Origin of the sequence: Planomonospora sp. ID82291, assembly GCF_015711645.1 — a bacterium.
Classification (GTDB): domain Bacteria; phylum Actinomycetota; class Actinomycetes; order Streptosporangiales; family Streptosporangiaceae; genus Planomonospora.
Genome location: NZ_JABTEX010000001.1, coordinates 1,379,704 through 1,433,973 on the forward strand (window position 1 = coordinate 1,379,704; position 54,270 = coordinate 1,433,973).

63 protein-coding genes and 1 tRNA gene (2 of these 64 cut by a window edge) are annotated in these 54,270 nt (G+C 70.7%); 20 read left to right on the plus strand and 44 right to left on the minus strand.

The genetic code is table 11. From position 1 onward, the window contains the following. Positions 1-102, minus strand: the start of a protein-coding gene (locus HS045_RS05935) for an FABP family protein (RefSeq protein ID WP_196450123.1). It extends 408 nt beyond the left edge of the window; only the first 102 of its 510 coding nucleotides appear in the window; the start codon lies at positions 100-102; its stop codon lies beyond the left edge, outside the window. Positions 103-170: 68 nt separating this feature from the next. On the opposite strand from HS045_RS05935, the gene HS045_RS05940 reads away from it, so the two are divergent. Then, a complete protein-coding gene (locus tag HS045_RS05940) occupies positions 171-533 on the plus strand; it encodes a DsrE family protein (protein WP_189236952.1) in 363 nt (120 codons plus the stop codon). 129 nt (positions 534-662) lie between these two features. Here HS045_RS05940 and HS045_RS05945 read toward each other — a convergent pair whose 3' ends face one another. The 4 genes from HS045_RS05945 to HS045_RS05960 form a co-directional block, all read right to left on the minus strand. After that, positions 663-1,379, minus strand: coding sequence for a type 1 glutamine amidotransferase (locus HS045_RS05945; RefSeq protein ID WP_196450124.1), 717 nt, complete (start codon positions 1,377-1,379; stop codon positions 663-665). Next, positions 1,369-2,721, minus strand: coding sequence for a MurT ligase domain-containing protein (locus HS045_RS05950; RefSeq protein WP_196450125.1), 1,353 nt, complete (start codon positions 2,719-2,721; stop codon positions 1,369-1,371). The genes HS045_RS05945 and HS045_RS05950 overlap by 11 nt, the downstream gene beginning before the upstream one ends. Positions 2,722-2,914: 193 nt before the next feature. Continuing rightward, positions 2,915-5,890, minus strand: a complete 2,976-nt coding sequence (locus HS045_RS05955; protein ID WP_196450126.1) for an ATP-binding protein — start codon at positions 5,888-5,890, stop codon at positions 2,915-2,917. A 397-nt stretch (positions 5,891-6,287) separates the two neighbouring features. Continuing rightward, positions 6,288-8,240: a hypothetical protein gene (locus tag HS045_RS05960; RefSeq protein ID WP_307827394.1), complete on the minus strand. Its 1,953-nt coding sequence runs from the start codon at positions 8,238-8,240 to the stop codon at positions 6,288-6,290. Positions 8,241-8,415: 175 nt separating this feature from the next. Between HS045_RS05960 and HS045_RS05965 the strand changes: the two genes are divergently transcribed. From HS045_RS05965 to HS045_RS05975, 3 genes are read left to right on the plus strand one after another with little or no spacing between them, the layout of a single operon-like run. Next, the gene (locus tag HS045_RS05965) at positions 8,416-9,081 is read left to right on the plus strand and encodes a hypothetical protein (protein WP_196450128.1); all 666 of its coding nucleotides are present in this window, start codon (positions 8,416-8,418) and stop codon (positions 9,079-9,081) included. After that, complete coding sequence (locus tag HS045_RS05970; protein WP_196450129.1) at positions 9,081-9,761, plus strand: hypothetical protein; 681 nt, start codon at positions 9,081-9,083, stop codon at positions 9,759-9,761. Before HS045_RS05965 ends, HS045_RS05970 begins: the two co-directional genes overlap by 1 nt. Then, the gene (locus HS045_RS05975) at positions 9,758-10,993 is read left to right on the plus strand and encodes a hypothetical protein (RefSeq protein WP_196450130.1); all 1,236 of its coding nucleotides are present in this window, start codon (positions 9,758-9,760) and stop codon (positions 10,991-10,993) included. The genes HS045_RS05970 and HS045_RS05975 overlap by 4 nt, the downstream gene beginning before the upstream one ends. Here HS045_RS05975 and HS045_RS05980 read toward each other — a convergent pair. The 10 genes from HS045_RS05980 to HS045_RS06020 all read right to left on the minus strand — a co-directional run bounded on the left by HS045_RS05980 (position 10,983) and on the right by HS045_RS06020 (position 17,688). Next, a complete protein-coding gene (locus HS045_RS05980) occupies positions 10,983-12,308 on the minus strand; it encodes a hypothetical protein (RefSeq protein ID WP_196450131.1) in 1,326 nt (441 codons plus the stop codon). The genes HS045_RS05975 and HS045_RS05980 overlap by 11 nt on opposite strands. A 341-nt stretch (positions 12,309-12,649) precedes the next feature. Continuing rightward, a complete protein-coding gene (locus HS045_RS05985) occupies positions 12,650-12,949 on the minus strand; it encodes a DUF1416 domain-containing protein (RefSeq protein WP_196450132.1) in 300 nt (99 codons plus the stop codon). Then, entirely contained in the window at positions 12,946-13,785 is an 840-nt protein-coding gene (locus tag HS045_RS05990) for a sulfurtransferase (protein WP_196450133.1), read from the minus strand. The genes HS045_RS05985 and HS045_RS05990 overlap by 4 nt, the downstream gene beginning before the upstream one ends. A gap of 16 nt (positions 13,786-13,801) precedes the next feature. Further along, positions 13,802-14,200, minus strand: a complete 399-nt coding sequence (locus HS045_RS05995; RefSeq protein WP_196450134.1) for a DUF4395 domain-containing protein — start codon at positions 14,198-14,200, stop codon at positions 13,802-13,804. Between the two features lie 61 nt (positions 14,201-14,261). Further along, a complete protein-coding gene (locus tag HS045_RS36385) occupies positions 14,262-14,345 on the minus strand; it encodes an Ms5788A family Cys-rich leader peptide (RefSeq protein WP_373293851.1) in 84 nt (27 codons plus the stop codon). Positions 14,346-14,436: 91 nt separating this feature from the next. Beyond that, the gene (locus HS045_RS06000) at positions 14,437-14,853 is read right to left on the minus strand and encodes a thioredoxin family protein (RefSeq protein WP_196450135.1); all 417 of its coding nucleotides are present in this window, start codon (positions 14,851-14,853) and stop codon (positions 14,437-14,439) included. 141 nt (positions 14,854-14,994) lie between these two features. Then, the gene (locus tag HS045_RS06005) at positions 14,995-15,876 is read right to left on the minus strand and encodes a zf-HC2 domain-containing protein (RefSeq protein ID WP_230883449.1); all 882 of its coding nucleotides are present in this window, start codon (positions 15,874-15,876) and stop codon (positions 14,995-14,997) included. Next, a complete protein-coding gene (locus HS045_RS06010) occupies positions 15,873-16,385 on the minus strand; it encodes a sigma-70 family RNA polymerase sigma factor (RefSeq protein WP_196450136.1) in 513 nt (170 codons plus the stop codon). The genes HS045_RS06005 and HS045_RS06010 overlap by 4 nt, the downstream gene beginning before the upstream one ends. Before the next feature lie 251 nt (positions 16,386-16,636). Next, a complete protein-coding gene (locus HS045_RS06015; RefSeq protein ID WP_196450137.1) occupies positions 16,637-17,332 on the minus strand; it encodes a DUF2993 domain-containing protein in 696 nt (231 codons plus the stop codon). 104 nt (positions 17,333-17,436) lie between these two features. Next, positions 17,437-17,688, minus strand: a complete 252-nt coding sequence (locus HS045_RS06020) for a MoaD/ThiS family protein (RefSeq protein ID WP_196450138.1) — start codon at positions 17,686-17,688, stop codon at positions 17,437-17,439. A 274-nt stretch (positions 17,689-17,962) separates the two neighbouring features. On the opposite strand from HS045_RS06020, the gene HS045_RS06025 reads away from it, so the two are divergent. After that, positions 17,963-18,676 (plus strand): response regulator transcription factor, encoded by a 714-nt coding sequence (locus tag HS045_RS06025; RefSeq protein WP_196450139.1) that lies wholly within the window; start codon positions 17,963-17,965, stop codon positions 18,674-18,676. 154 nt (positions 18,677-18,830) lie between these two features. On the opposite strand, the gene HS045_RS06030 is transcribed toward HS045_RS06025, so the two are convergent. After that, positions 18,831-20,630: a bifunctional UDP-sugar hydrolase/5'-nucleotidase gene (locus HS045_RS06030; RefSeq protein WP_196450140.1), complete on the minus strand. Its 1,800-nt coding sequence runs from the start codon at positions 20,628-20,630 to the stop codon at positions 18,831-18,833. 131 nt (positions 20,631-20,761) lie between these two features. Between HS045_RS06030 and mshD the strand changes: the two genes are divergently transcribed. After that, positions 20,762-21,685: a mycothiol synthase gene (gene mshD, locus HS045_RS06035; protein WP_196450141.1), complete on the plus strand. Its 924-nt coding sequence runs from the start codon at positions 20,762-20,764 to the stop codon at positions 21,683-21,685. Between the two features lie 120 nt (positions 21,686-21,805). On the opposite strand, the gene HS045_RS06040 is transcribed toward mshD, so the two are convergent. Next, complete coding sequence (locus tag HS045_RS06040; protein ID WP_196450142.1) at positions 21,806-22,810, minus strand: inorganic phosphate transporter; 1,005 nt, start codon at positions 22,808-22,810, stop codon at positions 21,806-21,808. Continuing rightward, the gene (locus HS045_RS06045) at positions 22,811-23,428 is read right to left on the minus strand and encodes a DUF47 domain-containing protein (protein ID WP_196450143.1); all 618 of its coding nucleotides are present in this window, start codon (positions 23,426-23,428) and stop codon (positions 22,811-22,813) included. A 273-nt stretch (positions 23,429-23,701) separates the two neighbouring features. Here HS045_RS06045 and HS045_RS06050 point away from each other — a divergent pair, with 273 nt between their 5' ends. Continuing rightward, positions 23,702-25,018, plus strand: coding sequence for an MFS transporter (locus HS045_RS06050; RefSeq protein ID WP_196450144.1), 1,317 nt, complete (start codon positions 23,702-23,704; stop codon positions 25,016-25,018). Here HS045_RS06050 and dcd read toward each other — a convergent pair. Further along, a complete protein-coding gene (gene dcd / locus HS045_RS06055; protein ID WP_196450145.1) occupies positions 24,903-25,478 on the minus strand; it encodes a dCTP deaminase in 576 nt (191 codons plus the stop codon). The two genes, HS045_RS06050 and dcd, sit on opposite strands and share 116 nt — an antisense overlap. A gap of 112 nt (positions 25,479-25,590) precedes the next feature. On the opposite strand from dcd, the gene HS045_RS06060 reads away from it, so the two are divergent. After that, a tRNA-Gly gene (locus tag HS045_RS06060) sits at positions 25,591-25,664 on the plus strand. 80 nt (positions 25,665-25,744) lie between these two features. Here HS045_RS06060 and HS045_RS06065 read toward each other — a convergent pair. From HS045_RS06065 to HS045_RS06110, 10 genes are all read right to left on the minus strand, one after another. Further along, positions 25,745-26,794, minus strand: a complete 1,050-nt coding sequence (locus HS045_RS06065) for a site-specific integrase (protein ID WP_307827395.1) — start codon at positions 26,792-26,794, stop codon at positions 25,745-25,747. Positions 26,795-26,931: 137 nt separating this feature from the next. Next, positions 26,932-27,186, minus strand: coding sequence for an excisionase family DNA-binding protein (locus HS045_RS06070; protein WP_230883453.1), 255 nt, complete (start codon positions 27,184-27,186; stop codon positions 26,932-26,934). Further along, positions 27,183-28,850: a replication initiator gene (locus HS045_RS06075; RefSeq protein WP_196450147.1), complete on the minus strand. Its 1,668-nt coding sequence runs from the start codon at positions 28,848-28,850 to the stop codon at positions 27,183-27,185. The genes HS045_RS06070 and HS045_RS06075 overlap by 4 nt, the downstream gene beginning before the upstream one ends. Further along, positions 28,847-29,050 carry a hypothetical protein gene (locus HS045_RS06080; protein ID WP_196439708.1) on the minus strand — a complete coding sequence of 68 codons (204 nt, stop codon included), beginning with the start codon at positions 29,048-29,050 and terminating at the stop codon, positions 28,847-28,849. Before HS045_RS06080 ends, HS045_RS06075 begins: the two co-directional genes overlap by 4 nt. Continuing rightward, a complete protein-coding gene (locus HS045_RS06085; RefSeq protein ID WP_196450148.1) occupies positions 29,047-30,459 on the minus strand; it encodes an FtsK/SpoIIIE domain-containing protein in 1,413 nt (470 codons plus the stop codon). Before HS045_RS06085 ends, HS045_RS06080 begins: the two co-directional genes overlap by 4 nt. Before the next feature lie 85 nt (positions 30,460-30,544). Next, positions 30,545-30,850, minus strand: a complete 306-nt coding sequence (locus HS045_RS06090) for a hypothetical protein (protein WP_196450149.1) — start codon at positions 30,848-30,850, stop codon at positions 30,545-30,547. Then, entirely contained in the window at positions 30,847-31,272 is a 426-nt protein-coding gene (locus HS045_RS06095; protein WP_196450150.1) for a plasmid replication, integration and excision activator, read from the minus strand. The genes HS045_RS06090 and HS045_RS06095 overlap by 4 nt, the downstream gene beginning before the upstream one ends. A gap of 117 nt (positions 31,273-31,389) precedes the next feature. After that, positions 31,390-32,106 carry a GntR family transcriptional regulator gene (locus HS045_RS06100; protein WP_196450151.1) on the minus strand — a complete coding sequence of 239 codons (717 nt, stop codon included), beginning with the start codon at positions 32,104-32,106 and terminating at the stop codon, positions 31,390-31,392. A gap of 96 nt (positions 32,107-32,202) precedes the next feature. Then, positions 32,203-32,505: a hypothetical protein gene (locus HS045_RS06105; RefSeq protein WP_196450152.1), complete on the minus strand. Its 303-nt coding sequence runs from the start codon at positions 32,503-32,505 to the stop codon at positions 32,203-32,205. Then, positions 32,502-32,936 (minus strand): hypothetical protein, encoded by a 435-nt coding sequence (locus HS045_RS06110; protein ID WP_230883454.1) that lies wholly within the window; start codon positions 32,934-32,936, stop codon positions 32,502-32,504. Before HS045_RS06110 ends, HS045_RS06105 begins: the two co-directional genes overlap by 4 nt. A gap of 216 nt (positions 32,937-33,152) precedes the next feature. Here HS045_RS06110 and HS045_RS06115 point away from each other — a divergent pair, with 216 nt between their 5' ends. Then, positions 33,153-34,274, plus strand: a complete 1,122-nt coding sequence (locus tag HS045_RS06115) for an XRE family transcriptional regulator (protein ID WP_230883455.1) — start codon at positions 33,153-33,155, stop codon at positions 34,272-34,274. Here HS045_RS06115 and HS045_RS06120 read toward each other — a convergent pair. The 3 genes from HS045_RS06120 to HS045_RS06130 form a co-directional block, all read right to left on the minus strand. Further along, the gene (locus HS045_RS06120; protein WP_196450154.1) at positions 34,255-34,818 is read right to left on the minus strand and encodes an NUDIX hydrolase; all 564 of its coding nucleotides are present in this window, start codon (positions 34,816-34,818) and stop codon (positions 34,255-34,257) included. The two genes, HS045_RS06115 and HS045_RS06120, sit on opposite strands and share 20 nt — an antisense overlap. Before the next feature lie 107 nt (positions 34,819-34,925). Further along, a complete protein-coding gene (locus HS045_RS06125) occupies positions 34,926-36,116 on the minus strand; it encodes a helix-turn-helix domain-containing protein (RefSeq protein ID WP_196450155.1) in 1,191 nt (396 codons plus the stop codon). 286 nt (positions 36,117-36,402) lie between these two features. Continuing rightward, complete coding sequence (locus HS045_RS06130) at positions 36,403-36,732, minus strand: hypothetical protein (protein WP_196450156.1); 330 nt, start codon at positions 36,730-36,732, stop codon at positions 36,403-36,405. 314 nt (positions 36,733-37,046) lie between these two features. On the opposite strand from HS045_RS06130, the gene HS045_RS06135 reads away from it, so the two are divergent. Beyond that, positions 37,047-37,310 carry a hypothetical protein gene (locus HS045_RS06135; RefSeq protein ID WP_196450157.1) on the plus strand — a complete coding sequence of 88 codons (264 nt, stop codon included), beginning with the start codon at positions 37,047-37,049 and terminating at the stop codon, positions 37,308-37,310. A gap of 232 nt (positions 37,311-37,542) precedes the next feature. On the opposite strand, the gene HS045_RS06140 is transcribed toward HS045_RS06135, so the two are convergent. Next, complete coding sequence (locus tag HS045_RS06140) at positions 37,543-38,676, minus strand: IS630 family transposase (protein ID WP_196450158.1); 1,134 nt, start codon at positions 38,674-38,676, stop codon at positions 37,543-37,545. Positions 38,677-38,867: 191 nt separating this feature from the next. Here HS045_RS06140 and HS045_RS06145 point away from each other — a divergent pair, with 191 nt between their 5' ends. After that, the gene (locus tag HS045_RS06145; protein WP_196450159.1) at positions 38,868-39,200 is read left to right on the plus strand and encodes a DUF6247 family protein; all 333 of its coding nucleotides are present in this window, start codon (positions 38,868-38,870) and stop codon (positions 39,198-39,200) included. Then, positions 39,201-39,446 carry a hypothetical protein gene (locus tag HS045_RS06150; protein WP_196450160.1) on the plus strand — a complete coding sequence of 82 codons (246 nt, stop codon included), beginning with the start codon at positions 39,201-39,203 and terminating at the stop codon, positions 39,444-39,446. It begins immediately after the preceding gene. 31 nt (positions 39,447-39,477) lie between these two features. Here HS045_RS06150 and HS045_RS06155 read toward each other — a convergent pair whose 3' ends face one another. From HS045_RS06155 to HS045_RS06185, 7 genes are all read right to left on the minus strand, one after another. After that, the gene (locus HS045_RS06155) at positions 39,478-39,756 is read right to left on the minus strand and encodes a hypothetical protein (protein ID WP_196450161.1); all 279 of its coding nucleotides are present in this window, start codon (positions 39,754-39,756) and stop codon (positions 39,478-39,480) included. Between the two features lie 174 nt (positions 39,757-39,930). Beyond that, positions 39,931-40,356: a type II toxin-antitoxin system VapC family toxin gene (locus HS045_RS06160; protein WP_196450162.1), complete on the minus strand. Its 426-nt coding sequence runs from the start codon at positions 40,354-40,356 to the stop codon at positions 39,931-39,933. Next, a complete protein-coding gene (locus HS045_RS06165; protein WP_196450163.1) occupies positions 40,353-40,598 on the minus strand; it encodes a hypothetical protein in 246 nt (81 codons plus the stop codon). Before HS045_RS06165 ends, HS045_RS06160 begins: the two co-directional genes overlap by 4 nt. A gap of 396 nt (positions 40,599-40,994) precedes the next feature. Further along, positions 40,995-41,351, minus strand: a complete 357-nt coding sequence (locus HS045_RS06170) for a helix-turn-helix domain-containing protein (protein ID WP_230883456.1) — start codon at positions 41,349-41,351, stop codon at positions 40,995-40,997. Further along, positions 41,348-41,719, minus strand: coding sequence for a type II toxin-antitoxin system RelE/ParE family toxin (locus HS045_RS06175; RefSeq protein WP_196450164.1), 372 nt, complete (start codon positions 41,717-41,719; stop codon positions 41,348-41,350). The genes HS045_RS06170 and HS045_RS06175 overlap by 4 nt, the downstream gene beginning before the upstream one ends. Positions 41,720-42,105: 386 nt before the next feature. Next, complete coding sequence (locus tag HS045_RS06180; RefSeq protein ID WP_196450165.1) at positions 42,106-42,405, minus strand: helix-turn-helix domain-containing protein; 300 nt, start codon at positions 42,403-42,405, stop codon at positions 42,106-42,108. A 5-nt stretch (positions 42,406-42,410) separates the two neighbouring features. Then, the gene (locus tag HS045_RS06185; protein WP_307827460.1) at positions 42,411-42,659 is read right to left on the minus strand and encodes a type II toxin-antitoxin system RelE/ParE family toxin; all 249 of its coding nucleotides are present in this window, start codon (positions 42,657-42,659) and stop codon (positions 42,411-42,413) included. Here HS045_RS06185 and HS045_RS34195 point away from each other — a divergent pair. Then, positions 42,573-42,755, plus strand: a complete 183-nt coding sequence (locus HS045_RS34195; RefSeq protein ID WP_230883457.1) for a hypothetical protein — start codon at positions 42,573-42,575, stop codon at positions 42,753-42,755. The genes HS045_RS06185 and HS045_RS34195 overlap by 87 nt on opposite strands. A 448-nt stretch (positions 42,756-43,203) precedes the next feature. Here the strand turns inward: HS045_RS34195 and HS045_RS06190 are convergent, their stop codons facing one another. After that, positions 43,204-43,536: a hypothetical protein gene (locus HS045_RS06190; RefSeq protein WP_196450166.1), complete on the minus strand. Its 333-nt coding sequence runs from the start codon at positions 43,534-43,536 to the stop codon at positions 43,204-43,206. 669 nt (positions 43,537-44,205) lie between these two features. On the opposite strand from HS045_RS06190, the gene HS045_RS06195 reads away from it, so the two are divergent. After that, complete coding sequence (locus HS045_RS06195; RefSeq protein ID WP_196450167.1) at positions 44,206-47,313, plus strand: BTAD domain-containing putative transcriptional regulator; 3,108 nt, start codon at positions 44,206-44,208, stop codon at positions 47,311-47,313. 156 nt (positions 47,314-47,469) lie between these two features. Here the strand turns inward: HS045_RS06195 and HS045_RS06200 are convergent, their stop codons facing one another. After that, the gene (locus tag HS045_RS06200; protein ID WP_196450168.1) at positions 47,470-48,339 is read right to left on the minus strand and encodes an ABC transporter permease; all 870 of its coding nucleotides are present in this window, start codon (positions 48,337-48,339) and stop codon (positions 47,470-47,472) included. Further along, entirely contained in the window at positions 48,336-49,328 is a 993-nt protein-coding gene (locus tag HS045_RS06205) for an ATP-binding cassette domain-containing protein (protein WP_196450169.1), read from the minus strand. The genes HS045_RS06200 and HS045_RS06205 overlap by 4 nt, the downstream gene beginning before the upstream one ends. A gap of 353 nt (positions 49,329-49,681) precedes the next feature. On the opposite strand from HS045_RS06205, the gene HS045_RS06210 reads away from it, so the two are divergent. Then, positions 49,682-50,053, plus strand: coding sequence for a helix-turn-helix transcriptional regulator (locus HS045_RS06210; RefSeq protein ID WP_196451080.1), 372 nt, complete (start codon positions 49,682-49,684; stop codon positions 50,051-50,053). A gap of 14 nt (positions 50,054-50,067) precedes the next feature. Next, positions 50,068-50,478 carry a VOC family protein gene (locus tag HS045_RS06215; protein ID WP_196450170.1) on the plus strand — a complete coding sequence of 137 codons (411 nt, stop codon included), beginning with the start codon at positions 50,068-50,070 and terminating at the stop codon, positions 50,476-50,478. Between the two features lie 105 nt (positions 50,479-50,583). Here HS045_RS06215 and HS045_RS06220 read toward each other — a convergent pair whose 3' ends face one another. After that, positions 50,584-51,675, minus strand: coding sequence for a calcium:proton antiporter (locus HS045_RS06220; protein WP_196450171.1), 1,092 nt, complete (start codon positions 51,673-51,675; stop codon positions 50,584-50,586). Positions 51,676-51,906: 231 nt separating this feature from the next. Between HS045_RS06220 and HS045_RS06225 the strand changes: the two genes are divergently transcribed. From HS045_RS06225 to HS045_RS06240, 4 genes are all read left to right on the plus strand, one after another. Continuing rightward, a complete protein-coding gene (locus HS045_RS06225; protein WP_196450172.1) occupies positions 51,907-52,590 on the plus strand; it encodes a hypothetical protein in 684 nt (227 codons plus the stop codon). Then, positions 52,591-53,310, plus strand: a complete 720-nt coding sequence (locus tag HS045_RS06230) for a hypothetical protein (protein ID WP_196450173.1) — start codon at positions 52,591-52,593, stop codon at positions 53,308-53,310. It abuts the gene before it with no gap. Beyond that, complete coding sequence (locus HS045_RS06235) at positions 53,213-53,929, plus strand: HAD-IA family hydrolase (RefSeq protein ID WP_196450174.1); 717 nt, start codon at positions 53,213-53,215, stop codon at positions 53,927-53,929. The genes HS045_RS06230 and HS045_RS06235 overlap by 98 nt, the downstream gene beginning before the upstream one ends. Positions 53,930-53,999: 70 nt before the next feature. After that, positions 54,000-54,270, plus strand: partial view of a Pr6Pr family membrane protein gene (locus HS045_RS06240; RefSeq protein WP_196450175.1) — the beginning only. 386 nt of this gene lie beyond the right edge of the window; the window shows 271 of its 657 coding nt (coding positions 1-271); it begins with the start codon at positions 54,000-54,002; its stop codon lies off the right edge, out of view.

A 54,270-nucleotide genomic window follows, 5' to 3' on the forward strand; every position in this document is an offset into this window, starting at 1 on the left:
GAAGCTCTCGATCGTCGGGTATCCCCCCACCCCGGCGCCCTCCCACCGGCCCACGAGGAAGGCGATCGGCGCAAGGTCGGGATGCAGCTCAGGAACGTCCATAGCCCTCAAGGGTAGGCCCGGCCGGACCTGGCTCGCGCCGGTGGACCGGGCCCGAATAGTCTTCGAACATGGCACGATCATTGGTGATCAAAGTGACCGCGGGCGCGGACGCCCCGGAGCGCTGCAACCAGGCGTTCACGGTGGCCGCGGCGGCCCTGGCGAGCGGGGTCCCCGTCTCCCTCTGGCTGACGGGCGAGGCGTCGTGGTTCGCCCTGCCCGGCCGGGCCGAGGAGTTCACCCTGCCCCACGCGGCCCGGCTCGGCGACCTGCTCGACGCGGTGCTCGCCGGGGGCCGGGTGACGTTGTGCACGCAGTGCGCGGCCCGGCGGGACATCACGGTGGACGACGTGATCGAGGGGGTCCGCATCGCGGGCGCCCCCACCTTCGTCGAGGAGGCCCTCGGCGACGGCGTCCAGGCGCTCGTCTACTGACGCCTACCGGCGGGCCGGCGACCACCGCTCCGGGCCGCCGACAAGCCCCGCCTGCCCGGCCGATCGACCGAGCGGGCGGGCAGGTGAGCGGGCGGCCCTGATCACGCCTGACCGCCCGTGACCGGAAGCTCAGGCGGGCCGGACCGCGGTGAGCCGCTCCTGGCGGAGCCGCTCGAACCAGGTGTCGTCGATCGGCGGGAGCTGCGCGCCGACCGCCCAGGTCAGCAGCAGGTCCGCCAGGCCCGGGTTGCGCGCCAGCGCCGGACCGTGCAGGTAGGTGCCGACGATCTTCCCGGCGTAGCAGCCCTCGGTCCCGTCGCCGTTCCCGGTGCCGACCACCGTACGGGAGAGCGGGCGCACGCCCGGGCCGAGCCGGGTGACGCCCATGTGGTTCTCGAACCCGGTCAGGACCGGGATCCCGAGCGCCGGGTCGGCCTCCGCGACGAGCTCGCCGACCGCGCGGGCGGCGCCCCGGCCGCTGGCGATGTCGAGCAGCCCGATGCCGTCCACCGGCTGCCCCTCCTCACCGCCGAACGTGCTGCCCATGATCTGGTAGCCCGCGCAGACCGCCAGCAGGGCGGCGCCCCGGGCGACGGCCCGGTGCAGCCCGCCGTCGCGGCGCAGCCGCTCGGCCGCCAGGATCTGCGGCCGGTCCTCGCCGCCGCCGATCAGGTAGACGTCGCCCTGCTCGGGCACCGGATCGGCCGAGCGCACGTGGACGGTCTCGACCGCGATCCCGCGGCGCCGGGCTCGCTGCTCCAGGACCAGGACGTTGCCCTGGTCCCCGTAGGTGCTGAGCAGGTCCGGATAGATCCAGACAAGACGCAGGACGCTGTCAGACGGCACGACCGAACTCCGATCGGATCTGCTGGAAGGCGGTGTAGTTGGCGATCACGTCGACCTTGCCCGGCGGCTGGACCGCGAGCGCGTGCCCGAAGGACTCCGTCAGCTGGAACGGCACCTCGGCCACGTCGAGCCGGAGGGCGAGGTCGAGCCGGCGCTCCCCGGTCACGTAGACCGGCCTGCCGCGCAGCACCCGGTAGTCGACGTCCCACAGCCAGGAGGTGTCGCGGCCGTCGGGGCCCTGGGCGTTCACCGAGAGGATCACCGGCAGCGCCGGGTCGAGCACGTCGAACGCCTCCAGCCAGCCCGCCGGGTTCTTCGCCAGCAGCAGCCGGGCCTGGCGGCCCTCGCGCTCCACCGTGGTGTAGCGGCCGGCCACCGAGGTGACCTCGGCCAGCCGGGGCAGCGCCCGCTGGACGGGGAGGCCGAACGCCTCCGCGGTGGCCAGCGCGACCACCGCGTTGGCCCGGTTGGCCCGGCCGGGCAGCCGGATGTCCAGCGGCCAGCGCTGCCCGCGAGGGTCGACCACCGTCTCGCCGTCGAGGAACCAGGTCGGGGCGGGCCGCCGGAAGGAGCACTCGCGGCACGCCCAGTCGTTCTCCGCCAGCCCGCCGCCCGGAGCAGCGGGGCTCGCCGGGGAGCCCGGGGCCGCGGGAACGCTCCCGTCCGCCTGCCGTACGGCGACGCCGGGCGCGTGGCCGCCGGGCGGGACGTAGTCCATCCCGCCGCGGTCGAGCGGACCGCCGCACTCGGGGCAGCACCAGGAGTCCTCCTTCCACGGCTGCCCGACCGAGACCCAGGTCACCCGGGCGGCGGTGGACGCGCCCCAGGCCACCAGCGGGTCGTCCGCGTTGGCGATCACGTGGGTGTTCCTGGCCACCAGCGCGCGGCGCCACTTCTGGGCCAGCAGCCAGATCTCGGCCGCCCGGTCCATCTGGTCGCGGCTGAGGTTCATCAGGACCACCACGCCCGCGCCGGTGGTCTCGATCACCTCGGGGAGGTACTTCTCGTCGACCTCCAGCACGCCGTACGGCGCGTCCTTCGCCGACGAGAGCGCGGACACGTGGCCGGCGGGCATGTTGGCGCCGAAGGCGTTGGTGGCGACGCCGCCGAGCTCCTGCAGAGCGGAGGTGATCAGCCGCGTCGTGGTGGTCTTGCCGTTGGTCGCGCTCACCAGGGCGAGCCTGCGGTCCTGGGCGAGCTTGCGCAGCAGGTCCGGCTCCAGGGCCAGGCCGACCCGGCCGCCGATCACCGATCCGTCGCCGCGTCCGGTCGCCCGGGACAGCGTCGCGGCCGTCCGGCCGAGAGCACTCGCGAGCTGCGCCCGCAGCGGAAGCTGAGTCATGCCGCCGATCCTAGCCGGGGATGGGCGGGGCGACCGCCCGCGCGGCCGCCTGCACGAACACCGCAGAACGCCCGCGCACCCCCGCGGATCTCCATCGGATCTCCGCGGGAACCGCCCGACGCCCGACCCGTGGCGCCCGCCGTACGATCCCACCGCACGGCCCCGTCACGCGGCGCCCGTCACGCGGCGCCCGTCACTCGGTGAAGGCGAGCTCCACCGCGTCGGACGACTCGGCGTCGAACGGGAGCACGAACCGGTTCGGCCAGGACAGCACGGTCTCCAGCCAGCCCGCTCCCATCGTCTGCGCGACGTGGCGCAGCCGCTCGGCCGGGTCGATCCCGATCGTGACGGTCAGCACGTCGCGCTCCACGCCCTCGTGCTCGTCGTCGCCCAGCAGGACCCGCCAGGCGAGCGTCCGGTTCCGATCGGCCTCCATGGAGAGCGGGTGGTGCCGGAGCGCCCGGGCGCGGTGGCCGAGCAGTTCCTCGCCGCCGGCGGGACGGTCGAACAGGGGGTACTCCATGGCCGGCGCGGGACCGCGCGGGTTCGGGGCCGCCTGCCCGTAGGGGAAGAGCCGCTCCACCTCGTGCAACCACCGGACCTGCGGGATCACCCAGGCGGGTCCGGGCCGCTCGCCGGGCTTGCGGTCGGGCCCCAGCAGCCGGGCGGCGGCCTCGGCGGCCTGCTCGGTGAGCAGGGCCGGGTCGGCGACCGTGCGCAGCGCCCACGCCCGGCGGGCGACGGCCCGCTCCACCGCCGTGGCCAGCAGGCACTCGCGCCGCCGCGCGGGCAGCTCCGCCCAGAGCCCCGCCAGCGCCCGCGGCACGCCCGGCACGGGCCGGTTCACGCAGAACGCCAGCACCAGCGTGTCGGCCCAGATCCGCAGCCAGGCCCACTCGGGGGCGTCGGCCAGCAGGTCGGCCTCGCGGATCTCGACCAGCGTGCACGCCCGGCCGCTCCGGCACTCCTGGCCGCAGGCCACCGAACGGCGGCCGCAGATCGGCGGGGTCTGCCCGGGGGCCGGGTGCTCGCGGTCCTCGCCCAGCGGCACCCGGATCCGCAGCGGCCGGTCCATCCCGTCGGCGAAGACCGCCGCCGTGCCGGGCTGGAGCGAGACGACCTGCCGGGACTGCTCCTCGCTCAGGTTCATCGCGGCGCCGACCAGGCGGCGGTCGTCCTCGGCGGGGAGCCGGTGGACGACCTTCAGCGCGGTGTTCTTCACCACGTCGGCGACCAGCTTGGTGGGGATCTGCTCGGCGACCACGATGCCCTCGCCGTACGCGCGGATCTCGGCGAGCATGCCGGCCAGCAGCTCGACCGCGTGCGTGCTGGCCCGGCCCGCGCCCCGGTCGCGCAGCAGCCGGTGCGCCTCCTCGATCACGATCACGTGCTGCAGCCCGGAGGTCTTCGACGACCGGGCCCGCATCCGCAGGTGCTCCACGATCCGGATGATCAGCGTGCCCATCAGGAACGCCTTGTCCTCGTCGTTGGCCACGTCCTCGATGGCCAGCACGACGTTGCGCCGGAGCAGGTCGCCGATGTCGGCGGGGTGGCCGCCCTCGAAGAAGCGCCCGGCCGAGCCGACCCGCAACGAGCGCAGCCGCAGCGCGATGAAGCCCTCGACGTCGGCCTGGACCTCCCGGCCGTAGCCGATCTCCTTGATCACGTCCATCGCGTGCCGCTGCAGCTGCTCCAGGGTCGGCACGGCGGGCTGCACCGCCGCCCCCGGGGCCGCCGCACCGGTGACCACGTCCCAGCCGTTGGCCTCGTAGACCCGCTGCAGGGCGAGCGACATGATCTGCGGGAACGGCTCCTCGGCGTCGAAGGCCGCCATGAACAGCGCCCGGACCATGTCGATGTGGGCCTGGACCGGGTAACCGGGCTCCGGCGCGAGCGGGTTCACGCTGAACGGCACGGTGTCGGGGTCCGACGGGTTGATCACGGTCACCGGGGCGAGGTGCTCGATCCGGCCGCCCATCGCGGCGTACTCGGACTTGGCCGGCTCGATCGCCAGCCAGGGGATGCCCGCGCCGGTGAGCTCCTCCAGCAGGTGGCGGACCGTCTGGGACTTGCCGGAGCCGGTGGCACCGGTGACGAACGCGTGCCGGTTCAGGGTGGCGAGCGGGACCCGGAACGTGCCCACCGCGCGGTCCTGGCCGTCCACGATCGTCCCGAGGTCGACCGAGGGCTCCCCGGCGGACGCGTCGGCCTCGCTGGTCACGTCGAAGAAGCCCGCCTCGACCACCCGGACGCCGGGCACCTCCCGGCGGGGCAGCCCGGCCAGCGCGGCGAGCGTCCCGGCGGTGGCCGCGAAGGGCGCGGCGGCGCCGTCGGCGGGGTCCTGCAGGGTCGTGGTGAGCGCGTCCGTGAAGCCGCAGGGCGGGGCCGACAGCGCGCTGCGCAGGCGGTAGGGGTGGTGGCCCAGTTCGGCGGAGCCGACCAGCACCGGAGCGATCTGCCGCAGCTCCTCGGGGCCGGCCGCCCCGGCCAGCACCCGGACGTTCCAGAGCCCGGCCTCGCGGAAGGTGTCGAGCTCCTGCATGCGCCGCTCGGCCCGCTCGGCGTCGTAGCGCGAGCGCTCGGAGGCGTCGCCGTACTGGCGCAGCACGTTGAGCTGGGTGCGCAGGTGGGCCACCTCGGCGTCCAGCAGGTCGGTGGGCTCGGCCACCACCAGCCAGGCGAACGGCCGGGACATGAGCGTGACCAGCGTGGACTCGAACAGGGTGGGCCGGGTGACCTCGTCGGCGTCGGCCTCGCGGCGACCGCCCAGCGGCGGCGCCTGCCGTCCCGGGCAGGTCGTCCAGACGAGGTCGGTCAGGTCGCGCAGCCACTCGTCGCCGATCCGCACGCCGCGGGCGCCGCCGGGGAACAGCAGCGGCTCGGCCTCGGCCGTCCGCCGCCCGTGCTCGGCGGTGACGGCCCGGCGGGGCGCGCGCGGCGGGGTCAGCGGTCCGGCGTTGGTGAGCAGCTCCAGCGGGGCGCCCGCGCCCCGGGAGAGCCAGCCGATCACGAAGGGCCGTCCGCGCTGGGCCGCGGAGAGCACGGCGGGCAGGACGGTGACGAAGTCCCACTCGGCCGACGAACTGCGCGAGGGCGCCGCGATCGCCTGGATCCGGTACCACGGACCGGCCAGGGTGTGCGGAAGACGGGATACGCTCTGCTGCTGCATGTGGTCTCCACCCGGGGCCCCCGGCTCCGAGCCGGGGGGTCGACGCTTCACCGATCGCTCCGCCGTGCTGGGCGAGGCCTCGCGACAGCACTACGGTCGAACCTCACTCTGACCGGCACCCCGGCATTGACCACTCCATTACCCTGTCCGCACCCTTCGTTGACGCGCCCGCGCGTTTCACCGGAGCCCGGCCCACCGCGCCACCGTCACCGCGCCGCCGCACCACCGTCACCGTCACCGCGCCGCCGCACCACCGTCACCGTCACCGCGCCGCCGCACCACCGTCACCGTCACCGCGCCGCCGCACCACCGTCACCGTCACCGCGCCGCCGCACCACCCCGGCCCGCCGCGCCGCCGTCACCGCCCTCGGTCCGCCGCCGCGCCGCCGCCGCGGGCTCACTGCCGTCTGCGCCAGTCGAGCCGGGGCGGCGGCGGGCCGAGGTTGGGCGGGGCGTCCTCGAAGGGGTTCGGCTCGCGGTCCGGATCGCGCGGCCGGTCCTCCCGCGCCGCGAAGGGCTCCAGCAGCCGCTCGCGGATCTCCTCGAACTCCCCCAGCGTCGTCTTGGGGAAGGTGAGGATCGCCGGGTTGGCGTCGGCCAGCCGTACCCGGCGGCCCTGCGCGGTGGCGTCGGTGACGATCACCGACGTGGTGGGGAGCTGCTGGAGCTGGTGCGGCTCGACGAGGAACTCCCGGGAGCGGTGCAGCACCCGCTCGGTGTCGCCCAGCGCCTTGGTCGCCCGCCGCCCCCACTCGGTGGACTCGGTGATGTCCTCCTTCAGGTCCGCGTGGCCGGTGGCGTGCACGTCCCCGTCCTCGTCGGTCTGGCCGACCGTGGAGGTGTAGCCCCCGTCGAGCCCCGCGCCCGCGGCGCTGATGGTCTCGGTGAGCTGGGCGAGCTCCAGCCGATGCTCGGTGCCGACGTGCTCGCTGGCCACCCGGGCGTCCTCGGCGTTGCCCAGCCGCATGAACGCCACCGCCGCGTGCCCCCGGCCCAGCCGCTCCCGCACGGTCGGCGTCAGCGACCGGTAGGTCAGCACCAGCCCCGTTCGGGAGGTCTCGCAGGCGTCCATCAGCCGGTCGAGCACGTCGCCGCGGAGCTTGTCCGCCCCGGCGACGATGATCGTGTGGTACCAGGGCCGCTCCGAGCCGGGCGACTGGCGCAGGATGTGGGTGAGCGCGGTGGCCACGTAGGTGCCCAGCACCCGGTTGCCGAACACCCCGGCCTGCCGGTCCATGGAGACCACCCGCAGCCGCGCGGGCGGGAGCCGTACGGCCTCCGAGCCGAGCGTCTCCAGCTTGCGCAGCTGCGACTCCAGCGCCCAGGCCCGCTCGATCACCACCCGGTCGCTGACCCCGCGGCCGAACAGCGTGCCGATCCGCTCCAGCTGGGTGGCGGTGATCAGGCCCAGGCGCAGGTCCTCGCGGGGGTCGCCCACCTGGGCCAGCGCCCGCAGCGCGGCGGTCACCTGGTTGATCGTGGCGTTCGTGCCGAGGACCTCCAGGACCCGCTCCAGGATCGCGTTGTCGAAGGACAGGTCCCGGGTGGTGCGGTGCTCCTCGCTGACGCTCACCACGTGGGCCAGGACGTCGGCGAAGGCCTCGGGCGCGAGCGTCGCCCCCAGGTCCAGCCGGGGCAGGTCCACCGGGAGCACCCAGACCAGCGGGTCGTCGCCGCCCCGGCGGGCCAGCTCGATCAGGTCCTTGGCGATCGCGCCCTCGGACAGGTCGAGCACGGTCAGATGGCCGCCGCTGTAGAGGCGGGTCGCGCCGAGCAGGGTGATCAGGGCCGACCAGCCGGGCAGCGTGCCGCCGGCCACGTCGAGGCGGTCGATCTCGTCGGGGACGGTCACCGCGTACCAGGTGAGCTGGCGGTCGTAGCGCTCCTTCTGCTCCGCCCACTCGCGGTAGCGGGCGGCGTGCTCCTCCTGGGCGAGGAAGAGCTCCCGGTCGCGCTCCTGCCGCCGCCGGTCCACGGCGCTCCTGCGCTCCTCGATCCGGTGGCGGACCGCCCGGTCGCCCTGGTGGACCGCGTAGGTGCAGAACCCGGCGACGCCGAGGGATGCCGCCAGCCCGACCGCGGCGAACGACCAGTCCAGCAGCCCGGTGGCGGAGACCCCGGCGACGAGGAGGGCCAGGGCGATCATGAACCCGCGGACGATCTTCACCGGCCGGTTGAGCAGGTCCTCGTTGAGCCGCTCGCGGCGCACCCATTCGGGGTCGATCTCGAAGGCGGGGTCCTCGACGGGGGACGGCCGCCGGGGCGCCGGACCGGGGTCCGGATGCAGCAGGGCATACTGCCAGCCCAGGTAGATCCGGTCCGCCTGGAGCTGCGCATGCTCAGGATGCACGTCCGCCACGGAACCTCCGCCGTCGGGCTCTCGTCCGCCTCCGTGACAGCGTATGAGCTGGACCTGCCGTAGGGGCGGCGTTCCGACCAATCCGCTGCATTTTCCGCTCGTTCATCGTGACATGTGGGATGAATGAGTCGGACGGTACTGAGATCAGCGATTACCATCCATTGTCATGACGTCTCCCCCCGGCGGCGGTACCTCACGGCGACGCCCCATCGCGGTGCCCGTCACCGCCCTGGTCCTCTCCGCCGCCCTGGGGGTCACCGCCGCCCTGGGCGGCTTCTCCGATGCCTCCAACGAACCTCCCAAGCAGCTCGGCCCGGGGGCCGTCGTCGATCAGAAACAGTTTCTCACCAAGTTCGTGACGACGCGGACCGTTTTCCAGCCGGACGAGTACGGTCCCGGGGGCAAGCGGTTCCTGGAGGTCGAGCTGGAGGTCACGAACAAGGGCGACGAGACCACCGGCACGGGGTCGCCCGGTCCGAAGGGCTTCTTCTTCGCCAAGGGCCTGCTCGCGATGAACCCGGCGATCGCCTCCGACGGCGGTCCCATCGTGAACATCGCCGACGAGGGGGTGCCGAGCAGGCAGCTGCATCCGGGCATGGCCTCCACCGTCGTGCTCCGCTACGAGCTGCCCGAGGGGCAGGAGCCTCCGGAGAAGGTGCGCTTCGACGTCGGGACGTTCGAGTTCCAGGAGCAGTTCACGGTCTCCCCGGGCAGCTGGACGCTGGAGCGGGACGGGGAGGCGGACGACTCCCCGCCGAAGGTCGTGGCGCAGGTCACCCTGCCCGTCGAGGCGCCCGTCGAGGCGCCCGCCGAGCGGGGGGAGGAGGGCTGATGAGCGCCGCGCCTCCCATGGACCAGGCGAGCCCGGCCGCCGCGTCCGAGTCGCGGACGGGCCGTCGCCGTCCGCCCCGGCGGCCGGGCCGGATGCGCCGGGCGGGCGCCCTGCTCGCCGGGCTCTCCCTGGCCGCCGCCGCGGTGGCCCTGCAGTCCACCGCCCTGAGCGCCGAGGAGCGGAGCGCCGCGCTGACCTGGACCGGCGGCCTCGGCGAGGAGGTCGTCGCCTCGCGCTTCTCCGCCCGGGTGAAGGGGGTGTACGGCGCGCGGTCCGTGCAGACCACGGACGCGTCCGACAAGGTGGAGAAGGCCACCACCTCGGGGATCTTCGTCGTCGTCACGCTGGAGGCGACCGCCCACCGGGAGCCGCAGCAGTTCGCGGCCCCGGTGCTGCTCACCGACGACGACAAGCGCTACCAGGCCACCGACAAGGTCGACTCCTCGCTGACCATCGTCAACCCCTACATCCAGCCGGGCTGGTGGACCGAGGGCGTGGCGGTCTTCGAGGTCCCGGTCAGCGCGCTGACCGGCTCCCGGATCGTGCTCCCGCTGAAGAACGGGTTCATCGGGGAGACCTACCAGCCGGAGGTGGAGGTCGACCTGGGCCTGGACGAGGCGGGCACGCAACGCCTGATCGCCGATGCGAAGGACGTCTACCCCTTGACGAGTACGCAGTGACCGGCACCCCGGCCCCGGAGAACGCGGGCCTTCCGGACCGGTCCGCTCCCGGGCGGGAGGAGCCGTCCGCCGACGCCCCCCGGCGCTCCCACGGCCGGCCCTACGGCGAGTCCCCCGAGGGCGAGCCCTACCGCGGCGCCCCCTGGCCCGCTCCCGGCGCCTGGCCCGCCCCGCCGGAGACCCACCCCGGGCACCCGTCCGGAACCCCGGCCCCGCCGGACCCCGCCTTCGGGCACCCGGTCGCGGCCCCGCCTCCGCCCGCGCCTCCGGTCGCGGCCCCGGCAGCGCAGCCGGTCGCGGCCCCGGCAGCGCAGCCGGCCGCCGCGGAACCGCAGCCCGCCGGTCTGCCCTGGATGCCCGCCCCCCGGCAGGTCTTCCCCGACGAGCAGGTCTGGCCTCCCGTGCCCCGGCCCGCGCGCGAGTCGCCGGGGTCGTCCACCCAGCCCTTCCCCGCGGTCCCCACGCCTCCGCTCCCGCGGCGCGCCGCCCCGACGGCGGGTGGTCCCGCTCCGACGCCGGGTGGTCCCGCTCCGGTGACCGCCGCGGCACCGGCGGCGGCCTCCGCCGCGGGCCTCGCGGCCCCTCCGCCCGTCTCCCGGCCGGACGCCTCGGAGACGTGCGAGGAGACCCCTCCGGCGGCCGGGACCGCCGTCCCCGCGCCGCGACGCCGTACGGCGCTGCGGTTCGGCGGGCTGCTCGTCGCGGTCGCCCTGGCCGTCGGGATCCCCACCTGGGAGGGCTACGGCTTCTACCGGTCCGGCATTCCCGCGCTGCGCTTCCACATCGTGGAGCCCGGTGACAGCGGCACGCTCATGCACGTGGCCTGGCGGGCGGAGGTCGAGCCGGCGGACAGCCTGCCGGGACTGGGGAAGGCCAAGCCCGGCCGGAAATGGCTCAAGATCACGGTGAGTCGGACGTCCCTGAACACCGAGGGGGTGATCCGGCGCGGCGAGCCCACGATCAAGGCCGTTCACCCCGACGGCCGCAGTTGGCAGGTCCTGATCGCCGACAACGACCTCCCCCTGGAGGTCAAGGAGCACAAGGTCGGCACCGCCTACCGCTACAACGCCGTCAGCGTGGTGCCGCAGGAGGTCGCCGACGAGGTCGAGGTCCACGTCGTCCCCAGCACGATCCGCGTCCCGCTGGAGGAGGAGAGCGTGGAGCAGCTGTTCAAGCGCGCCGGCACGGAGAAGACCGAGCCCCGGGACCGGGTGCTGCTGTTCAGGCGGTGAGCGCCTGCCCGGCCTCACGGCTGCGGGTGGCCGCGATGTCGAACGTGGCCGCCAGCAGGCAGACCGTCAGCACGCCGACGACCAGGTCCACGGTGAAGGCCACGGGGGTGTCGAACAGCGTCCAGAAGAAGGGGAAGTCGCTGCCGACCAGCGCCCGGATGCTCCGGTCCGCGTAGTCGGCGCCCACCTGGAGGGCGACGTAGCACAGGCAGAACACGCCGAACAGCGCCGCGCCGCCGCGGGAGGCGAGCCGGAAGGCGTTGACCGGCGGGATCCAGCGGTCCCGGAACCCGACGGTGGCCCCGATCATGGTCGTGCGGGTCAGGACGTGCGTCCGCTCCACCCGGTCGGCGACCCTCTCCAGACGGGTCCCCCGGACGACCGCGCGCGTGTCCTCGGCGAAGGCGCCGTAGACGAGCGCGGCCACGGCCAGCCAGGCGAGCGGCTCGATCAGCGCGTCCACGAGGAGCGGCCAGAGGTCGCCGACGCCCTCCCAGAACCCCTTCCACCACGGGAGGGTCTTCTCCAGGTCCTCGAACCGGTCCTTGACCGCGGTCACGACGGCCCGATCGTCCAGCCAGTCCGACCGCGACGCGGCGAAGGCGAACAGCGCGGTGAGGCCGTAGTAGGCGAAGCCCAGCTCGAAGAAGGCGGTCAGCACGCCGCCGCCCCGCACCTTGCCGTTCATGTACAGCCAGGCGGACAGCGTCTTGAGGATGTAGGCCGCCACCGCGATCCCGGCGGAGATCCGGACGTCCAGCCCGATGAGGATGGTGCCCGCCTCACCCTCGATCCCGGCCAGCGACCCCTGGAGGTCCTGGTCGATCCGCTTCATGATGTCCAGGGAGGTGAACTCCTGGGCGTCCTCCCGGTGGAAGCTCCACGCCAGGTAGATCGTGGCGAAGAGCAGCGTGGTCCGGTTGAGCGCGCCGAACAGGCTCTCGTCCGCCCCCTCGTCCTCGGACCTGCGTACCCGGATCTCCCGGAGCGCGCCGCGCACCGCGTGCAGCATGCCGACCATGACGACGAGTTCGTTCAGCACGATCAACGTGAAGATCAGCGTCGTGATGACGAGCCGTACCTGCCGGTGGTCGCCGTGCGCCAGTTCGGTGCCCGCCCACATCAGCGCCGCGCGGACCGCCCGTCCGGCGGAGAACCAGAGCACCAGCGAGAGCGCGCAGGCACCGAAGATCCTGAAGGTGTGCAGAGGCAGCGAGTACGCCGTGAGCCGGGTGGGTGCCCGCCTGGCGGCCGGCGGCGGTGCGGCCTGCGGGGCGGACGGGGACGATGAGGGCGCAGCAGACGTTCCGGACACCTCACGAATCGTAGCGACCCCTCGCCCCGCACCACAGCCGAACACCGCCCCGCACCACAGCCGAACACCGCCTCGCACCACAGCCGAACACCGCCTCGCACCGCACCGCGGAACACCGGGGACGGCCCTTCGGAAGGGCCGGAGTCCTTCCGGAGCGCCGGAGGACGGTCCTCCGGAAAGCAGAGGACCGTTCCCGCGGACCCGGAGGACGGTCCTCCGGAAAGCAGAGGACCGGCGTCCCTCACCGAGGAGGGACGCCGGTCCTTTTCCCGCCGAGCGGTCCGGACACCGCGCGGTTCAGACGACCGCGCGGCCCCGTCCGCGGCTCGTCCGCGGCTCGGTCAGACGGCCACGGCCAGCTGGGTGACCTCGCCGAGGCGGGCCTGGGCGGGGACGTCCTTGGTGACGCCGCCGCCCGCGATGATGCGGACGGTCCAGTCACCGGGAGCGGCGAAGAAGCGGAAGACGCCCTCCTCGGAGACGACGACCTCGCCGGTGAACTCACCGGAGTGGTCCAGCAGGCGGGCGTAGGCGGTGCCCGCGCCCGTCACGACGCCCTGGATGACGGCCTGGGTCGACAGGTCGATCCCGGCGGGAACGGCGGCGGTCTGCTCCGGTGCTGCGCAACCCTGGGTGCTCATCGGGCCTCTCCCAACTCGACCGGCACGCCCACGAGCGAGCCGTACTCGGTCCATGATCCGTCGTAGTTCTTGACGTTGGCCTGCTCCAGCAGCTCGTGCAGCACGAACCAGGTGTGCGCGGAGCGCTCACCGATGCGGCAGTAGGCGATGGTGTCCTTGCCGAAGTCGACGCCGGCGCCCTCGTAGAGGGACTTCAGCTCCTCGTCGGACTTGAAGGTGCCGTCGTCGTTCGCGGCCTTGGACCACGGGATGCTGCGGGCGGTCGGCACGTGGCCGGCGCGCTGCGCCTGCTCCTGCGGGAGGTGGGCCGGGGCGAGCAGCTTGCCGGTGAACTCGTCGGGCGAGCGCACGTCGACCAGGTTGAGCTTGCCGATCGCGGCGAGCACGTCGTCGCGGAAGGCGCGCAGGCTCGTGTCCTGCTCCTTGGCCGTGTACCGGGTGGCCTGGCGCTGCGGCACCTCGGTGACCAGCTCGCGGGAGTCGAGCTCCCACTTCTTGCGGCCGCCGTCGAGGAGCCTGACGTTCTCGTGGCCGTAGAGCTTGAAGTACCAGTAGGCGTAGGCGGCGAACCAGTTGTTGTTGCCGCCGTAGAGCACCACGGTGTCGTCGTTGGCGATGCCGCGGGCCGACAGCAGGGCCTCGAAGCCCTCGCGGTCCACGAAGTCGCGGCGGACCGGGTCCTGGAGGTCGTCCCTCCAGTCGATCTTCACGGCGCCACGGATGTGGCCCTTGTCGTATGCGCTGGTGTCCTCGTCGACCTCGACGAGAACGACACCAGGGGTGTCGAGGTTGGCCTCGACCCAGTCGGCGTCCACCAGTGCGGCGGAACGGCTCATTGGGATTCCTCCGGGATCATCTTGCGGCGGGCAGTAGGCGGCGAATGATCAAATACGTCTCGCAGCCGAGGCAGAAGCCGAATGCGGCGTTGAGAAAGGCGGCGAACAGGGCCGCGGCGGTGGCGCCGAGGGCCAGCGGCGCGATCTGTGTTGCGTGTCCGACCAGGGCCGCCAGGGCGAAGGCGAGTCCGACCAGTTGCGCGAAGCGCGGCGGCCGGGCGTCCTCCAACTCCCTGGGAGGGCTCTTCACAATCCCCTTGAAAACCATTCCGTACGGCGAGGCGCCGACGGCGCCCAGCGCGAACACCGCGGTCTGGGCCGCCAGCAGCCACACGCTGTCCGTGATGAGGACGAGCGCGAGGACGACGGCGGTCACGGTCGCGGCGAAGCGAAGGGCTCTGGGATCAGCCTGCATCGTGCGATGCTCCTGAAGGGTCGTGCAGATCGGGTGCGGCCGGAGCCGCTTGGGATCGCCCTCAGGAAACGCGACAGAGCGCGGTGGCGACGCGGCAGAAGTCGACCGCGCGCCGCTTCGTCAGCAGCTCTGTCATGGGGTGCATGGCGATGACATTACCCCGGCGTCCCGCTATCTGTCACATCCCTGTCCAATTCCTGAGACAAGGTGATCCGGAAGGCGATAGGGTGCCCCGCTCACTCACCGATGGCGAGACCCAGTGCCCCGATGACGTCGGCCTTCCGTGGCTGGCCCGAGGCACGTTTCACCACATACCCCGACCGGTCGAGGATAAGCACGGTGGGGGTGCGCAGGATGTTCAGGGAGCGGACCAGCTCCAGCCGGGACTCGGCGTCGATCTCCACGTGCGCCGTTCCGGGGACCATGTCCGCCACCTCGGCGAGGATCCGGCGGGTGGCCCGGCACGGCAGGCAGAACGCGCTGGAGAACTGCACCAGCGTGGCGCGCTCGCCCAGCTCCGCACCGAGGTCGTCCGGAGTCATCCGCTGCACGTCGCCCCTCACCTCGCGCGGCACGCCGCCGCGCCGCCGCAGCACCGCGCCCGCGAGCGCGGCCGCGGCGAGCGTCACCAGCACCACCGTCAGACCGGTCATCGGGCAGGACAACACCTGCCCGCGGCGGGCCATTCCCGGCGCGGAGCACGTCCCGGTCCGGCCCGGGGCGTGGCCCGGCCCGGGGCGGGATCACCGCCCGGCGGACGGGAGCCGTACCCGGGGCGGGCGCGGGGACGCGGGTCAGCGGGCCCGGACGACGAGCAGCACCCGGCCGCCGACGGTGGCCAGCTCGAACCTGTCGACGCCGCCCGGCGGGATGGTGACCGAGCCCCGGAAGGGGCCCGACTCCTCGTAGGCGGCCCGGTCGACGGTCCAGCTCCCGGCCGTCTCCCGGTTCCCGGCGGCGTCGACCGCGTCCAGCCGGAGCCGGGTGCCCTCGGCGACCCCGGAGACCACCACCTCGACGGCGGTCGCCCCCCTCCCGGGCACGGCGGTCACCCGGGCCCGGACGGCTCCGCTCCTCCCCGTGCTGACCAGCGGTTCCTCCGGGGCGTCCAGCATGATCCGCGGACCGGGCGACTCACCGGGCGAGGCCTGCACGGCCGCGTCCGGGGAGACTTCGCGCGCCTTGCGGGAGGCGTCGTCGTCGCGCAGCGTGCCCGCCGCGTCCTCCTCCGAGGCTCCGTCCCGCGAAGCCTCGAAGGCTCCGTCCCGCGAAGCGCCGGGAGCGGTGGACGGAGCGGAGGCCCCGGAGTCGGGGGCGGAGGCCGCCGACATCTCCGGCGCGCCCCGCTCCACCGCCGTCCAGACGGTCCCGCCGACCCCGGCCAGCACGACCGAGGCCGCCACCGCGAGCAGCGCCCGCGTCGTCCGGCGGCGCCGCCTGGTCCGGGCGTCGAGCAGCCGGTCGAGCACCGCGCGCGGCGGGCTGGCCACCTGGACCACGTCCTCCTGGGACACCCGGCCGAGGAACCCGGCGACCCCGGCCAGCTCCTCCGCCTCCGCGCGGCACTCCCCGCACCCGGCGAGATGCGCCCGCACCGCGGCGTGCTCCTCCGGCTCCAGCGCTCCCAGGGCGTACACCCCGAGCGACATCCGCGCCTCGTCACAGTTCATCGTCATGGCGCGAGCCCCCGCTCCTCCAGCGCCAGTTTGAGCGCGCGCAGCGCGTAGTACGTGCGCGACTTCACCGTCCCGGCGGGGATGCCGAGCGCCTCGGCCGCCTCCTTGACCGACTTCCCCTGGTAGTAGACCTCGGTGAGCACCTCACGGTGCTCGAGCCGGAGCGCGGCCAGCGCCTCGGCGACCGCCCAGGACTCCACGGCCCGCTCCAGCTCGTCCTCGGCGGGCACCACGGCGAGCGCCTCGTCGCCCGTCTCCGGCGGGCGGGCCCGGCGTGCCCGGTGCTGGTCGAAGACGAGGTTGCGGGCCACCGTGAACAGCCACGCGCGGATCGAGCGCCCGCCGAGCACGTCGGGATGGCGCCAGGCCCGCAGCAGGGTCTCCTGCACGACGTCCTCCGCCCTCCCCGGGTCGCCCGTCAGTCTCAGCACGTAGCCGTACAGCGGCCCGCCGTGCTCGTCGAAGAGCGCCCTGACGAGCTGCTCGTCGGCGGTTCCGGCGTGGCTCACCCCCTCACGACGTACGGCGGGCCGGATCGGTTCAGGCACCTGTCCGGGCAGCGGTTCAGGCATCGGTTCAGGCACCTGTCCGGGCAGCGCCGCACGTCCCGTCCGGTGGCCGGGCCGCCGCCGGACACCGGCGGCCGTCACGGCCCTCACGACCGCCACGACCGTCGCGGTCGGGGCGGTCGGGGCGGTCGGGGCGGTCGGGGCGGTCGGGGCGACCGTCGCGGCGGAGACTCCGGCCCGGCACGGACGGCTCAGTTCTGCAGCGGGACGTCCGCCGCCTCCGCCGTGATCCGCAAGCCCCCGGCCACGGGCGTCACCTCGGTGACCTTCAGGCCGAAGGGGAGGTTCCCGATCGGGACCTCGTAGCGGATGAACCGCTCCGGGTCGGGCACCGTGATGCCGCCGCCCAGGGTGACCTTCTCCGGGGTGAGCCGCAGGCCCTCGTCGGTCAGCTCGATCTTCATCCCGGCCTTCACCGGCACCTTCTGCCCGAGGAAGGTGATCTGTCCCCTGACGTCGAGGCCGGAGGCGGAGACGTCGACCTGCATCCCCTTGGGCGCCCGCTGGTTCAGCGTCGCCTCCGGGACCACGATCGTGCCCACCACCCGCTCGGCGCGCACGTCCACCTGGTCGGCGCGGAGCACCAGGTCGGACAGGGGGGCGGTCACGCCGTACAGGACGGCGTCCACGCCGGACAGCCGGACGCCGGCCACGTTCAGCGCGCCGACCTTCACCTCGACCTCGTCGTAGCGCCCGGCGACGGCCTGGGTCAGGAACGGGATGCCGTGGACGGTCACCTCCGGCGGGGCCGCCAGGTCGTAGCGCGCGGTGGCGCGCGTGGCGATCTCCTTCTCCACCCCGGCGACCGCGACCCTGTCCAGGATCGCGAGGAGAACGAGCAGCAGGATCAGAAAAGCGAGCAGCTTGCGCATCCGACGTCCCGTCATTCGTTTCCGTGTCCGTTCCCGGATCCGGCCAGAGTGCCATCGCGGCGCGTTCCCCGGCAATGCCGCACGAAACGTGAGCCCTGCTCTGTCGACCGGAGCGCCGGTCAGCCGCCGGCGAAGGGCGGCAGCACCTCGACCGTCGCGCCGTCCGGGAGCGCGATCGTCCCGTGCGCCCGGGTGCCCACCGGGTTCCCGTCCACCAGGAAGGACGACCGGCGCGCCACGACGGCCAGCGCCTCCCTGCCCGCTGTGACCTTCGCCACCAGCTCCGCCAGGTCCGCGGCCTCGAAAGGCTCCTCCGCGACGCCCGCCGCCTCCTTCGCCGCCGCCCAGTAGCGGATCCTGCCCCTGGCCATCTGACGACCAACTCCTCCGACGTGCACTCGGTCACCACCCGGTTACGGCGAATCCAACGGGGAAACCCGTGTTCACCAGGTGGACGTCCGCTGGACGCTCGACCCTTCTCGGATATCCTCGCCTACTACGGGACCTGGGCGACGTAGCCCCCGGGTCCTTACGTGTTTTCGTACGGCTACCGCCGGCGCGACGCGGGAAGGAGGCGATCGTGGGAGAGCGGGCCGAGCGCGCCCCGCACGAGAGCCTGCCAATGAGCCCGGCGAAGGAGTGCACGTGAGCAACCTCCTGCTTCTTACCAATGCCCTGCAACCGTCCGCCGAGGTGCTGCCGGCCCTGGGCCTGCTGCTGCACTCGGTCCGGGTCGCGCCCGCCGAGGCGTCCGCGCTGATCGACGCGCCGCCCGCCGACGCCGTCCTGGTGGACGCGCGCCGCGAGCTGGTCCAGGCCAAGAGCCTGTGCCGGCTGCTGCGGACCACCGGTCTCGACTGCCCCCTCATGGTGATCGTCACCGAGGGCGGCCTGGCCGCGATGACCGCCGAATGGGGCGCCGACGACGTCATCCTCGACAGTGCCGGGCCCGCCGAGGTCGAGGCCCGCCTCCGGATGGCCGTGGGCCGGATGAACCTGTCCGCCGCCGAGGAGGTCCCGGACGAGATCCGCAGCGGCGACCTCTCGATCGACGAGGCCACCTACACCGCCCGGCTCCGCGGCCGGGCGCTGGACCTGACCTTCAAGGAGTTCGAGCTCCTGAAGTACCTCGCCCAGCACCCCGGCCGGGTCTTCACCCGGGCCCAGCTGCTCCAGGAGGTCTGGGGCTACGACTACTTCGGCGGCACCCGGACCGTGGACGTCCACGTCCGGCGGCTGCGCGCCAAGCTCGGCGCCGAGTACGAATCACTGATCGGAACGGTCCGCAACGTCGGCTACCGGTTCGTCCCCGAGCGCGGCAACGAGGCCTCCGAGGAGCGCGAGCCGGCCCGCCGCTGAGCCCGCCGCGTCACCGACCCCCGCCGCATCGCTGAGCCCGCCGCGTCACCGCTGAGCCGGCCCGCCTGCGGGCAAGGGGCCCGCCGGATGATCCGGCGGGCCCCTCCGCGCGTTCGCGCCGTCCCGCTCCCCTGCGGCAGGACCGCGGTCCTCCCTACGGCAGGACCGTGATGTGGTTCGCGGCCGGCGGAGCGATCACCGGGTTCGCCGCGAAGTAGGCGGCGAACGCGTCGATGTCGAGCGGGCCGCTCCACACGTCGGTGCCCTCCGTGAAGGCGGCGAAGGCGTCGCCGCCGCCGACGAGGAAGTTGTTGGCGGCGACCCGGATCGTCTGGGCGTCCGTCACGGGGACACCGTCGATCTTGATGTCGGAGACCTTCGAGCCCCACGCCGCGCTCGCGCTGTAGGAGTAGGTCAGGTTCGACGACGGCTGCAGGATCTTGGTGAAGGCCTGGTTGTTGGGGCCGCCGGGGAACTGCTGCTCCAGGAGCGTCTTGAGCTGGGCGCCGGTGAGCGTGACCACCTGCACGAGGTTGTTGAACGGCTGGACCGTGAAGGCCTCGCCGTAGGTCACCACGCCGTCGCCCTCGCCCGCGGGGGAGCTCGGGTAGGTGAGGCTCGCCCGGACGCCGCCCGGGTTCATCAGCGCGATCTGGGCGTTGCCGCCGGTCTTCGCGGCGGCCAGCTGGCCGTCGGCGATGAGGTTGCCCAGCGGGGACTCACCGGAGGGGGCGGCCGTGTTCACGATGTCCGCGGTGATCTTCCCGATCGGCTTGTTCGCGACCGTGGCGACGCGGTCCTTCCAGGTCTGGACGAACGCGGAGATCTCCGGGTCGGGGGCGACGGTCCGGGTCACGACCTGGTTGTCGGCGACCACGGAGGAGCGGACCACGTCACGGGTGCGGACGTCCACCCGGAAGTCGACCTTGGTGATCACCCGGCCGAACGAGCCGCCCTGGCTGTAGAGGCGCTGGTTGCCCTTGGGGTCGGCGACCGTGCACAGGTACGCCTGGTGGGAGTGCCCGCTGAGGATCATGTCGATCTCGGCGTCCACCTGGGTGGCGATGCGGTTGCCCGCGCCGGGCTGGGCGCTGCACGCGTCGGGCGACTGGCCCGCGGTGACCTGGTCGCCCTCGTGCACCAGCACGACCTGCGCCTTGACGCCGACCAGCTTGAGCAGCCGGGAGGCGACGTTGGCCGCCTTGACCTCGTCGACGAACTCCAGGTCCTTGATGCCCTCGGCGGTGACGATGTTCGGGGTGGTCTTGGTGACCAGGCCGATGAAGCCGATCGGCACGCCGTTCATCCAGCGGATGGAGACGGGCGGCAGCGCCGGGACGCCGTACTGCCGCAGCAGGCTGCGGAGCGAGGAGCCGTTCCCGCCGAGCGCGGCGAGCGCGTCCTTCTCGGCGCCGGCGCCGGAGCCGCCCCGCTTGAGGATCACGTTGGCGCCGATGTAGTCGTACTCGGCGCCCTTCCAGGTGCCGGCGGGCGAGCAGCCGTCCACCGGGTGGCAGCCGCCCTTCATGATGCGCCGGAGCTCGGCGTAGCCCTCGTCGAACTCGTGGTTGCCCACGGCCGAGGTGGTGACGCCGACCTTGCCGAGGAACTCGACCGACGGCTCGTCGTGGAAGGCCGCGGAGATCAGCGGGGTGGCGCCGATCAGGTCGCCCTGGGCGACCTTGAGGGTGTTCCTGTCGGTGAGCTGCTTGAGGTGGGTGGCCGCGTAGGCCGCGCCGCCGGCCTCGACCGTGGCGCCGGTCTCGTCGACCATCCGGCCCGAGGACCCGGTCGGGGGCTCCAGGTGGCCGTGGAAGTCGTTGAGGGAGAGCAGGCGGACCGGCACCGTCTTGGCGGGCTTGTTGCCCGCCTCGGCCGGTCCCGTGACGAGCACGAGGCCGGCGGAGGCGAGGACGCCGGCCAGGGCCAACCGCTGGAAGGAACGGGACATCATGAAACACGACACTAGAGCCGTTATCTATGCATCGAATGTCCGCGAGGTAACGATTCATCCGACCGGGGGATGGCATCTTCCGCCATTCCCCGATGATCCCGGGACCCGCCGGGCGTCCTAGAGTCCAGGACATGGATGTGCGTGTGGAACACCGGGAACGACTCGACGAGCGGGAGGTGGCCTCCGTGCTCGCGCTGGTCGAGGCCGCCGCGGAGGCCGACGGGGTCCGCCCCCTCAACGAGCACGCGATGCTGCGGCTGCGTCGCGGCGGCGGCGAGCGCACGGAGGCCGCGCTCCTGTACGCCGGGGAGGACCTCGCGGGCTACGCGCACGTGGACCTGGCGGACCCGGCCGAGGGCCCGAGCGTCGAGCTGGTGGTCCGTCCGGCCTTCCGCCGGCGGGGCCACGGCAGCCTCCTGCTCCGGTCCGTCCGGGACCGGGACCGGAGCGGGAAGGGGGTCCGGATCTGGGCGCACGGCGGCCACCCCGGGGCCGAGGCGCTGGCGAGGTCGCTGGGCCTGGCGAGGGTCAGGTCGCTGTGGCAGATGCGGCGCCCGCTCTCCGGCCCGCACGCGGCCCCCCTGCCCGCGTTCACGCTCCCCGGCGGCGTACGGCTGCGCGCCTTCGACCCGGCGTCCGACGGCGAGGCCTGGGTGGCGCTGAACGCCCTGGCGTTCGCCCACCACCCGGAGCAGGGCGCGTGGACCCTGGAGGACCTGGAGCTGCGCGAGCGGGAGCCGTGGTTCGATCCGGCGGGCTTCTTCCTCGCGGTGCGCGGCGAGCGGCTGGTCGGCTTCCACTGGACGAAGGTGCACGACACCGGCGGCGGGCGGGGGGACGAGCCGATCGGCGAGGTCTACGTGGTCGGGGTGGACCCGGCCGAGCAGGGCGCCGGACTGGGGCGGTCGCTGACCCTGGCGGGCCTGGAGCACCTGCGCGCACGCGGCCTGGCCGAGGTGCTGCTCTACGTCGACGAGGACAACGCCTGGGCGGTCCGCCTCTACCGGGGGCTGGGGTTCACCCGCTGGGCCACGGACGTGATGTACCACGGCTGACCCGCCCCGTCGAGGCCCCTGGGACGGAGACCTCCGGGGAAGACCTCCGGCGGAGACGAGAAGGCGCCGGCCCGCCCGGGATTCCCCCGGGCCGGCCGGCGCCCCGCTCACCGGACGGCGTTACTCGACCATCCAGTGCAGCGCGTAGTACGACAGCGCGGCGACCAGCGCGGCGGCCGGGATCGTCAGGACCCAGGCGGTCACGATGTTGCCCGCCACGCCCCAGCGCACGGCCGACAGGCGCTTGGTCGCGCCCACGCCCATGATGGCGCTGGTGATGGTGTGGGTGGTGGAGATCGGCGCGCCGAAGCCGATCGCCGCGCCGTACAGGACGGTCGAGGCGGCGGCCTCCGCCGCGAACCCCTGCGGGGGGTCCAGGGCGATGATCCGGCGGCCGAGGGTGCGCATGATCCGCCAGCCGCCCGCGTAGGTGCCCAGCGAGATCGCCGTGGCGGCGGCCAGGATGACCCACTGGGGGATGGGGTCCTTCGGCTGCGCGTACCCGCCGACCACGAGCGCCAGGAAGATCACGCCCATGGTCTTCTGCGCGTCCTGCAGACCGTGCCCGAGGGCCATCGCCGCCGCCGAGAGCGTCTGGGCGTGGCGGAAGCCGCGGTTGGCCCGGCTGGGATGGGCCCTCCGGAAGGCCCACAGGATGCCGATCATGACGGCGCCGGCCAGCGTGAAACCGATCAGCGGGGACAGGATCATGGGGATGACGACCTTGGCCACCACCCCGTCCCAGTGGATGACGCTGGCCGAGGCGAGCGCCGACCCGATCAGTCCGCCGATCAGCGCGTGGCTGCTGGAGGAGGGCAGCCCGAAGTACCAGGTGACCATGTTCCAGGTGATCGCGCCGATCAGCCCGGCGCACACGATCACCAGGCCGTGGGATCCCTCGGGGGCGTCGATGATGCCCTTGCCGACGGTCGACGCCACCTGGGTGCCGAGGTGGGCGCCCAGGAAGTTCATCGCCGCGGCCATGAACAGCGCGGCCCTCGGGGTCAGCGCGCGGGTCGAGACCGAGGTCGCGATCGCGTTCGCGGCGTCGTGGAAGCCGTTGGTGTAGTCGAAGACCAGCGCGACGACCACCACCCCGATGACCAGGGCGAGCGAGAGGTCCACTTAACTTTCCTTGACCGCGATCGACTCGATCGTGTTCGCCACGTGCTCGAAGGCGTCGGCGGCGCCCTCCAGCTGGTCGATGACTTCCTTCATCTTCATGACGGTGAGCGCGTCGTACTCCCCGCTGAAGAGCTTGGCGAGCAGGCGGCGGTAGATCTGGTCGGCCTGGTTCTCCAGGCGGTTGACCTCGATCCAGTACTCGTTCAGGTTGCGCATCGAACGCAGCCGCGGCATGGCCTCGGCGGTCAGCTCGGCGGCCCGCTCCAGGACCTCGACCTGCCCGACGACCTCCTTGGGGAGGTGGTCGATCTGGTAGAGGACGATGAGGTCGGCGGCGGCCTCCATGAAGTCCATCACGTCGTCCAGGTTGGCCGCCAGGCGGTAGATGTCCTCGCGGTCGAAGGGCGTGATGAAGCTCTCATTGAGGCGGTTCATGATCGCGTGGGTGCGCTCGTCACCCGCGTGCTCACACGCGCGCATCTTCTCGGCCAGGGCCTCCCTGTCCGATCCTTCACTAATGATCTCTACCAGCAGCCGGGACGCTGTGACGAGGTTGTTCGCCGAGTCGGCGAACAAGTCGTAGTAGCTGTCCTCACTAGGTGTGAGACGCAGGCGCACGTCGATCTCCAGATGTGCGGGGATGGTCCGCAGAGAAGAGTAAGGGTTACCAGCAGAAATGCGAACTTCACCCGCTAGAGGCCCACTCTTCCCCCTGTCGCTACCCCCCGTATGCCTGGCGACACACGGGCGGGAGAGCTTTGGCGGCATCTTTCCGTCGACCGGTTTGCTGGTGTTTGACCATGTTATGACGAATACTGACCATACATGGGGGCCCGCGACGTATGGCGAGAGCGTCCGTTTCGCCTACTTTGGTGGGGCCTGACTGCTTCGGTGGCCTCCGACCACGTCTTCCCCATCGCCGTGGTGACCGCGCTCCTCGCCGGCGACCCGGACGGCTCGGCCATCGGGGTGGTGCTCGCCGGACGGCTGGTGGCCCTGGTGTCCTTCGCCGTCTTCGGCGGGGTCTGGGCCGACCGGCTCCCCCGCAGGCTCGTCATGGCGGTCTCCCAGTGCGCCCTGCTGCTGATCGTCGCCGTCGCGGCCCTCTGGCCCTCCCCCGCCGTACTCGGCGTCGCCGTCTTCCTCGCCGGCGGTACGGAGGCCTTCTTCCGCCCCGCCTTCCAGGCCTGCCTCGCCTCGGTGCTCCCCGGGGACCTCCACCGCACCGGCGTCGGCCTGACCAGCACGTCCTGGCGGATCGGCGCCGTCGCCGGTTCCGTCATCGGCGCCCTGGCGGTCACCCTCCTGAACCCGCGGGCGGCGCTCTGGCTCGCCGCGGCGGGCTTCGCGGCCGGCGCCCTGCTGCTCCGCCGGGTCCACGAACCCCCGGCCGCGCACGCGCTCCGGCTCCCGGTCTCCGTCGAGATCCGCGAGGGCGTCGCCGAGGTCTCCCGGCGCCCCTGGATGGCCGTCGTGATATCCGTCACGGCGCTGCACCAGACCTTCATCGTGGCCCCCGCCCAGGTGCTGCTCCCGGTCAGCACCGCCTCGCCGTACCGGTCCCCGCTGGACGGGATGTACGGGCTCACCCTGGCGGCGCTCTCGCTCGGCGGCCTGATCGGCGCGGTCGCCGCCATGCGCCTGTCACCCCGGCGGCCCGGCCTCGTCGCCATGGTCGGGCTCCTGCCGTACGGCCTCGTGCCCCTGGCCCTGATGGAGCCGATCGTCCCCGGCCGGGTCTTCGCCTGCTACCTGCTGGCCGGGATCGGCCTGGAGATCTCCGCCATCGAGTGGATCGTCGGCATGCTCCGCGCCGTCCGGCCCGACCGGCAGGCCCGGGTGGCCTCCCTGGAGTGGATGGCGGCGCTGAGCATGAGCCCGTTCGGCCTGGCGCTGGCGGTGCCGCTCTCGGAGGCGCTGGGCCCCGGCCTCTTCCTGTCCGCCAGCGCCGCCACCGCCCTCCTGCCGCTCCTCGCCCTGCTCGTCCCCGGGCTGCTCCTCTTCGACGGCGAACGCAGCCCCCACGGCGGATCCGGCCGGGCGGACGGGTCGGGCGGGGACGGCGGGACCGCTCCGGACGGCGGGACCGGCGTCAGATCCGGGTCCGGTGGAAGTTCAGGTGGGAGCGGCTCGGCGTCGGACCCCGCTGACCCTGGTAGCGGGAGCCGTACTTCTCGGACCCGTAGGGGTGCGTCGCCGGCGAGCTGAGCCGGAACATGCACAGCTGACCGATCTTCATGCCCGGCCAGAGCTTGATCGGGAGCGTCGCGACGTTGGAGAGCTCCAGCGTCACGTGCCCGCTGAACCCGGGGTCGATGAACCCGGCCGTGGAGTGCGTGAGCAGGCCGAGCCGGCCAAGGGAGCTCTTGCCCTCCAGCCGGGAGGCGATGTCGTCCGGCAGGGTGATGACCTCGTAGGTGCCGGCCAGGACGAACTCCCCCGGATGCAGGATGAACGGCTCGTCCCCCTCCGGCTCGACCAGACGGGTCAGGTCGGGCTGCTCGACCGCCGGGTCGATGTGCGGGTAGCGGTGGTTCTCGAAGACCCTGAAGTAGCGGTCCAGGCGCACGTCGACGCTGGAGGGCTGGATCATCTCCGGCTGGAAGGGATCGAGCCCGACCCGTCCGGACTCGATCTCGGCGAGGATGTCACGATCGGAAAGCAGCACGTGAGGCAACCTACCAACGGGCGCCCGCTCCGGATAAGCCGAGAAACTCGGGCCCGTCGAGGGTCCAGAGTGGCCGGAGTTTCCGCTACAGTGGTTGGCGCGGCACGCCGCTGCGGGTGTAGTTCAATGGCAGAACATCAGCTTCCCAAGCTGACAGCGCGGGTTCGATTCCCGTCACCCGCTCCAATCACTGAGGCCCAGGTCAGGAACATGATTCCGACCCGGGCCTTGATCTTTCTCGGGACCCTCTCACGCTTCCGTGCCCGTTACGTGCCCGATCCCTCTTGATCTTCGTCTTTCAGGGCCTCCTCGGCGAGCCTGCCCATGCCGTCGGCGATCTTCCGGTCACGCTCGCTCTCGGTGTGCAGATAGATCAGCGCGGCCCGGGTGGTCGAGTGCCCCATCCGGTTCATCAGCTCGCGGAGCGTCGCGCCCGACTGCGAGGCGAACGTGTTGCCGGTGTGACGCAGATCATGGAAGTGGACACCGGAGAGGCCAGCTCCCTTGAGCGCCTTGGTCCAGGCCCGGGTGAACGTCGACCGCCGCAGCATGGCGCCCTTCGCCCCCAGGAAGACGAACGCCCCGTCGCGGTCATCGGTGTACCGGTCGAGGTGCGCGCGGAGCTCGGAGATCACGATCTCGGGCAGCGCCACCGTGCGCCGGCCCGCCGCGGACTTGGGCGGTCCGATGGTCACCGAGCCGTCCTTGAGTTCGGTGGTGGATCCCACGACCTTGACCGTCCGGGCCTCCAGGTCGAGATGCCTGCGTTGGAGCGCCGCCAGCTCTCCCCACCGCAGACTGCCGAAAGTCGCCAGGAGCACCAGCGCCCGGAAGCGGGGTTCGATCGCGTCGGCCAGGGCGAAGACCTGCCTGACGGTCAGCGTGGGCCGCTCCGGGGACTCCTCCTTGCCGCCGCTCTTGATCTGGCACGGATTCTCCTTGATCATCCGGTCCTCCACCGCCGTGTTCAGGATCGCCTTGAGCAGTCGGTACGCCTTGGCCACGGTCACCGGGCCGACGCCGGAGTCCAAGAGCGTCTTGCGCCACTTGCGGACGTGAGCGGGCTTGATCCCGTTCACGGCCAGGTCGCCGAACGTCGGGACCAGGTGGATCCGGAGAAGGCCCTCGTAGAGCTGGGCCGTCTTGGGCCGCAGGCCGGGCCGTTCGTTCACCCAGTCGGAGCCGTACTCCTTGAAGGAGACCTTCCCGAGGTCCGGGTTCGTCCAGTCCTCGTCGATGATCTCCGCTTCCTTCTTCGTCAGCCAGACCTCGGCGTCACGCTTGGTCGCGAAGGTCTCCGGGGCGGGGCGGTCCACTCCGTCAGGGCCGGGGTAGCGAGCCTGCCAGCGTCCGGAGGGCAGTTGCCGAACACGGCCGAAGCGCCTCTTGGCCGGCCTGCTCCTGGGAGAACGCCGGGGCTCTTCGTCGGGGGTGCCGAGGGCGGTCCTGGCCATTACGCGGTCCTCCTGCGTCGTGTGGTGATGATCGGTTCTACGAGCCCCGCCGCGATGAACGCCTCAAGCGCCGCTTCGGGGATGCGGACGTTGCGCCCGACGTGGACGAAGGTGATCCGGCGCTCCTCGATCAGGCGACGAGGGAAGCGGACGGAGGTGTTGAGCCGTTCGGCCGCCTGCTCGACGGTGAGAAGCCGCCCCCGCGCCGACTCGGGGAGGACCGGTGCCTGACTCTGCATGCTCTTCCTGCTCATGCCGCCCTCCTCGTTGCCGGAAGATCCGGCCCGGGTGCCTGCTCTTGCAGGGCGAGGAGAGTCGATCGCCAGCGCTGGCGTTCGGCGACCATGCGCAGCAGACGCAGGGCGAGCGAGGGGACGTCACCGTCTCCGGCCGGGACGGGCTTCCAGAGGTAGCGGTGCGGGTCGATCGGCTCATCGGCCAGGCCGAGCGCTTCCAGGACCCAGGTGCGGCGGTCGCGCTTGTGTTCGGCCAGGGTCTTGTTCGACCACTTCCGGGAGACCAGGACCCGGCGTCCGGCGTAGCCGAGGTGTTCGGGCTTGTGGGCCTTGCCCCGACACCGGCCCGGCGTCATGCCCGGCTTGGCGTCCTTCGGCTGCACGCCGTAGCGCAGCCAGTTCGGGCAGGTCGGCGAGCACGGTTCGTACCGCAGGGCCTCGACCAGCCGGGCCGCGTGATCCCGCCGGGCGGCATCATCGGTATCGAGGCTCTCGCCGAGGGATTTCGTCAGGTACTTCGACAGGTAGCGGATGCACTGGTCGGCGTCCGGGGTCCCGGCGAGCACGCCCTGAACGTCGACCTGGTCGCCGAAGCGGATCACGTGCAGGGGTTCGGCGTCGTCGTCGGTGTCGAGCCGGTCGAGGACCTCATTCCAGGTGGGCAGCAGCTCCCCCGTGGCGGGGTCGAGGTAGTCGCCGTTCTGCCCGTCCGGATAAGCTGCGCCGTCGGGCAGGTCGGCCCGTGGCGTCCACACCGGCAGGTGATCGCCCTCGAAGCGGACTTCATCGGCCGCCGGCCACCACACCTGGTGGTACGTCGCGGCGGCGATCTGCTTGATCTCCGCGCGGGGCAGGGTGCCGCGCACCGCCATGTGCAGGTGTGGGGCGAGCCGCTTCTGAGGCTCCACGGATGCGAAGTACTGCACGTCATATCCCGCCACGCGCCGGAGGTTCTGCACGAACCGGTCGACCAGCTTGGAGAAGTGCAGCGCATCCCGAGCCGCCCGCCGGTAGTCGTAGGAGGCCGGGTCGACCGGCACGCCCTGGCCGGCCCGGATCCGGCCGTAGGACGGCAGGGTCAGCGTGATGAACATCGACGGCCGGTAGACCTTCCCATCGGTGCCGGAGAAGGCTCTACCGAGCGTGGTGGGGCTCATGGTCCGCTTGGGCAGGTCCGGGGCGTCCTGCCGCCGCCGGGTCGACCGGGAGCGCCGGGAGGCCGCCCGGCCGGACAAGGTGCCGCGCATCCCGGCCGCGCGGATCTCCTCATCGATCTCGGTGATCGCCGCGTCCCAGTCGGCGACCTCCTCGGGCGTGCCGTCGCGTTCAGCGGTGTCCCGCTTGGCCTGCACGTCTGCGCGGAACTCGATCAGCCACCGCTGCTGCTCGTCCGGCTCATCCGGGGTGGTCACCGGTTCGTGGTCGAGGTGCCAGCCCTCCCGGCACTGGGCCATGCGCAGATAGCGGTTGCGTTTCGCGCACGGCGGGCACACGGTCTCCCGGGTGGCGCCGCACGGGACGTTGACGTCCTCGCTGTGGCCGGTACGTACGTCCAGCCGCCGCAGCACGATCGGGCGGATGCACACGCCGTTGTGCTTGGCGATCTCCACGGCCACGTCCAGAGCGACCGGCATCCTCTGCCGCTGCGCCCGAGACAGACCCCGGTCGTTCGGGTTGCTCATTCGTTCACCTCCTCGCGGTGGATCTCGGCCAGCTCCGCCGCCAGGCGGAAGACGGTCCCGTAGGGGTCGACGGTCACGGAGACGTTCGACAGCTCGAAGGCCACCACCCGCTGCGTACGGCGCGGCCCCAGCAGCGCCAGGATGGGCCGCTCGCAGATGCGGGTGATCTCCTCGTCGGTGCCGTAGAAGCAGACCCTCATGCCGCCACCGCCTCGGCCATGGCGCGGATGTCGGTGTCGGAGACGTAGGCCGCGCGCACCCGGATCGGATCCGGGGAGGCTTCCAGGCGGACGTAGCCGACGCCCGCGCCCTGCTGCGGGATGGGTGAGATGTGGTCGGCCAGCGCGCCCCGGTCGCGGGCGCCGTCGCCGAGCACCATGTCCACCTGTTCGGACTCGTCCAACCGGAGGGCGATCTTGTCGGGGAACAGGTTGCGGATGGTGAGCACGTCTTTGCGCGGGTCCTGGAGCGCCGCCATCACCCCGACGCCGACCGCTCGCCCTTGCGTGGTGAGCGTCGCGAGCGCGGCGGAGATGCGCTGCTTCAAGGCCCGGTCGGACTGGTAGGCGGTCAGGAACGCCACCTCGTCGACCACGACCAGGACGAACGGGTCCTCCGGTGTCGGGGTGTGGGAGCGCTGCTGGCCGGCGAACCGGTCGGCCCGCTCCTGCATCACCGCAACGGCCGCGTCCAGGAGGTCGGCGCACTGCTCCGGGGTCGCCGCGTACCGGTCGCCGAACAAGGCGCGGCCGAAGGACAGTTCCATGCGCTTGGGGTCGAGCGCCCAGATCTGCACCAGGCCCGCACGGACGGCCGGGAGCAGGCCGCGGATGGTCGACCAGATCACCGAGCCCTTGCCCGCCCCGGTGGCCCCGGCGACGAGGACATGGGTGCCGTGAACCTTCAACAGCCACGGGGTACCGTCCTCGCGGGTGCCGATGCGCACCGGCCCCACCGATGCCTCTTCCGGGATCGGCATCGCCGGAAGCGGCGTGACCAGGGGATCATGCCGAGGGAAGACGAGCACCAGGCGGCCCGCCCGCGCGATCGAGACCCGGCAGGAGCGGGCGCCGAAGCCGTGCGCCAGGTGGTCGATGCGGTCGGCCCAGTCCTTGACCGCCTGGCCGTGCAGCATCTTCACCGTCACGACGTCGGCCCACGAGGTGCAGCGCACCCGGATCAGGTGGGGGAGGTAGTCCCGGCCGCGCAGGTGCCGCCCGAGTCCAGAGACGATCATCACGGCCTGCCAGTGCCGCCGGTAGATCCAGACGAAGCGCCAGAAGGCCAGCAGCCGCCAGCCCACCAGGCGCAGGAACGAGGGCCGGTGCACCGAGCACCACAGCGCCGGCACGGTCACGGCCACCGCGATCACGACCAGGCTCATGCGCCAGCCGTACAGCCAGGCCACCACGCACGGGATGGCGACGACGGCCGAGGCGATCGGGTGCCGCCACAGCAGCCGGACCAGACCGGCGAGCAGCCGAGCCGTGAAGATGACGAGCGTGACGAACGCCGGGGTCCGCACCACAGCGGGGCGGAACACCACGGCGGTATCAGGGGTGGTGGAGACGAGGTGCTGCGCCTCGTCACCGGGCATCTTCTTGAACATTAGACTTCAGTCCTCTCTTGAATCGCATCTGGGGAGAACCGAGGGGCCGCCGGAAGTTCCCGCTTCTGGCGGCCCCGCTTGCAGGTCAGGCCGCGTTCGCGTCGGCCGAGGTGGAGCGTTCGGCGTGCAGCTGCTCGCACATGGCGAGGTAGCGGGCGGCGGCGTCGGCGAGCCGACGGGCGAGCGTCACGTCCTGGTCGGTGACCGGCCCGCCGCCCGTGGTGGACAGCGACACCCGCGCCTCAGCGCTGGAGACGGTCAGGATCGGCCGCTGCCGTTCGGTCCCCAGCACCGTGACCGCCAGGTCTCCGGTGTGGAAGGAGACGCCGAGCCGGGTACCGTCGGCGTCGATCGACGTCGTGACGAAGGTGTACGGCTTGTGCTCGCTCACGCCGCGGCCTCCTTACCGGCCGCCGTCTTGACCGGGGCTCCGGCCGCGCGGGGAGCCCGCATGGACGTGGCCCGGATGGAGTAGGCCAGGCGACCGGTGTTCTGGCCGACGTACGGGGTCACGGTCATGCCGTCGAACTCGACCGGCACGAACGGCAGGCCCGGCAGCGCGGGCGGAACGACCGGCTCGACCGGCGACAGGATCTTGACCGACACCGTCTTCTGGCCGGCCTTCACCGCCGGGTCGGCGTCCATCACCGCGACCTGCCAGACCAGTTCGCCGGTGGTCTTGTCCTTGGCGTAGACGGTGCGGCTGCTGGTCGAGGCATCGAAGTCCTTGACCTGCTCGACCGCGCCGACGATGTAGCAGCCGTGCGGGAAGACCTGCTCGAAGCTGATCGGAATGGGTCCCTGAATAGCCATGATCACTCCTTTCATCAGGAACGCCCTTCATTCGGACGTCCACTTGTGCGGACAAGTTGAGAGTAGGCGATCCCACTCGTCCGCACAAGTGAATAAGCGGATCGAGTGGGAGGGCCGTCAGCTCACCGGGTAGACGTCGAGCAGCTCGTGCAGGTCCCCCGGCATGGCCACGCTCATGGCCAGCAGCACGGTTCCCGAGGCGTCGTGCACCGTGGCCAGCACCCCGAGCACGGGTGCGGATGAGCCGAGCAATTCGGCTTCCTCCTCGGTGGACATGCGCGCGGTCAGGCGTTCGGTGATGTGGTCGAAGCGCAGGTGCTTGACCGCCTGGAGATGCTGCCGGATCCCGTGCCGCAGCGGTTCGGGCTTGTCCAGGTCGGTGCCGAGCGCCACCTCCAGCGGGAACCAGAAGGTCTCCACCGCGGAGCGCCGGCCGCCCTGCTTGGCCACCCTCCGGCGTTCGATCACCGGAGTCCGGGCGTCGACCCCCAGCAGGCGCGCGACGTGCCGGGGAGCCGGAACGCGGCGCACGTCGGTGATGCTCTCGGCGCTCTCGGCGTGCTCGGCCGTCTCCAGCGCGGGCCGGATCCGATCGGCCGAGGTCTCCGGCCGGCCTTTGACGAACGAGCCGCGCCCGTGCTCGCGCTCGATCCACCCTTGCATGGCAAGCGTCTGCAACGCCCGCACCACGGTGGTACGGCCGACGCCGAACTCCCGGACGAGCTGCGTCTCGGACGGCAGCATGTCACCGGGCGCGTATTCACCCTCGGTGATGCGCTGCTGTATCGCCGTCATCACCTGGGCGTACTTCGGTGGGGCGAAGTCCATGCTCATCTCAACCGCCCGATCACTCTTCCACTTGTCTGCATAAGCACAGTACCGGCGGAGTGGAGACCTGTCAGGACCTCAGCACCCACGGGCATCCCGAGGTCAGCGGACCAGGCCCGCCATCAGCGCCGACCACATCTCCCGCGCTCTGCGGCACGACCACGCTTCACTGTAGGAGACGGCCCGCCCGCCGTCCCGGTCGACGGTGCGGCGGATGAACGCCAGCCCGCCGGCCTCGCACAACTCGTAGAAGGTCACCCGGTGCTGATGGCAGGTCCAGGCCACCACTCGCACCCGGCCGAACCGGGCCGCGCCGTACCAGGTCAATGCCCGGTGCTCGTCCCGCACTGGAGGCAGGTGCAGGGACGGGCACGGCGATTCCCAGCCGAGGGCCCGAGCGTTCACGAGGTGACCCGCTCGAAGCGCACCGTCCCGGCCGGGTCGACGGTCGCGGTGAAGATGATCCGCCGGGACCAGTCGTCCGGGACGGTGCCGAAGTCGTAGACCCGGTGGACGATGCGCCCCCACACCGTCACGTCGGCCTGCGCAGGTTCGGCCGCCAGGCGGCGCAGCGCCGTGCGCAGGGTGTCCATCGCGGTGGCCTGCCCGGAGTTGGTCCCGCACGGTCCCAGCTCGTCGACCCCGGCGGAGGTGGAGAACACCTCCCACTCGAACATCTCCACGACCTGCGTGGCCGAGTCGTTGCTGTCGCAGTACAGGCAGTCCTCGCGCGCGGACATCTCCAGGTGCAGCCCCATGGCCGCCACGTATCCCCGACGAGTGACGATCTTCCAGCCGCGCCCGTCACACGCGGTGCACTTAACCGGTGTTGTCATGCCGGAAAGGATGTCCAACCAGACTTTCTCCGCCTATTCCACGCGGATATACCAGGGTGAGATATAGAGTCCGGCCTGTAGCGATGCACCACCTCGGGGACTGGCAACCGGAGGACGGGAATGCACGGGAACGCGTTCGATCCGATCGAGATCCCCGCTCAGGTGTGGGACCGCGAAGAAAGCCGGGAAATCCTCAAAAGCCGGGATGTAGCCGGGTTGTTCAACCTCGCTGTCAAGTACAGCGGCGCCACCCAGGTCCGCATCAGCACCGCCACCGGCATCCCGCAAGGCCGCATCAGCGAGATCATCCGCCGCCAGCGCCAGGTCACCGACCTGGAGGTCTTCGAGCGCATCGCCGCCGGCCTGGGCCTGCCCGACCACGCGCGCATGCTCTTCGGCCTGGCCCCGCTCGATACCGCCTCCCCGACCGGGGACCACGGAGGCGAGCACCAGGAGCAGATCGAGGAGCTGACGGCCCGCCTCGAAGCCTCCGCCGTCGTCGACCCCGTCATGGTCATGATCCTGACGATGGAGACCAACAACCTGCGGCTGATGGACCGCCGCGTCGGCGGGGTGGCCATCGCCGACAAGATGCGCGCTCAGATCGCCCACATCGAACACGTCCACCGCCACGCCGTACGGCCCGGCATCCGCGCCCAGCTCGCCCACGTCCTTGCCGAAACCGCGTCCCTGGCCGGATGGCAGGCCATCAACACCGGCGCCCTGGCCGACGCGTGGGATCACTACGAGCGTGCCAAGGCCGCCGCCCGCGAAGCCGATAACCCTGCCGTCCTGGCCTACGTCTCCGGCGAGCAGGCATACGTGCTCATGGACCTGGGACGGCCGGCCGAGGCCACCGAACTCCTCCAGTACCTGCACGCCACCCACCGCGACCGCATCCCCCCGCGCCTGCGGACCTGGCTGGCCGCCGCCGAAGCCGAAGCCGCCGCCATCCTGGGGGACGAGGCCACCTGCCGCACCGCACTGGAGCAGGCCGCCGCGCTGCTGCCGGACGGGGCCGCCGACGAGGACATGCCGTACCTGTCACTGGACCGCCATCACCTGGCCCGCTGGCGCGGCAACTGCCTGGTGCGCTTCGGTGACCCCGGCACGGTCGAGGATCTGCGCTCCGCGCTGGCCGGGATGGACGGCACCTACAACCGCGCCGAGTCCGCGCTCCGCTGCGACCTGGGACACGCTCTGCTGGCCGGAGGGGAGCCCGAGGCCGCCCAGCCGCACATTCAGCGCGCCCAGCAGCTGGCGACCATGACCGGCTCCCGCCGCCAGCGCAAGCGCATCGAGGAGCTGTCTCGCGCCGTCAAGCGCGCCCTGAACTGAGCCGCGCCTGAGCCGCATACAGCCCGATCAACGTCCCCGACGTCCAGATGTCCCCGCGGGCGATCATGTCCGGGATCTCCGCCATCGGGATCCACTCGATGAGGTCCGCTTCCACCTCTTCACCGGTCGGCTTGCCGACGAGGTCGGCACCGCGGACGAGGAACAGGCTGTGCTCCGAATCGACCATGCCGGCCATCGGCTGGTAGGTGACCAGGTGCTCAGTCTCCTTGGGCCGGTACCCGGTCTCCTCCTCCACCTCCCGGACGGCCGTCGTCATCGGGTCCTCGCCTGTATCGACCAGGCCGCCCGGCAGCTCCCAGCCCCACCGGTCGAACAGGAACCGGTGCCGCCACATCATCAGCACCCGGTCCTGCTCATCGACCACCACCGCGATAGCCGCCCGGTCCAGATGCACCGCGTGATGCTCGAACCGCTCCCCACCCGGGATCTCCACGTCCACCAGGCCCAACCGGATCCACCGGTTGTCGTAGACCAGCCGTTCCCCGTGCACGATCCAGCGCGTCTGCTCTTCATTGGTAGCCACATAGTGAAGTTACCGGCCGAGGTCGCCGACGTACATGCAAACATCGAAGGGATCGTTCCGCTATCGGCATCGTCCACGCTCGATGTGGTGACCTCGAAGTTCCGAAGTCAGGAACCCAGCCCTTCACCCTCAGAGTTTCTATAGCCTTCTAATTCGCCTAAAGTTTTTCTAACCTCTCCACGCAAAAGCGCCCTACCGGCAACAAGTGCCGCATGGATTTCCCTTGCCGTGACAGGGATTGAATGCTCCCCTCTTCGGCGAACAATGGAAATCATTCCACGCTGGTATTTTCCGTCAAAAAATGCACCTTGCACCAAGAAAGGTTTACGTTCTTCCGGCTGAGGAGGAATTAGAAGACATAGAACCTCTCCACCATCTACCGGAACACTCTCAATCTTCAAGCGCTCTATTGGAGGATGGACGTGTGCATCCAAAGACTGGTGGTAGTTATGCACTCTCTTACGGTCTATCGGCAGGGGAGCCATCTTTCGTAAGACATCACGCCCGTCCTCCTTTTCTGAACGTATTCCCAATATTAATATACCCCCATATTCAGAGTTGGCGAATCTGGCCACATCCTCAGCAAGTTCGCACTGCCACTGCTTGTCTCGCTTCATCTCATAGGGGGCAGACTTGACCTCTAGCCACTCGTTCTCAGGAATACCCAATATCCGCTTGACTTCGCCAGCTCGAACCAGCTCGTAAACAGCTCTCGGATCAGAAAACGAGTTATTAAAGAAAAATGATGAATAATTTAACTCTTTTCTGATAGCGCATATCTGACCAATGTTAAGGCTGGAGGGGCAGAGGGCTTGAATACTCCATGTGTAAAGCCCAGGATCACTAGTGAAGTGTACGGCCTCAAACTCTTTGATTCCTTCGGGCGAGATAAGCCGACACCCATACTCTTCCAAGATTGAACCAATTCTACTCACAAGAGCCCGCAAGGGGATATTTTTGGCAGATCTTACAGATAGCTCGAAAGGGAGCTCGGGACCCGATATGAAGTCAACAAAAACCATGGGACTCTCCTCCCAAGGGAGAGGATCCCTGTCATCAATACAAAGATTCACATCACCATTATTCAGGCTCGCCGCTTTCCTTGAAACATCCCTCCCTAGATCCGACTCAAGATACTCGAATACTGCATCACGAAAAGATTCCAGTGAAACATTTGGCGCATCGTTGCTGGATATTTCAAAATCCACTCCCCCGACCGTCCATGCAGTCAATCTTCCTGCGTCAGTTTGGATTTCTATACTCTGCCACGGACGGACATTATCCGGTCTGCTCATCATGATGTCAGTATGGCGGAGCATCCCTGGGCTGTCTTCCCCTTTGGGAGCATTCCGGACTGCGCTGGAGCCAAAGCCGGAGATGTGGACGAGTAACCAGTGCACTGCTGAATTGTTCTTGTAGAGATCAAGGCGGCGGCGCGGCGCGCCGCCGCACGGCCCAGCGTCGCGGACCCCGGCCGCGCATGCGGCCTGGGGGCCGGTCACGGCCGGGGCCGCACTCGGGCCGCGCACCGACCGCCGACCCCGCCGTACGCAACGAACCCGCCGCACCAAGGCCGCCCCGCCGCTACTTCCGCTGCTTCTGGGCGATCCGATCCAGCGCCTCCGCCAGCTCAACAGCGGACGAGACCTGAACACCTTCCTGCTCCAGCGACTGGTCATCCCAGTCAACGCGCGTCACGTCCAACGTGCCGCCCCGGAAGACCGCAACCACGCACTCGATCGAAGCCCGCTCCATCTGAAGGATGTAGACCGGATCCATACCGGGGGCATCGAACGGGCCCTCCACGGTAAGCGTGATCCCGTCAGCGGCCAGCGCTTCAGACCGATCACGCCTCCATCGCTCCACCGCCGCAACGGTCGGCTCGTCTTCACCACGAGAATGCAGATCGCCCACAGCCCACGATCCTTGCAGCGTTCGGTAACACCCCGCCTCCGGCAGGGGCACTCCGGCTCCGGGATGATCGCCAAGGGCGTGCTCATCGCCGCCGGCCTACCGGTGGCTGGGGTAGGGGCCTGATCGTCCCGTCTGCCCTCGACCCGGGACAAGCCGAGCAGACCACGGGCCGGGGCGCCAGGTCGTTCGTCCGCAGGGCGCTCCACCTGGCGCCCCGGCCCATGCCCTGCTTCCCCTGCGGGCGGGTCGACGGCAGACGGGATGATCAGGCGGGCGGGGTGCGGGCTTGTCGTGAGCCCTCCACTATGGAGTCCATGGGACAGAACGACATATCGCCGGCCACAGCCGAAGCCGTCGAGACCCGTGAAGATCTCGCCCGCTTCGTTGAGGCCCTTCACGCAGAGCTGATCAACGGAGCGGTCTGGGAGAACGACCGCCTGGAACGCTTCCTGGAAGCGTTGGCTGCCTGGATCAGATCATCCCCCGGCTACTACATGAACACGGGTCGTCCTGCCCCTGACAATGCCTCCTGGTCGTTCTTCGCCAACGCGCTGGGAGCGGCAAGGATCTACGAGTAGGCCGTGCCCGTTGCGTGCCCGTCAGCAGAGGGAGCGAGGGGGACTCACGGGGAACCACGGGCAGCCGGACTGCTCCCCCCGCAGGTCAGCGTTTCCCCAGCTCAGCCACAAAGATCACTAGAGACTTCCCAAGCTGACAGCGCGGGTTCGATTCCCGTCACCCGCTCCAATCACTGAGGCCCAGGTCAGGGAGACGTCCCCAACCCGGGCCTTGATCGTTTCTAGTGCCGCATCAGGCAACGTTCGCCCTGTCGACGACGGCGCGTAGGCGCCGGTCGTCGGCATGGCGGTTGCGCCAGATGATGTAGCGGCGGATCATGCTGCCCTGCTCCTTGTGACTGGCGTGGTCGGTGCCGTCCAGGGCGAAGTAGCGCAGCGCGGTGAACTGGGCCTCGATGCGATTCAGCCACGAGGAGTTGGTCGGGGTGTAGGCGATCTCGACGTTGCTGGCCGCGGCCCAGTCGCCGACCCGGGCGTCCCTCTTCGTGGTCAGGTGCGGGGAGAAGTTGTCGCACACGATGGCGATGCGGGTCTCCGGCGGGTAGAGGCTGCGCAGGTAGCGGCAGAACTCCAGGAACCGGGTGCGGGTCTTGACCGGCTTGATGTGCCCGTAGAGCTTGTCCTTGCCCAGGTCGTAGGCGGCGAACAGGTGCCGGACCCCGTGCGGGCGGGTGTAGGTGGCCCGCCGTCGGGGCCGGGGCTCGCGGTCGGGGTCCTTGTGCCGTCCGCCGCGTTCGGCCCACTGGCGTCCGGGGTGGGGCTGGAGGTTGAGCGGCCCGAACTCGTCGACGCAGACGACGACGTCGGGTTCGCCCGGCTCGGGTGTGACCTCGCCGTCGGCGATCGCGTACAGGTGCTCGATGCGGGCCTTCTTGGCGGCGTAGTCCGGATCGCGGGAGGTCTTCCAGGTCTTCACGCGTTGAAACGAGACGCCCTCCTGGCGGAGCAGAACCCGGAGGCCCTCGTGGCTGATGTCGTCGACCACCCCCTCGGCGACCAGGAAGTCGGCCAGCTTGGCCAGGCTCCAGGTCGAGAACGGCAGGCCGTGCTCGGCCGGCTTGGACTTGGCGATCTTCTTGATCTCGCGGCGTTCGGGCAGGGTGAAGGTCCTGGGCCGGCCGCCCCGGTACTTGGGTTGCAGGGAGTCGAAGCCGTCGGTGTTGAAGTTGTGGATGACGTCGCGGACCCGGTCGGGGCTGGTGAACGTCACCTCGGCGATCTTCGGTACGGGCATGCCCTGGGCCGACAGCAGCACCATCTGCGCGCGCCGCCAGGTCACCACCGATCCGGTGCCGCGGCGGATGGTCCGCAGCAGTCGTCTGCCTTCGTCGTCGTCGATCTCACGGACCTGTACGCGTTCAGCCACGCCGTTCATCATGGCGGCTCGGTGCCGTCCGGCGCAGCAGCCGGACGGCAGTTCACAACGAGGCGAACGTTGCCTGATGCGGCACTAGAGCCTGCGAGCCGTCTCCCCGGAGGTTCACCGCCAGTGCGGTGAAGCCGGGAGTCTCCCCGCCTCTCCTCTGTAAGCTCATAGCCAGCGAGAGGAGCCGCCACATGACCGCGCAGCCACAGGAATTCCCCGCTTCCATCCCACCGGCACCGGAGAAGACCCTGCGTGCCATCCGCGCCGCGCTGGTCACGCCTCAAGACCGCGAAGCGTTCGACGCCGGGCTCAGAGCCGTACTCGACGAAGTCCGGGTCAGCCTGGATCTCAGCGTGCTGAACGCCTTCGTCCACCGCTGGTGGATCTCCGCGTGCGACTCGGCGAAGAACCCCGAAGGACGCCGCCAGATGCACACCAGGGCCGAGCAGATCATCGCCGGTGAACCATCCCGCCAGGGCAGACCGTGGCGTGAAGTCCTGGCGGAGCGCGGAATCGAGCTGTAGGTGTACCAGGTCCTGCTCGACCCGATCGCTGAGGGACAGATCGCCGAACTCCCCGAGGAAGCCTTGCGTCCGCTCGAGGAACTGCTCGCCCTCCTGGAGATCGCGCCGTGGAGCGGGCAACCGTACAACCCGGCCAATCCCAAGGCGAACATGCTCACCCACGCTTTCGGTGAGCGTGGTCTCGCGACGTACATCGTGCTGGACGAACAACGCGAGATCTATCTCATCCGGATCGAATGGCCGTAACGGCTTCGCACTCGGACTCAACCACCTGCTCCTACGGCAAGCGCATGACCGCTTCGCGGATCAGCGGGTCGGCAGCTCTGTGATCTCTCCTGCAGTGGTCCACCGAGATCACCATCCGAAGCGTCTCGTTTCCGGGTGGAAAAGCATGGGCGAGGACTTCGTACTCCCGGCCATCCTCACCGAGGACGTGCTCCCAGTCCTTGTCGCCGTTCTCTTCCATCACGGCAAGCTCGTCGTAGCGTGCGACACGTCGCCACTGGCCCAGGTGCTCCTCCACGATCCCCGCCGCGACCTGCTCGTTCAGCTTCACCGGATCACCTTGCCGCTCGCGCCATTAGCGTGCCATTAGACAGGGTGACGAGGGGTCGACCACGGTCACTCACGACCGGCCCGAGGCCCAGCTCAGCCGCTCTACGAGGCATGATCGATGCACTTCCCAAGCTGACAGCGCGGGTTCGATTCCCGCCACCCGCTCCAAAACCTCTCAAGCGAGTACGGCCGGCAGCAGTCTGAACACCGGAATGTGCCGGGGCCGGATCAGAGTGAAGTCTCGGCGATCGAGCGTCGCGATCTGCGTGACATCCAACCGCTCAGCGATGGCGACGACAGACACATCCGCCGGATCAAGACGCGCGTCCTTGTAGCACCGGACGAGTTCGGCCATGCGCCGCACGTCAGCAGGGCAGAGATCGACCAACTCGAACTCTTCCGTCACGAGATCAAGGAACTGGGCATGTACGGCTGCCCCCATGTGCTTGTTGATCGTCCAACCGGCTTCGATGAGAACCGTCGAGGGCAGCAGCAGCGGCCCCTCCAGTTCCTCCAAGAGACGTACGCATGAGGCGTGGTGCTTGTCATCTCGGTCGACGACGGCGATCAGAGGGCCGGTGTCCAGAAGCGTGGCGGTCACACCGAACGATTGAACCGCTCCGCCAGCAGATCTTCGACCCGTTCCGACAGATCCCCTTCACCGGAGGCACCGATCCCCGCGATCGACAACCGCCGACGTCCAACCGGCTCATCGATCTCTTCGTCCACGATCTCAGCCAACTCCGGATCCGTCTTCACCAGACGCAGCAGACGACGCGCCTGGTCCGGAGAGAGCCGATCGACCAGATGGTGGAGTTCCTCGTGCGCGTACCCGGCAGTCATACCCCTGAGTCTACGTAAGCGTCCGCGCTTACCCCAGCCCAACCGCCGTATCAGCGGTGTCTTGACATCAAGGCTTCGTGCCGGATCCGTGCCAGAACAGGCGGGAAACCGCGGTCACTCACGGGGACTCACGGTCAACCGGCACACCCTGACCTTCACCCCCGTTTCCCCAGCTCAGCCCAGCATGATCAGTAGCCGGTTCCCAAGCTGACAGCGCGGGTTCGATTCCCGTCACCCGCTCCAAGAAAGAAGGCCCAGCTCAAGAACCTGATCTAGAGCTGATCTTCGTTTTCTTGACGCTGACGACTCTCGAGCAAGCCTGTCGCGGCTGAAGTCTGCCACCGCGGAAGGAGCAGCGGAGCCCGCGGACTGATCTTAAAAGTGGCCGCCTGTAACTTATGCGGTCGCGAGCTGCCGATGATGCACCGTTAGAGGCTCGATTTCAGTGGTGTCGTCGTCGACGACGAGTTCGACGCGGAACCGAACCCCCATTGCCGCACCGATGCGCAGCAGTGTCGCTATATCCGGGATACCGCCACCGCCCTCGATACGAGACAGAGCGGGTTGGGACATCCCGGAGCGCTCCGCTACGACCTTCTGAGACAAGCCTCGACGCCTACGGATCTCACGCAACTGGTCTCCGAGCTCCAGGTCACGGCCCGCCTGCTCGTATTCGGAGTGGGGCTGCGCATCTGCTTCCATCTCGCGCAGACGCTTCGCCTTGTAGGTTTCCCAACGGCTGTGACCCATCATGCGCTCCTCTCGAACACGTGCGTGGTGGTTAGGTCGTGCTCAGCCTCACACCGCTTCTTAGCAGCGATCGCTCGGGCGATGTCGGCGGTCTGCGTCCCGTCCTGTGTCTTACGAAAGACCGTGAGGACCACGATCACCTTGTTGGCCGGCTTCCAGAAGGTCAACCGCCAGGTCATGCGGTCGAGAGCAACACGCAGCTCGTGCACATCTTCGGCATCCTTCAGCTTCTTCACGTGATCCCCATCAGGGATGCCGCCAGTGACGAGATAGTCGTCTACGTTCCGCATGACCCGCTGGTAGAGCGGAAAGGAAAGTCCGTCCAGCCAAGACTCCACCTCCGGCTCTAGATCGATCTCCCACTGAGACATACCATAAATAGTATATGCATTCGATGGTAACTCGTGGCGGAGATGATTGCCAGTCCCACCCCCGCATCCACTTCTCGATCTTGGTTGCTCGTCCAGGTCCTCCTAGGCGACGTTGATCACGTGCCAGATCCGTTCCAGAGCAGGCAGGGAACCTCTGTCATCCACGGAGACTCACGGTCAACCGGACTACCCTGACCTGCACCTTCGTTTCCCAGCTCAGCCCGGCAAGATCAGTAGCCGGTTCCCAAGCTGACAGCGCGGGTTCGATTCCCGTCACCCGCTCCACACACCGAGGCCCAGGTCAGGAAGAGAATCCCGACCCGGGCCTTGATCGTTCCTAGTGCGGCTTCGGCACCGTACGAGATCGAACGCCACTCCGGCTGCGATCAGCTCGCCTCCTGCAGCGGCTGGAACTGGACGCTCAACCGCATCTCCAGAGCCTCCGCCAACCGCTCCAGCATCGGGATGGTGGGCATCGTCCCGCCCGCTTCGAACCGCGCCACCGCCGGCTGCTTCAGCCCCGTACGCTCGGCCAGCTCTGCCTGGGTCAGCCCGAGCTGCTCACGCCGCAGCCGTACCGCCTCACCCAGCTCGAACCGGATCCTGGCCGCCTCGTATGCCGCTCCCGCACCAGGGCGGCTCATGATCTCGGCCTTCTTGTCCGCCCAGGCCCTGCGCTCCCCCATGCCGCTCACTCCTCATCCGCGGTGTGGGCCTCAGCGATGCACCGCCGCATGGCCCGCCACGCACGCTCGATCTCGACGGACTCCCGCATCCGCTGCTTACGGAACACCGTCAGCATGACGATCCGCCTCCCCGGAGCGATCCAGTAGGTGATCCGTACCGCCTCCCGGTGCAGATGGAACCGCGGCTCCCGCAGCTTGCCGCGGAGTTGCCGGGTGTAGGGCTCGTCGAGCAGGACACCACGCTCGGCCAGCAGATCGACGTAGAACGCCGCCGTCTCCTGGTCCTCCTGATCAAGCGTGTCGAACCACTCATCGACCTCCGGCTCCAGTTCATAACGCGGACGTTATAGCGAGAGCAAGAGTCGCGTCCCAAGAACATGAAACCGGGCTTCTCTGGTGACCGGTCCTTCCTTGGAAGCGTCTGTGGTCACATATGTGATCGTCGTGCCATTAGACAGGGCGACGAGGGGTCGACCACGGTCACTCACGACCGCCCGAACGCCCAGCTCAGCCATCCTACGAGGCGTGATCGATGCACTTCCCAAGCTGACAGCGCGGGTTCGATTCCCGTCACCCGCTCTCAAGCTTCAAGGCTCAAGTCGGAGGGAATCCCCGGATCCTAGGCCCTGATCTTTCTCGGGACCTTCACACGCTTCCGTGTCCGTTACGTGCCCGACCCCTCTCGATCTTCATCTTTCAGGGCCTCCTCGGTGAGCCTTCCCATGCCGTCGGCGACCTTTCCGCCTCGTTCGCTCTCGGTACAAAGATTCGAGGCGCGCCGTCGTCGGCCACGCGACCTCACTGCGAACCGGAGCGGATGCGCCGTCTCACCAAGACGATCAGTCCTATCTGGATGGCAAGCATCACCAGCGCGACCAGTCCCGACGCGGCGGACATCTCTTCCTCCGAAAGCCCGCCACCGCATTCTGTTATGTTTCCGCCCTCGTACAACACGAGACAGTCGCGCCCCAGGATCGCGGCAGCGATGACCCAGTTGGCGAGCAGAAGGGGGACCGTCCCCAGGACAAGGGCCAGCATGACGTACTTCACCTTGCCACCGGCGGAGTTCGTCTTTGCCGGAACAGGCTCGAGACGCCTGCCCATATCCGAACCAGGACTCATGCCGAACATGTAAGCATGAGCAAGCGATCGTGTGCAGAACAGGCGGGGAACCGCGGTCACTCACGGGGACCGGAACTTGTCAAGCTTGGTGAGACACGGTCGCTTTACTTGTTCTGTACCTGTATCTCCCGTCGGATCATCAGATGCCTTCCGGATCGGCCCCGTCATCGTCGTGAGCCTTCGCCGGAGGATACCCGGGCGGATACGCAGATACGCGAGGACGGCGGTCCGCCTCCACCCCCGGCCCGGCACACCGGGCGTCCGCGGGCCCCACCCGGCGGTCCCCTCCTGTGGCCGGCCGCGGAGCGCCGGAACACCTGCGACCCGCCCGGCTCGTCCTGGGCCGCTCCGGAGCCCTCACCGTCTTCCTCTGCCCCGTGTCCGCCGACCACGGCCACCGCATGACCGTCCAGTAGCCACCGCTTCATCCGCCGCGCCGGCACCGCCGGCTGAGACGAGATCCGGCACACGGCTCCGTGCGGCTCGCAGGCGCCGATGACCGGGGCCGGCAGGGTGCGCTGTGGGCCGGAGCGGTCCTGGTCCTCGGGGTGATCGGCTGGATCACCGGAGCGTCGGCGCTTTCGAGGACGAGCCGAGGACGCGGACCCGCCGACGGGCCGAGGAGGGACGGGTCGACGGGCCGAGGACGGACGGTCCGGTGGAGCCTAGACTTGGGTCATGCCGATCGACCTGAGCCTGCTCGACGGTGTGCGGTGGCGGGGGCAGCCTCTGGTCGGCGAGAGGGCTCAGGCGCTGCTCGCCACCCTCGCACTCGCCCGCCGGACCGTGAACGCGGACCGGCTCGTCACGGAGGTGTGGGGGGACGACGAGCCGGCCAATCCGACGAAGGCGCTGCAGGTCCTGGTCTCCCGGACCAGGACGGTGGTGGGGCCGGAGGCGCTGGCCACCGAGGCGGGAGGCTACCGGCTCGAGGTTCCGCCCGAGCGGGTCGACGCCGGTCGGCTGCACGCCCTGGCGGACCGCGCGCGGGCGCTGCTCGCCGAGGATCCGGCGGCGGCGGCCGCGGCGGCGGCGGAGGCACTCGCGCTGGGCGCCGGAACGCTGCCCCCGGAGGGCGACGGTCCGCTGGCCGAGGTGCGCCGCCGCGCCGAACGCGACCTGGCGTCCGCACGGGTCGTGCTCGCCCGCGCCCGGAGCCGGAGCGGTGACCACGGGTCCGCCCTGGCCGGCCTGGAGGAGGCGGTGCGCGTCCACCCCGAGGACGAAGGGCTGCTCGCCGACCTCCTGCGCAGCGAGGCGGCGGTGCGCGGGACCGGCGCCGCGCTGGACCGCTTCGAGCACCACCGGTCGGACCTGCGCGACCGGATCGGCGCCGACGCCGGACCGGAGCTGCGGCGGGTCCACCGCGAGCTGCTGACGCTCGACAGCCCCGTGCGCGCCGGCGTGCGGTTCGACACGACCCCGCTGCTCGGCCGCGACGACGACCTCCGGCGGGTGCGGGCACTGCTCACCGGGTCCCGGGTGGTCTCGATCCTCGGTCCGGGCGGGCTCGGCAAGACGCGGCTCGCCCACGCCGTCGCCCGCGAGGCCCCGCAGGCGGTGGTGCACTTCGTCGAACTGGTCGGCGTGACCACGCCCGATGACCTGGTCGGCGAGGTGGGGTCGGCGCTCGGCGTCCGCGACTCGGTGACCGGCCACCGCACGCTCACCCCGCAGCAGCGCGCCGACGTCCGCGCCCGGATCGCCCAGCGGCTCGCCCCGGTCCCGGCGCTGCTGGTGCTCGACAACTGCGAGCACCTGGTGGAGGCGGTCGCCGACCTGGTCGCCTATCTGGTCGCGACCACGCGGGAGCTGCGCGTCCTCACCACGACCCGCGCGCCGCTGGCGATCGCCGCCGAACGCGTCTATCCGCTGCCCCAGCTGGGAACCGGTGACGCCGTCGAGCTGTTCCGCGACCGCGCGACCGCGGCCCGGCCCGGGGTGCGCCTCGACCCGGACGACGTGCGCGCCGTCGTGGCCCGTCTGGACGGCCTGCCGCTCGCGATCGAACTGGCCGCCGCGAAGGTGCGGGTGATGTCGCCGGCCGAGATCGCCCGCCGGCTGGAGGACAGGTTCGCGCTGCTGCGCGGCGGTGACCGGAGCGCCCCCTCCCGGCACCGGACGCTGCTGGCGGTGATCGACTGGTCCTGGAACCTGCTCGGCGAGCGGGAGCGCCGCGCCCTGCGCCGCCTCTCGGCCTTCCCGGACGGCTTCGCCCTCGACGCGGCGGAGGAGGTGCTCGGCGACGACGCTCTCGGCGACGTCACCGAGCTCGTGGAGCAGTCCCTGCTCACCGTCGCGGAGACGGCCGGCGGCGTCCGGTACCGCATGCTCGAGACGGTGCGCGAGTTCGGCCGGGTGCGGCTGGAGGAGGCCGGCGAGACCGCCGATGCGCGGGCCGCCGTGCGCGCGTGGGCCGTCGGTCACGCCGGTCGGCACGGCGTCCGGCTGTACTCGCCGGAGCAGGTCGACGCGATGGACCGGCTGCGGGCGGAGGAGACGAACCTCGGTGACGTCCTGCGCGAGGCCCTCGCCGACCCCGATCCCGAAGCGGTGGTGGTGCTGTTCTCCGCGCTGGGCGGCTACTGGTCGATCTGCGGGGACCACCCGCGCAGCATCGCCCTCACCCCGGCCGTCGCCGTCGCGCTGGCCGGCTGGACGCCGCCGCCCCGGCTCCTCGACCGGACCCGGGTGGCCCTGTCCATCGCGCTGCTCAACACCACCATCGTCTCCTACGAGGAGACCGGGCCGCTGGTGCGGCTACTGGCCGAGCTGGGCGCCGACTCGGCGCACCCGGCCGTCCGGGCGGTGGTGACCGTACTGCTCACCACGGTGTCGGACCCCGACAACGGCTTCGACAGGCTGATCGACGACCCCGACCCCCTGGTCCGCTCGACCGTGCTGCACTGGCTGTGCCACGGCCTGGAGAACACCGGCGATCCGGCCGGCGCGATCGAGGCGGCCCGGGCCGCCCTCCGGCTCGTCGGCGAGGACCGCGGTCCCTGGCACCGGGCGGTGCTGCACACCCAGCTGGCCAGCCTGCACGCGAACTTCGGCGACTTCACCTCGGCCGCCGCGCACGCGGCCGAGGCGCTCCCGGTGCTGGAGCGCCTCGGGGCGACGGACGACGCGATCCAGATCCGCGCCGTCCTCACCACGGCGGCGCTCGTGGAGGGCCGCCGGGACGAGGCCGCACGGATGATCGACGACATGGAGGCGCTCGCCGTCCACGGCACCTACGGCGAGGTCCTGTCGCTCGCCGCCAGCAGAGCCCAGCTGGCCCTCGCCGACGGCGACATCGCCGAGGGACTGCGGCGGCACCGCGAGGCCGCCGAGGCGCTCCGGAACCTGAGCGTCCCGGGCACGACGGACGGTTCGCCGTGGGACTTCGTGGGCGAGGCCGTCGCGCTCTCGGCGTTCGCGCAGTACGGCGAGGGCGACGACGGCGCGGACCTCTTCGAGTCGCTGCGGGCCAAGGTCCTGGTCGCGTTCGACCCGGCCCGCACGTTCAGGGACTACCCGGTGGCGGGGATGCTGCTCGCCGGGCTGAGCATCTGGGGCCTGCTGAAGGGGGCGCTGCCCGCCGAGGAGGCGGTCCGGTTGCTCGTGCTCGCCGACCGGTTCGCCTACAACCGGTTCACCCCGACGATGCAGTGGCCGCTGCTGGCCGCGCACGCCGAGCGGGTCGCCCCCGGCGTCATGTCCCGGATCGGGGCCGAGTACGGCGAACGGCGCGGCCCCGACCTGCTGGACGAGGCCCGCGCCGTCCTGAAACGGCTGGCCTGACGCCCGTCCCGGAACGGCCGGCCTGGCGTTCTCCGGCTGCCGGGTCCGGCGGGTCCGTCCCGGCCTGCCGGTGAAGCGGCCCGGCCGGGGAGCCCTCGTCTCCGGGCGGGAGGACGTCACATCTTGCAGGAGGACGCCACATCTTGCGGGAGGACGTCACATCTTGCGGGAGTACGAGCGGACCGCCAGCGGGGCGAAGACCGCGATGACGACCGCGCAGCCGACGACCGCCCAGCCGACCTCGGCCGTCACGGCCCCGTCGTTGAACAGGTCGCGCACCGCCGAGACGACGTGCGAGACCGGGTTGACCTTCACGAACGCCTCCAGCCAGCCGGGCAGCGTCTCGGCGGGGACGAAGGCGTTGGACAGGAAGGTGAGCGGGAACATGATCATCATGGAGATGCCCTGGACGCTCTGCGCCGAACGCGCCATCGTGCCCAGCCAGGTGAAGATCCAGGCCAGCGACCAGCCCGCGAACACGGTGAGGGCGATTCCGCCGATGCAGCCGAGCACGCCGCCGCCGGGACGGTACCCGATGGCCAGGCCGGTGACGAGCGTCAGCACCGACGCGATGCCGTACCGGATCAGGTCGGCGATCATCGGACCGGCCAGGGGTGCGATCCTCGCGATCGGCAGGGACTTGAAGCGGTCGAAGACCCCCTTGTCCATGTCCTCGCGCAGCTGCACGCCCGTCGCCATGCAGACGGTCAGGGCCGTCTGCGCGAGGATCCCGGGGATCAGCACCGGCAGGTAGTCCGCCACGCTGCCGGAGATCGCGCCGCCGAAGATGAACGCGAACATCGCGGTGAACAGCAGGGGCTGGATGAGGACGTCGAAGAACTGCTCGGGCTTGCGGCGCATCTTCTTCAGGGCCCGCCACGCCATCGCCAGGGTCTGGGTCCAGGTCTCCTGGACCGAGCTGTGGGACGTGGTGCGGGCGACCGCCGCGGACGGGTCGATGCGCCGGGGGCCGGGGGCGACCCGGCTCGTCGGGGTCTTCGGGTTCACAGCGCTCGTGGTGGTCATCGGACCGCCTCCATCGGGGATTCGTCGTCGGCCGTGGGGGATTCGCCGTCGGCGCCGTGGCCGGTCAGCGCCAGGAAGACCTCGTCCAGCGTCGGCTTGGCGACGCTCATCGAGGAGATGGCCAGACCCGCCTCGCGCAAGCCGATCAGGACGTCCGCGGCCCGGTCGGGGTCGGGGAGGGGGACGTTCACCCGCCCCGACTCCGGAGTCAGGACCGGCTCCTCGCCCAGCAGCCGGCGGACGATGTCCGCGGCCAGGGCGATGTCGGAGCCGTCGGCGAGGCCGAGCTGCAGGGTCGCGTCGCCGACCTGGCTCTTCAGCGCGTCGGGGGTGTCCTCGGCGACCTTCCGGCCGTGGTCGATCACGGCCACGCGGTCGGCCAGCTGGTCGGCTTCGTCCAGGTACTGGGTGGTGAGCAGGATCGTGGAGCCGTCGGTGACCAGCTCGCGGATGGTGTCCCACATCTGGCCCCGGGTCCTCGGGTCGAGGCCGGTCGTGGGCTCGTCCAGGAAGATCAGGGGCGGGCGGGTGATCAGGCTCGACGCGAGGTCCAGCCGGCGGCGCATGCCCCCGCTGAACTGGGACAGGGGACGGTCGGCCGCCTCCTGCAGACCGAAGCGTTCGAGCAGGTCGCCGGCGATGGTCCTGGCCCTGCCACCGGGCAGACCCTGCAGGCGGGCGAACAGCCAGAGGTTCTCCCGGGCGGTCAGATCCTCGTCCACCGAGGCGTACTGGCCGGTGACGCCCACCAGCTGCCGGATGCGGTGGTGCTCCCGCCGGACGTCGACGCCGAAGATCTCCGCGTGGCCGCCGTCGATCGGGAGCAGGGTGGCGAGCATCCGGAGCATCGTGGTCTTGCCCGCCCCGTTGGGGCCGAGGACTCCGAAGATCTCGCCCTGCCGTACATGGAGGTCGATTCCGTCCACGGCCCGGACGTCTCCGAACACCTTGACCAGGTTCTCGGTCCGGACGGCGCTGAGGTCCGCCATGACGCGTCTCCTCTCCGCGCCGGGTACCTCCCGGCGTCTGAGGAGAGCATGCGCGTCGTCGGCTTCGCCGTGGCTTCACGCCGGTTTCGCCCCGGGTCCGGCGGTTTCACCGGCTCCGGCAGGACTCTCCGCCGCGGGGCCCGCACCGGGCCGGGACGAGCCGAACGGGCCGGCCCGCGGACAGCACACGCCCTCCGCGCCGCCGGCGTCCGGCCGCTGATCGCCCCCGCGCCCCCGCGCCCCCGCACCCCGCACCCCGCACCCCGCACCCCGCACCCCGCACCCCGCACCCGTGGGATTCTGGAGGGGTGACGCCTGAGGAACTCGCCCGCCTGCGCCGGGCCCGCGATCTCATGGACCGGGAGTACGCCCGGCCCCTCGACGTCCCAGCCATGGCCCGCGCCGCGCTCATGTCACCGGCCCACTTCTCGCGCCGGTTCCGCGCGGCGTACGGCGAGACGCCCTACAACTACCTGATGACCCGCCGCATCGAGCGGGCGAAGGCCCTGCTCCGGCGCGGCGACCTCACCGTGACGGAGGTCTGCATGGAGGTCGGCTGCACCTCGCTGGGCTCCTTCAGCTCGCGCTTCACCGAACTCGTGGGCGAGACCCCGAGCGCCTACCGCGCCCGCGACCACGCCGCGGGCGCCGCCGTACCGGCCTGCTACGCCAAGGCCGTCACCCGACCGAGCAGGATCGGAGAAGCCTCCGGCCGCACCGGCTGAGTAGCGTTGCGGCCATGGATCTCACGCTCTCCCACACCTTCGTCCAGGTCCACGACCAGGACGAGGCCCTGGCCTTCTACCGCGACGTCCTCGGCCTCGAGGTGCGCGCCGACATGCCGTTCGAGGAGTACCGCTGGCTGGCCGTCGGCCCGGTCTCCCAGCCCGGCCTCGAGATCGTGCTCGAGGTGCCGGAGATGGGACGGGGGCCCGCGGACGGGGAGGCCCTCCGGGCGCTCCTGGCCAAGGGCTCGCTGTCCACCCTCATCTTCGCCACCGACGACTGCGCCACCACGTTCGAGAAGATCCGGGCCTCGGGCGCCGAGGTGCTGCAGGAACCGATCGATCAGCCCTACGGCGTCCGCGACTGCGCCTTCCGCGACCCCTCGGGCAACGCGGTGCGCTTCTCCCAGCGCCTCGGCGGCTGATCTCCGCGTCCCCGCTCCGGCGCCGGACGCACTGCCGCACGCACTGCCGCACGCACTGCCGCACGCACTGCCGACCGGTCCCCGATCCGGACGCCCGGCGCCGGGTCAGGGGCTGACGGCGAGGAACAGGTAGCAGGCCAGCAGGGAGAGGTGGACCCCGCCCTGCAGCAGGGTCGCCCGCCCGGGGACCACGGTGAGGGTTCCCACCGCCACCGTCAGGCCGAGCAGGACCAGATGCGTGGCGTCGAGGCCGAGCAGCAGCGGCCCGTCGAGCCAGAACGACGCGACGGCGATGGTCGGGATGGTCAGCCCGATGCTGGCCATCGCCGAGCCCAGCGCGAGGTTGAGGCTGATCTGGATCCGGTCCCTGCGGGCGGCCCGCACCGCGGCGATGGTCTCGGGCAGCAGCACCAGCAGCGCGATCACGACGCCCACCACCGACTGCGGCAGCCGCGCGGCCGCGACCGCCGTCTCGATCACCGGCGACTCCACCTTCGCCAGCCCGACGACGGCGACGAGGGCCGTCATCAGCAGGCCGAGGCTCGCCGCGGCCTGCCGGGTGGTGGGCGGCGCGGCGTGCTCGTCGTCGGCGATGACGGAGCCGTCGGCCGTGATCGGGAGGAAGTAGTCGCGGTGCCGGATCGTCTGCGTGACCACGAACAGCCCGTACAGTCCGAGCGAGGCCACCGCGGCGAAGCCCAGCTGGGGCGCCGAGAAGACCGGTCCCGGCGTACTCGTGGTGAACTTCGGCAGCACCAGGCTCAGCACGGCGAGCGTCGCCACGGTGGCGAGCGCGCCGCCCGTGCCCTCGGCGTTGAACACCGCCACCTTCCGGCGCACCGCTCCGACCAGCAGCGACAGTCCGACGATGCCGTTGCAGGTGATCATCACCGCGGCGAAGACGGTGTCCCGGGCCAGGGAGGAGGTCTCCGGGCCGCCGGACGCCATCAGGCTGACGATCAGCGCCACCTCGATGACCGTCACCGCCACCGCCAGGATGAGCGAGCCGAACGGCTCCCCCACCCGGTGCGCGATCACCTCGGCGTGGTGCACGGCCGCCAGCACCGCGCCCGCCAGGAAGACGCCCGTGACCACCGCCCCGGCGACCGACAGCCCCCGGCCCCACGCGAGGGCCAGGACCGCGATCGCGAGCACGGGGACGGCGGTGGTCCAGCTGACGGCGGGCAGGCGGATCATGCGCCTTATCCTTCCCGGCCGGATGCGGTCCATGACCGCCGCGCCCGTGCGACGGCGTCCGCCCAGACCGGTTTTCCATGATTCCCGCCGCAGGCCGGTGACCTTGGCAAAGTTATTGGAGATAAATGGGAAAAAGGCGCGCGTCCAACTGACAAGTGCGTCAAAATTTCCTTACCGGGTCTGTTCACTGCGCTTGAAGCCGAGGTCCCGATGCGCAAGATGCTGCCGCGCATGAGCGCGGAATCCCTGCCCCAGAGCCTCGACGAGCTGCCCGTGGACGCCAAGGACTTCCTCCAGCTCGTCACCGTGGACTTCACCGGGACCTACCACGTCTACCTCGCGGCGAAGGACGAGCGCATCAAGATGACCCGGCTCTCCATGAGCCTGCTCTCCGCCCCGTTCGCCGCCGCCGTAGCGCTGGCGAGCGCGAAGGTCGTCAGCCCGGCGCTGCTCACCTCCTGGAGCACCGTGCCCTGGTACCTGTTCGCGACCACCGCCGCGTTCGGGCTGCTGAGCGTCCTGCCGTTCCTGCGGCTGATCGAGGCGGTGAACGCGCACATGCGCACCGCGCGGGCGATCAACAATTTCCGGCTGCTCTACGTGGTCCAGCTCAAGGACCACTTCTCCGGTCTCGGCTGGTCGCCGAACCTGCCGGTGGACCCCCGCTATCCGGAGACCTACGCCCCGCTCGCCTGGCCGGGGATCAACGTGATGATGCTGGCCCTGGTCAACTCCACCTACATCGCGACCGGACTGCTCGGCCTCATCGGGGCCGACCCCACCGCGACCCTGCTCCTGCTGGTCATCGCGCTGCTCACGCTGGTCCACTACCTCGTCTACTACGTGCGCTCCAACGTCTCCCGCCAGCGCCGGCTCCCGCAGAACCCCTTCCATTTCCCCAACGTGGAGACCTGAATGGCAGACCTCCTCCGATTCGCGTCTTGTGGGGAGACCTGGCTGTGGCTGATGCGCCACGTGTGGGACGAGGGCGGGCCCGCCGAGGACGACCGGGGCCCGATCATCGAGGCGCCGGCCGTGCTGTTCGAGATCGCCGAACTCGGCTGGGACGACCCGGTCCTGAGATCGCACGGCGACCCCGGGAAGATCGCCCTGTACTCCAGCAAGTTCAGCGAGGTCGCGGTGGTCCCGCCGTTCAAGTACAGCTACGGCGGCAGGCTCCGCGGCCTGCAGGGCGTGGACCAGCTCGGCTGGGTCACCGGGCTGCTGCGCGCGCGGCCGTACAGCAAGAGCGGGTGGGTCTCGCTGACCGTGCCGGGCGAGCGGCCGGACGCCGTGCCCTGCCTGACCGGCCTGGCCTTCCGGATCCGGGACGGGCGGCTGGCGATGACCGCGACGTTCCGGTCGCAGAACGCGCTCACCTGCTACCTCAACTACGTGCCCCTGCGTAGTATCCAGAACGAGGTCGCCGACGACCTCGGGGTGGGTCGTGGGTCAATGAGGGTCTTCGTCGACGTTCCGCACATCTACGTCGCCGACGCGGCGGCGGTCGGGGAGATCCTCGGGTGTTCGGAGCGCGATGGGCTCGGCGAGGGAGAGGCGCTACCAGGTCCTGCTGGTCGATCTGGACGGGACCGTGGTCGACTACGCCCGGACGGAGGACTGCGCACTCCGTGAGGTCCACCGCCGCTTCTTCCGCGGCGACCCGCACAACCCGCACGGCCCGCACGGCCCGGACGGCCCGCCGGTCCTGCGGGACTTCCCCGCGTTCCTGCGCGCCTTCCACGCGGCCAACGAACCCCTCTGGGCCGCCTACCGCGAGCGCCGGATCGACCTGTCCGAGCTGCGCCTGGAGCGCTGGGTCCGGCTGGGCGCCGGCCCCGGGGTCGCCGCCGCGTTCGAGGAGGCCCTCGGCCGCGGGACCGTGCTGTTCCCGGAGGCGTACGGCGCCCTGCGGCGGCTGTCGCGGCGCTTCCGGCTGGCGCTGGTGACCGACGGCATCGCCCGCGTCCAGCGGGTCAAGCTCCGCCGTACCCGGATCGAGCGGTTCTTCGAGCACGTGGTGATCGCGCCCGAGGTGGGCCTGCGCAAGCCCGACGGCGCGCTGCTGCACCACGCGCTCTCCCTGCTGGAGGCCAAGCCCGACGAGGCCCTGATGGTCGGCGACTCCCCCGTGAGCGACGGCGGCTGCGCACGGGAGGCGGGGGTGGACTTCTGCTGGGTCGACCGGACCGGCGCCGCCCCGGTCCCCGGCGTCCCCGTCCACCTGACCGTCCCGCACCTCGCCGCCCTGTGAACCCGCGGATCCCGAACGGTTGGTGAATCTTTCGTCCGATAAGCCCTTTACCTACCAGTATGGTGTGCGAATGAACGGGACGAACGCCTATCGAGTCGTGCTGGTCGCAGCGGGTCTGGCGGGACTGCTCTGCACCTGGCTGGCGGCCACCGATCCGCTCAACCCGCCGGTCTACTTCACCGTGCAGAGCAACATCATGCTGGTGGCCTACCACGTCTGGCAGCTGTCGGGCCGGGGCGTGCCGTCGGCGTTCATCAAGGGCGCGGTGACCCTGTTCATCTCGATCACCGGCCTGGTCGCCCACTTCATCCTGACGCACGGCGCGAGTCCTCTGCTCCTGC

What these genes read in the sequence shown, in the direction of transcription:
- HS045_RS06020 (WP_196450138.1), bottom strand. Translation starts at nt 17,688, where the DNA reads ATGGCCAGGGGCAGGATCCGCTACTGGGCGGCGGCGAAGGAGGCGGCG.
- HS045_RS06080 (WP_196439708.1), bottom strand. Translation starts at nt 29,050, where the DNA reads ATGAGGGTCTGCTTCTACGGCACCGACGAGGAGATCACCCGCATCTGC.
- HS045_RS06030 (WP_196450140.1), bottom strand. Translation starts at nt 20,630, where the DNA reads ATGATGTCCCGTTCCTTCCAGCGGTTGGCCCTGGCCGGCGTCCTCGCC.
- HS045_RS05955 (WP_196450126.1), bottom strand. Translation starts at nt 5,890, where the DNA reads ATGCAGCAGCAGAGCGTATCCCGTCTTCCGCACACCCTGGCCGGTCCG.
- HS045_RS36385 (WP_373293851.1), bottom strand. Translation starts at nt 14,345, where the DNA reads ATGCACCCCATGACAGAGCTGCTGACGAAGCGGCGCGCGGTCGACTTC.
- HS045_RS06215 (WP_196450170.1), top strand. Translation starts at nt 50,068, where the DNA reads ATGGATCTCACGCTCTCCCACACCTTCGTCCAGGTCCACGACCAGGAC.
- HS045_RS05970 (WP_196450129.1), top strand. Translation starts at nt 9,081, where the DNA reads ATGAGCGCCGCGCCTCCCATGGACCAGGCGAGCCCGGCCGCCGCGTCC.
- HS045_RS05985 (WP_196450132.1), bottom strand. Translation starts at nt 12,949, where the DNA reads ATGAGCACCCAGGGTTGCGCAGCACCGGAGCAGACCGCCGCCGTTCCC.
- HS045_RS05990 (WP_196450133.1), bottom strand. Translation starts at nt 13,785, where the DNA reads ATGAGCCGTTCCGCCGCACTGGTGGACGCCGACTGGGTCGAGGCCAAC.
- HS045_RS06015 (WP_196450137.1), bottom strand. Translation starts at nt 17,332, where the DNA reads ATGACGGGACGTCGGATGCGCAAGCTGCTCGCTTTTCTGATCCTGCTG.
- HS045_RS06220 (WP_196450171.1), bottom strand. Translation starts at nt 51,675, where the DNA reads ATGATCCGCCTGCCCGCCGTCAGCTGGACCACCGCCGTCCCCGTGCTC.
- HS045_RS06190 (WP_196450166.1), bottom strand. Translation starts at nt 43,536, where the DNA reads ATGTTCGGCATGAGTCCTGGTTCGGATATGGGCAGGCGTCTCGAGCCT.
- HS045_RS06210 (WP_196451080.1), top strand. Translation starts at nt 49,682, where the DNA reads ATGGACCGGGAGTACGCCCGGCCCCTCGACGTCCCAGCCATGGCCCGC.
- HS045_RS05965 (WP_196450128.1), top strand. Translation starts at nt 8,416, where the DNA reads ATGACGTCTCCCCCCGGCGGCGGTACCTCACGGCGACGCCCCATCGCG.
- HS045_RS06110 (WP_230883454.1), bottom strand. Translation starts at nt 32,936, where the DNA reads ATGACAACACCGGTTAAGTGCACCGCGTGTGACGGGCGCGGCTGGAAG.
- HS045_RS06145 (WP_196450159.1), top strand. Translation starts at nt 38,868, where the DNA reads ATGACCGCGCAGCCACAGGAATTCCCCGCTTCCATCCCACCGGCACCG.
- mshD (WP_196450141.1), top strand. Translation starts at nt 20,762, where the DNA reads ATGGATGTGCGTGTGGAACACCGGGAACGACTCGACGAGCGGGAGGTG.
- HS045_RS06165 (WP_196450163.1), bottom strand. Translation starts at nt 40,598, where the DNA reads ATGACTGCCGGGTACGCGCACGAGGAACTCCACCATCTGGTCGATCGG.
- HS045_RS05950 (WP_196450125.1), bottom strand. Translation starts at nt 2,721, where the DNA reads ATGACTCAGCTTCCGCTGCGGGCGCAGCTCGCGAGTGCTCTCGGCCGG.
- HS045_RS06170 (WP_230883456.1), bottom strand. Translation starts at nt 41,351, where the DNA reads ATGATGGGTCACAGCCGTTGGGAAACCTACAAGGCGAAGCGTCTGCGC.
- HS045_RS06095 (WP_196450150.1), bottom strand. Translation starts at nt 31,272, where the DNA reads ATGGCTATTCAGGGACCCATTCCGATCAGCTTCGAGCAGGTCTTCCCG.
- HS045_RS06085 (WP_196450148.1), bottom strand. Translation starts at nt 30,459, where the DNA reads ATGTTCAAGAAGATGCCCGGTGACGAGGCGCAGCACCTCGTCTCCACC.
- HS045_RS05995 (WP_196450134.1), bottom strand. Translation starts at nt 14,200, where the DNA reads ATGCAGGCTGATCCCAGAGCCCTTCGCTTCGCCGCGACCGTGACCGCC.
- HS045_RS06005 (WP_230883449.1), bottom strand. Translation starts at nt 15,876, where the DNA reads ATGACGATGAACTGTGACGAGGCGCGGATGTCGCTCGGGGTGTACGCC.
- HS045_RS05940 (WP_189236952.1), top strand. Translation starts at nt 171, where the DNA reads ATGGCACGATCATTGGTGATCAAAGTGACCGCGGGCGCGGACGCCCCG.
- HS045_RS06175 (WP_196450164.1), bottom strand. Translation starts at nt 41,719, where the DNA reads ATGTCTCAGTGGGAGATCGATCTAGAGCCGGAGGTGGAGTCTTGGCTG.
- HS045_RS06180 (WP_196450165.1), bottom strand. Translation starts at nt 42,405, where the DNA reads ATGGGGGAGCGCAGGGCCTGGGCGGACAAGAAGGCCGAGATCATGAGC.
- HS045_RS06195 (WP_196450167.1), top strand. Translation starts at nt 44,206, where the DNA reads ATGCCGATCGACCTGAGCCTGCTCGACGGTGTGCGGTGGCGGGGGCAG.
- HS045_RS06075 (WP_196450147.1), bottom strand. Translation starts at nt 28,850, where the DNA reads ATGAGCAACCCGAACGACCGGGGTCTGTCTCGGGCGCAGCGGCAGAGG.
- HS045_RS06200 (WP_196450168.1), bottom strand. Translation starts at nt 48,339, where the DNA reads ATGACCACCACGAGCGCTGTGAACCCGAAGACCCCGACGAGCCGGGTC.
- HS045_RS06000 (WP_196450135.1), bottom strand. Translation starts at nt 14,853, where the DNA reads ATGACCGGTCTGACGGTGGTGCTGGTGACGCTCGCCGCGGCCGCGCTC.
- HS045_RS06230 (WP_196450173.1), top strand. Translation starts at nt 52,591, where the DNA reads ATGGCAGACCTCCTCCGATTCGCGTCTTGTGGGGAGACCTGGCTGTGG.
- HS045_RS06205 (WP_196450169.1), bottom strand. Translation starts at nt 49,328, where the DNA reads ATGGCGGACCTCAGCGCCGTCCGGACCGAGAACCTGGTCAAGGTGTTC.
- HS045_RS06225 (WP_196450172.1), top strand. Translation starts at nt 51,907, where the DNA reads ATGAGCGCGGAATCCCTGCCCCAGAGCCTCGACGAGCTGCCCGTGGAC.
- HS045_RS06125 (WP_196450155.1), bottom strand. Translation starts at nt 36,116, where the DNA reads ATGATGAGCAGACCGGATAATGTCCGTCCGTGGCAGAGTATAGAAATC.
- HS045_RS06100 (WP_196450151.1), bottom strand. Translation starts at nt 32,106, where the DNA reads ATGAGCATGGACTTCGCCCCACCGAAGTACGCCCAGGTGATGACGGCG.
- HS045_RS06235 (WP_196450174.1), top strand. Translation starts at nt 53,213, where the DNA reads ATGGGCTCGGCGAGGGAGAGGCGCTACCAGGTCCTGCTGGTCGATCTG.
- HS045_RS06070 (WP_230883453.1), bottom strand. Translation starts at nt 27,186, where the DNA reads ATGAGCAGGAAGAGCATGCAGAGTCAGGCACCGGTCCTCCCCGAGTCG.
- HS045_RS06135 (WP_196450157.1), top strand. Translation starts at nt 37,047, where the DNA reads ATGGGACAGAACGACATATCGCCGGCCACAGCCGAAGCCGTCGAGACC.